A 57,155-nucleotide genomic window follows, 5' to 3' on the forward strand; every position below is an offset into this window, starting at 1 on the left:
CCAGGAAGCCGTCCTGGGCCGGCCGGCCACTTTCTCCGCCGTCTGGCGACGCGCCTGGTCACGGGTGCCCGCCGTGATCGGAACGGTGTTCCTGACCTGGGCTATCGCGATGATCCCGATCCTGCTCGCCTGGGCCGGCGCTGTCGCGCTGATCATCGGCGTGGTCAGCAGGGACAGCGGTGACGGCATCTCGGTGACACTGATCGTTATCGGCATCCTCGGCGCCCTGGCGACGGCACCGCTGGCGGTCTGGCTCTGGGTGAAGTTCAGCCTGGCCCCCTCGGCCGCGGTCTTCGAGAACCAGGGACCCATCGCCGCGATGCGCCGCTCGTCCCTGCTGGTGCGCGGTGACTGGTGGCGGATCTTCGGGATCAGCCTGCTGGCAGGCGCCGTCGCGGGGGCCGCGAGCTACGTGATCCAGCTGCCGTTCTCGTTCATCGGCATGTTCTCGGGCTCGCTCGGCTCGGCGAACCTGGGCGACCACCCGAACCCGGCCTCGATCATCGTCGCCATGAGTGGCTATCTGGTGGCCGTGGCGATCGGCCAGCTGATCAGCCAGCTGATCGTGGCCATCTTCCCGCCGCTGGTGACCGGGCTGCTGTACGTGGACCGGCGCATCCGCACCGAGAACCTGGGCCCGGTCCTCGCCGAGGCGGCCGCGGTGCCGCCGCAGTACACGGGCTGAGGGCGTCTCCCACCGGGCAGGCACCAGGGTTCAAGCTCCACAGGGGCGTCCTCGCGTCCGCGACCTCCGACCGACATGATCCGAACCTGGAACACGTCCCAGGGCTCGACGCAAAGCGCCCGCCCCTTCCGGTCGTGCCGGGGGGCGGGCGCCTGGCGCAGGGTGCTCAGCCCTGGAGCTTCATTCCCTTGGGGGAGCTGAGGCCCTTTTCGGGGTGGGCACGGAACGTCGCCGTCCATGCCGTGAGCGGGCAGGAGGTGCCGTTGGGGTGCTGCTCCGTCAGCTTGGCCCGGGTGCTGTCCTCGACGACCGTGTCACCGCTCTTCGCGGAGGTTACGGTGAGTCGTACCGGCACGGTGGTCGCGCCGACGTCGTCGGGGAGTCGGACCGTCAACAAGGTGAAGGGGTCATCGGGGTTGCCCGATGCCTTCTCCTCGCAGCTGTCGTCCACGCACAGCCGGATCTTCATCTCATCCTGGCCGCCGAAGTCGGCGGGCCGCCACACCGCGGACACCTGTGAGTCCGCGTCGGCCTGCCGGCACGGTGCGTCCCGGCCGAAGACCGAGCATCCGGTCAGGGCCACCACCAGCAGCGGGGCGAGGAGAGCACGGCGCATATCAATACCTCGCTACTGTGCCGGGGAAGGCCCTGTTGGCCGGCCCGATATCGGTGAAGGGGCGAAGTACAGCCGACACGGGTCGAAGAAACCGCCGCTGTTGTCGTCGCCATCACCCCCGCCGCCGCCGCCGGAAATGATGCCCTTGGCGAAGGTGCGTCCGATGCCATCGACGGTGTACACCGGGCCGCCGGAGTCACCTTCCTCGTTGCCACGATCAACGAATGGCTGTGACCAGCCAATGGTCGTTGAGCGGCACAGCCGGAGCTGGTGCTCACCTCTGTGACATCTCGTAGGCCTCGCGGATTTCCGCAGGGATACGCCCACGATCATTTACGAGATAGCCGTTGGTGCGTGCCCAAAGGCGTATCGGTCCGCCCTCCGGACGGGGATCGAATTCACGGGGTCCAGCAGACTTGCCGGGGCCTCTCCAGTCTCCCGAGGAGACCCCTTCCAGCCGGTCCGCCGCCTCTTGGAAGAAAGCGAACAACGAGGCGTATACGCCCTCCTCGGGACCGTGGGCTTCAGCCCACGTCCCGATGGTTCCGTTGAGCGTGTCCAGAAACGTCCCGTAGAGACCGTCGCGCTCCGCGGCGATCGGCACCCACTCGCGACGCCAGAACGGATGGTCGAGGTCTGCGGACGGCCGCATCTCCTCCAAGCCCATCTGACTGAGGTAGACCCGCTGTATGTCCGTCAGACCAAGAAGGAGATGGCCGCCGGGGATGTCCACCTCGCACCCCAGCTCCACCAGGCACGAATGGCCATCAGGTTGCCCGTCGGCATCGATGTCGTTCGCCAGCAGCCACTGCCGCATCTCCCCCGGCAGCTTCAGACCCATGCGCAGTTCGGCTTCGCCAATGGCCGCATCGCTCCCCGGGCCGCCGAGCGCAGCGAGAGCTTCAGGGTCGTTCCGTTCAAGCCACGCAGTTACCCGGCCCCACGCCTCTCGTACGTCTCCTGCCTCGTGCATCGGAGTTTCACTCACGTGTGATCTCCTCCCCCGACAAAATGCGCAGACCAAGGCAAATCACTTTGCTCCACCAGTGTTGCCGTCACCTCATCCAGTGGCGCGTGGCAAGGACCCGCAGGACGGCAGGACCGCACGAGGGCGCGTTCACGGCCCTCTCAGTCGATACAGAACTCGTTGCCCTCGATGTCCTGCATCGGGATGCACGACTCGTTGTCGTCATCGGCGTACAGCGTTTGCACGTGTACCGCGCCGAGCGGGACCAGTCGTGCGCACTCTGCCTCAAGTGCGGCGAGGCGCTCTTCACCGACGAGTCCGGTGCCGACCCGCACGTCAAGATGCACCCGGTTCTTGGCAGCCTTCCCTTCGGGGACGCGCTGGAAGTACAGCCGCGGGCCCACACCTGAGGGATCACTGCAGGCGAACCATGCGTCCTGCTCCTCAGCCGGCAGCGAGCGCTTGTAATCGTCCCAAGTGGCGAACCCCTCCGGTGGCGGCGGTACGACGTACCCCAACACCTCGCACCAGAAACGAGCGAGGCGCTCAGGTTCTGCGCAGTCGAAGGTGACTTGGAACTTCTTGATCGACATCACCGGGCCACCCTATTGGCGCGTGCTACTCAGCGAAACCCCCAGGGCGTCAGCGCCGCACAGATCGAGCGCCTTGAGTCAGAAGTACGAACTCATCGCGGAACTGCCTGTTTCGCAGTGGGAAAGCCACGGTCCGGAGCAGCTCACCCAAGAGGAGCACGACGAAGTCCGGGACGGCGCCCGGCGAGAGCATCACGGCCCGACTTCGCTGGCCCATCGGCCATCCGATCCGGTTCTGAAGAAATGCACGGAACTGAGACACGGGTACGTGGACAGGAGCTGAGACAGCTCAGAAACCCACTGGTCAGAGCTGTTCCCATGCCGCGAGCAGCGAGATCCTGCAACGCCGAATCTCGCCCGCATCACTCTCTGGCAAGGCGGCCGCACCCGGCCCCGCCCTGCTGAAACCAGTGCAAGACGGGGCATCTGTCGAGCGGTCAGACGGTGCCGAACTCTCCGAGCTTGACGCCCGCCACGAAGGAAGCAAACGAACCGGCGGCGACGTTCAGGACCGGGCCGACCGGGTTCTTGGAGTCACGGACGGGGACCACTCCACGCGGGGCGACGAGGTTGGTGGCAACCTCAACGCACTGGCCACCGTTCTCGCTGAATGAGGACTTGAACCAACGGGGGGATTCGTTCGTCACGGGTTGCCCTTTCGTAACTGGCTAATCATGGCCACGGACGCCGCCCGGGGCAGCGCTTCAGCCTGCAGTTGATGGTGGTCCGTCAATAGGGGCAGTACCGATACGCTGTCTCGCTCAAGGTGTCCCCGATTGGCGGACTCCGCGTACGACATGAGCGAGCGGTCAGGCATCGTGAGCACAGTCACCGGCAGCGTCATCGGGCGACGAACGCCCATGTCGAACGGAGCGACTTGAAGCACAGTGTTCGGCAGCTCCGAAAACTCCACAGCGTCCGCCCCGCCACCCGCGATGAGCGGCTCAGCGCCCGTACCGCGTACGAGAACGCCCGGAGCCGGGGGGAAGTGACATGACCCCCGACAGCAACGCCGAGTGTCGGGACTGCCAGGAACTCGATCTGGCCGAAGCCGTGGCCCGGAGCGAGAGAGACGAGAGCAGGGCGACCGACTGCCGCGTGTTGCGTAAGCGGCACCAGGCCGCCGCCGGAGCCGCTCACCGTCGTCGTGAAGACGGTGTTGCGGTCGGACTTGTACTTGCCGTCCTTGTTGTTGCCCAGCGAACCCGTCCAGTAGACCGTGTTCCCGACCCGGGCCGCGGCCTCGATGTCGATCTCCTTGGACACGCCGAGCTTCGAGGAGAGGTCCCAGGTCCGGACAGGTGCGCCGGACGACGAACGGTCGTACAGGCGCGGGACGTTGGACTCGTCGTCGGCGACCACCGCGTAGCCTCCGCCGACGTCGACGGCGGCCGAGCTGTCCGAGGAGCCGGTTTCTCGTGCCAACGACAGGCGGCTGTCGGGGATACGGCGGACGAACAACGCGGAACGGCCCCCGGCGCGAGCCGGGGGCCGTTCACACGCACGCGTCACTCTCACGCACACGTCACACTCACGTACACCTCACCAGGTGTCGCTCAGACGTTGAAGCCCAGCGCGCGCAGCTGCTCGCGGCCGTCGTCCGTGATCTTGTCCGGGCCCCACGGCGGCATCCAGACCCAGTTGATCCGGAGCTCGTTGACGATGCCGTCGGTCGCGGACTTCGCCTGGTCCTCGATGACATCGGTCAGCGGGCAGGCCGCGGACGTCAGGGTCATGTCGAGGGTGGCGATGTTGGCATCGTCCACGTGGATGCCGTAGATCAGGCCCAGGTTGACGACGTCGATACCCAGCTCGGGGTCGACGACGTCGTACAGCGCCTCGCGGACCTCCTCCTCGGAGGCCGGCTTCGTGGTGAGAGTCTCGTTGTCGCTCATGCGGTCTTCCCTTCGGACAGCGCCTTCGCCGTCGCGTCCTTCCACGCCATCCAGCTCAGCAGCGCGCATTTGACCCGGGCCGGGTACTTGGAGACACCGGCGAACGCGACCGCGTCCTCCAGTACGTCCTCCATCGCATCGTCCGGCTCCAGCTGTCCCTTGGACTGCATCAGCTCCAGGAACGCGGTCTGGATCTTCTGCGCCTCGCCCAGTTCCTTGCCGACCAGCAGCTCGTACAGCACGGAGGCGCTGGCCTGGCTGATGGAGCAGCCCTGGCCCTCGTAACTCACATCAGCGATGGTCTCGCCGTCGTACCGCACCCGCAACGTGATCTCGTCACCGCACGTCGGATTGACGTGATGCACCTCGGCGTCGCCGTCCCGCAGGCCGCGCCCTTGGGGGTGCTTGTAGTGGTCCAGGATCACTTCCTGGTACATGGAATCAAGCTTCACCAGTCAACCCTCGCCGCTGTCTAACCGAAAAAGTTCCGGACGTGTTCCAGACCGTCCACCAGGGCGTCGACCTCGGCGGGCGTGGAGTACAGATAGAACGACGCTCGCGTCGTCGCAGGAATTCCGAACCGCAGGCAGACCGGCCGTGCGCAGTGGTGTCCGACCCGGACCGCGATGCCCAGCTCGTCGAGCACCTGACCCACATCGTGCGGATGGATGTCGCCGAGCGTGAAGGAGATCGTGGCCCCGCGGTCCTCGGCGGTGGCCGGCCCGATGATCCTGAGGTCCGGGACCTCCAGGAGGCGCTTCACCGCGTACTCGGTGATCGCCTGCTCGTGCCGGTGGATGTTCTCCATGCCGATCGCCGAGAGGTAGTCCACGGCCGCGCCGAGGCCTACGGCCTGGGCGATCGGGGGCGTACCGGCCTCGAACTTGTGCGGCGCCGGGGCGTACGTCGACGAGTGCATCGACACGGTCTCGATCATCTCGCCGCCACCGAGGAACGGCGGCAGGTCCTCCAGGAGCTCCTGCCGTCCCCAGAGCACTCCGATGCCGGTCGGTCCGACCATCTTGTGGCCGGTGAAGGCCACGAAGTCGGCCTGCAGCGCCTGCACGTCGAGCACCATGTGCGGGGCTGCCTGCGAGGCGTCGATGCAGACCAGCGCGCCGACTTCCTGGGCGCGCCGGACGATCTGCTCGACCGGGTTTATCGTGCCCATGATGTTCGAGACCAGCGTGAAGGAGACGATCTTCGTCTTCTCGGTGATGATCTCGTTGATGTCGGACAGGTCGAGCCGGCCGTCGTCGGTGATGCCGAACCACTTCAGCTTCGCGCCGGTGCGCTGCGAGAGCAGCTGCCACGGCACGATGTTGGAGTGGTGCTCCATCTCCGTGGTGACGATCTCGGTCTCGTGGTCGACCCGGTAGGGCTCATCCGCCCAGCCGAGCATGTTGGCCACGAGGTTGAGCGACTCCGAGGCGTTCTTGGTGAAGATCACCTCGTTGCGACTGGGCGCGTTGATGAACGCGGCGACCTTGTCACGGGCGCCCTCGTAGAGCGCCGTGGCCTCCTCCGCGATCGTGTACACACCGCGGTGCACATTCGCGTTGTGCCGCTCGTAGTACTCGTTGAGGGCATCAAGCACCTGGCGCGGCTTCTGCGAGGTCGCAGCGCTGTCCAGGTACACGATCTTCTTGCCGTCGTGGACCGTGCGGTCCAGGATCGGGAAGTCCTTGCGGATCGCCTCGGTGTCGAGGAGGCCGGAGAGCCCCTGTCGGGCGTCAGTCACGCGGAAGCGCCACCCTTCGTGTAGGCCTCGTAGCCCTCGTTCTCCAGTGTGTCGGCGAGCTCGGCGCCACCGGAGGCGGCGATGCGGCCGTTGGCGAAGACATGCACGAAGTCGGGCTTGATGTACTTGAGGATGCGGGTGTAGTGCGTGATCAGCAGCGTGCCGACCTCGCCGGACTCACGTACCCGGTTGACGCCCTCGGAGACGGTCTTCAGCGCGTCGACGTCCAGACCGGAGTCCGTCTCGTCGAGGATCGCGATCTTCGGCTTGAGCAGCTCCAGCTGAAGGATCTCGTGACGCTTCTTCTCACCGCCGGAGAAGCCCTCGTTGACGTTGCGCTCGGCGAAGGCGGGGTCCATCTGGAGCTCGGCCATCGCCCCCTTGACCTCCTTCACCCAGGTACGCAGCTTGGGCGCCTCGCCGCGGACGGCGGTGGCGGAGGTACGCAGGAAGTTGGAGACCGAGACACCGGGGATCTCGACCGGGTACTGCATGGCGAGGAACAGACCGGCGCGGGCGCGCTCGTCGACGGTCATGTCCAGGACGTTCTCGCCGTCCAGGGTCACCGTGCCGCCGGTGATCGTGTACTTGGGGTGACCCGCGAGGGAGTACGCGAGGGTGGACTTGCCGGACCCGTTGGGGCCCATGATGGCGTGGGTCTCGCCCTGCTTCACGGTCAGGTTGACGCCCTTGAGGATCTCCTTCGTGGCGTTGTCGGCCTCGACGGTGACGTGCAGGTCGTGGATTTCAAGCGTTGCCATGGGTGACTCAGGTCTCCTGTGTGACGGAGACGAGCACATCGTCCCCTTGGATCTTGACGGGGTATACGGGGACGGGGCGCGTCGCGGGAAGGCCGGAAGGCTTGCCGGTGCGCAGGTCGAAGCTCGATCCGTGCAGCCAGCACTCGATCATGCAGTCCTCGACCTCGCCCTCGGACAGCGAGACGTTCGCGTGCGAGCAGACGTCGTTGATCGCGAACACCTCGCCCTCGGTGCGGACGATCGACACCGGCGTGCCGTCGAGCTCCACCCGCTTGGGGGTGTCGTCCTCCAGCTCGCTCAGCGCACAGACCTTGACGAAGGCCATCAGACCGACGCCTTCAGCTCGGTCTCGATCTTGTCGAGGAGACGGGCTTCGACATCCGGCAGGCCGATCTTCTGCACCAGTTCGGCGAAGAAGCCGCGCACGACGAGGCGGCGGGCCTCCTCGGCCGGGATACCGCGGGACTGCAGGTAGAACAGCTGCTCGTCGTCGAAGCGGCCGGTCGCGGAGGCGTGGCCGGCGCCGACGATCTCGCCGGTCTCGATCTCCAGGTTCGGCACCGAGTCGACCCGCGCACCGTCGGTGAGAACCAGGTTGCGGTTCATCTCGTAGGTGTCGGTGCCCTCGGCACGGGCCTGGATCAGGACGTCGCCGATCCACACGGCGTGTGCGCCGTCGCCCTGCAGCGCGCCCTTGTAGGCCACGTCGGACTTGCAGTGCGGGGCGTTGTGGTCGACCAGGAGGCGGTGCTCCTGGTGCTGGCCCTTGTCGGTGAAGTACAGACCGAAGAGTTCGGCCTCGCCGCCGGGGCCCGCGTAGGCGACCCGCGGGTGGATCCGGACGAGGTCGCCGCCGAAGGTGACGACGATGGACTTGAAGGAGGCGTCCCGGCCGACCAGCGCGTTGTGCTGGCCCACGTGGACGGCGCTCTCGTCCCAGTCCTGGACGGAGACGACGGTCAGCTTCGCGCCGTCGCCCAGGACGTAGTCGACGTTGGCGGCGAGCACCGCGTCACCGGTGTGGTCGATGACGACGACGGCCTCGGCGAAGGCACCCAGCTCGATGACCTGGTGGCCGTAGGCCACCCCGCCCTCGCCGTGCACCGCGATCCGGATCGGCTCGGAGAGCACGGCCTCCTTGGCGACGGTGACGACGGAGGCCTGCTCGAAGGACGAGTAGGCCTGCGCGGCCACCCGGTCCACCGGCGTACCGGCCCTGCCCAGCCGGGCGTCGTCGCGGCCGACGGTCTCGACCGTGACGCCCGAGGGGGCCTCGACCGCGACCTTCACGCCGCCGCCGTTGGCGACGGCCGTGCCGTCGTGCAGCCCGCGCAGCCGCTCCAGCGGTGTGAACCGCCACTCCTCCTCGCGGCCGTGCGGGACCGGGAAGTCCGCGACGTCGAAGGACGGGGGCGCGCTCATGCGCGTGGCGACGGTCGACTCGGCGGCCACCGCGATGGACCCGGCGGTGGTGGAGCCCGCCGGAATATTCTGAGCCTCAGCCATGGCTGTCGTAGTGCTCGCTTTCTCAGTCAGACAGGTGTCAGGGGGATTCGGTCGTCGGCGTCGTACTAGCCGACCGAACCCTCCATCTGCAGCTCGATCAGCCGGTTGAGCTCAAGGGCGTACTCCATCGGGAGTTCCTTCGCGATCGGCTCGACGAAGCCGCGCACGATCATCGCCATTGCCTCGAACTCCGTCATACCGCGGCTCATCAGGTAGAAGAGCTGGTCCTCGGAGACCTTGGAGACGGTCGCCTCGTGCCCCATCGACACATCGTCCTCACGGACGTCCACGTAGGGGTAGGTGTCGGAGCGGGAGATCGTGTCGACCAGCAGCGCGTCACAGAGCACGTTGGACTTCGCGCCCGGCGCGCCCTCGCCGATCTCGATCAGACCGCGGTAGGAGGTGCGGCCGCCGCCTCGTGCCACCGACTTGGAGACGATGTTGGACGAGGTGTTCGGGGCCATGTGGACCATCTTGGCGCCGGCGTCCTGGTGCTGGCCCTCGCCCGCGAAGGCGATGGACAGGGTCTCGCCCTTGGCGTGCTCGCCCATCAGGTAGATGGCCGGGTACTTCATGGTGACCTTGGAGCCGATGTTGCCGTCGACCCACTCCATGGTCGCGCCCTCGTAGGCGACGGCGCGCTTGGTGACCAGGTTGTAGACGTTGTTCGACCAGTTCTGGATCGTCGTGTAGCGGCAGCGGCCGCCCTTCTTCACGATGATCTCGACGACCGCGGAGTGCAGGGAGTCCGAGGAGTAGATCGGCGCGGTGCAGCCCTCGACGTAGTGGACGTAGGCGTCCTCGTCGACGATGATCAGCGTCCGCTCGAACTGGCCCATGTTCTCCGTGTTGATACGGAAGTAGGCCTGGAGCGGGATCTCCACGTGCACGCCCTTCGGCACGTAGATGAACGAGCCACCGGACCACACGGCCGTGTTCAGCGAAGCGAACTTGTTGTCGCCGACCGGGATGACGGTGCCGAAGTACTCCTTGAAGAGCTCCGGGTGCTCCTTCAGCGCGGTGTCGGTGTCCATGAAGATGACACCCTGCGCCTCCAGCTCCTCGTTGATCTGGTGGTAGACGACCTCGGACTCGTACTGCGCGGCGACACCGGCGACGAGGCGCTGCTTCTCCGCCTCCGGGATACCGAGCTTGTCGTACGTGTTCTTGATGTCCTCGGGCAGGTCCTCCCAGGACTCCGCCTGCTTCTCCGTCGACCGCACGAAGTACTTGATGTTGTCGAAATCGATGCCCGACAGGTCCGAGCCCCAGTTCGGCATGGGCTTCTTGCCGAAGAGCTTGAGGCCCTTGAGCCGCAGCTTCAGCATCCACTCGGGCTCGTTCTTCTTGTCCGAGATGTCGCGGACGACAGCCTCGGAGAGGCCGCGCTTGGCCGCCGCGCCTGCCGCGTCGGAGTCGGCCCAGCCGAATTCGTACGTGCCCAGGCCATCGAGCTCAGGGTGGGCAGTCTCCGTAGGGAGCGTCATGCGGGGTTCCTCCCGGGCTTGCTTGCAGATGCTGAATCAGTGGTCTGTGAGGTGGGGTGACCGCTGCGCGGGATGTAGGTCGTACACACCCCGTCGCCGTGGGCGATCGTGGCGAGACGCTGCACATGGGTCCCCAGGAGGCTGGAGAAGATCTCCGTCTCCGCCTCGCACAGCTGCGGGTACTGCTCGGCGACGTGTGCCACCGGGCAGTGGTGCTGGCACAGCTGCTCGCCCTGCTGCGGGCCCGGCGCGCTACGCGCCGTAGCAGCGTACCCGTCGGCGGACAAGGCCTTGGCCAACGCCTCCGTACGAGTCTCGGGGGCCGCGGCGTCGACCGCCACGCGGTAGGGCGCCGACTGGTCGGCGACCCTGGCACGGGCGAACGCCATGACCGCTTCGTCGCCCGAGGTCTCGGCGATCCAGCGCAGGGCGTCCGCTGCGAGCGCGTCATAGGACTGGTCGAAGGCGTCCCGGCCGCAGTCGGTCAGGGCGAACACCTTGGCCGGGCGGCCACGGGTCCGCGCCCCGTACACCCGCTGTTCACGGGCCTCGACGACATCGTCGGAGACGAGGGCGTCGAGCTGGCGGCGGACAGCGGCCTGGGTCAGTCCCAGGCGCTTCGCCAGATCGGCGGCGGTGGACGGGCCGTGGTCCAGGACGGAGCGCGCGATCCGGTTACGCGTCGAACGCTCACCGGTCGCGAGTTCCTCCTGCGGAGCCTCGCCAACGTATTTCACAACGCCATTGTTGCGTAATTCATCCGGCTCTGACAACCACGGTCAGAAACGATCTCCGTGGAATCAATCACTTAGGGTTACCTAATCAAGCCCCGGGACGGGGGCCCGGGAATGGCTGCCTAGACTTACCGCCCATGAAGAGCGAGCCCGCCCCACCCCCGTCCGGCCCGGCCGTCCAGGTCCGTGGCCTGGTGAAGCGGTACGGCGACAGGACGGCGGTGGACGGCCTCGACCTGTGCATGGGCGCCGGTACGGTCACCGCGGTCCTCGGCCCCAACGGTGCCGGGAAGACCACCACGATCGAGACCTGCGAGGGGTACCGCCGTCCGGATGAGGGGACGGTCCGGGTCCTCGGCCTCGACCCCGTCGCCGACGCGGCGCGGCTCCGCCCCCGGATCGGCGTGATGCTCCAGTCCGGCGGCGTCTACTCCGGCGCACGCGCCGACGAGATGCTCCGCCACATGGCGAAACTGCACGCCCACCCGCTGGACGTGGACGCCCTGATCGAGCGCCTGGGCCTGGGCGGCTGCGGCCGCACCGGCTACCGGCGGCTCTCCGGCGGCCAGCAGCAGCGGCTCGCCCTGGCGATGGCCGTCGTGGGCCGCCCCGAACTGGTCTTCCTCGACGAGCCGACCGCGGGCCTCGACCCGCAGGCGCGCCGCTCCACCTGGGACCTCGTACGGGAACTGCGCGCCGACGGCGTCTCCGTCGTGCTCACCACCCACTTCATGGACGAGGCCGAGGAGCTCGCCGACGACGTGGCGATCATCGACGCGGGCCGGCTCATCGCCCAGGGCAGCCCGGAGACGCTCTGCCGCGGCGGCGCCGAGAACACCCTGCGCTTCACCGGCCGCCCCGGTCTCGATCTCGACTCCCTGCTGAAGGCACTGCCCGACGGCAGCGAGGCGGCCGAGCTCAGCACGGGCACGTACCGCATCACGGGCCAGGTCGACCCGCAGCTGCTGGCCACCGTGACCTCCTGGTGTGCGCAGAACGGTGTGATGCCCTCCGGCATCTCCGTCGAGCGCCACACCCTGGAGGACGTCTTCCTCGAACTGACCGGCAAGGAGCTGCGCGCATGAGCGCCGGTACGTACACCCCCCGGCCGGGAGCGGCCCCGCTGCCGCGCATGATCGCCGCGCAGACGGCGCTGGAGACGCGGATGCTGCTGCGCAACGGCGAGCAGCTGCTGCTGACAGTGGTCATCCCGACCCTGCTGCTGGTGCTGTTCGGCTCGGTCGACATCGTGGACACCGGCTCGGGCGCGTCGGTCGACTTCCTGACCCCCGGCATCCTCGCGCTCGCCGTGATGTCCACGGCCTTCACCGGCCAGGCCATCGCGACCGGCTTCGAGCGGCGGTACGGGGTGCTCAAGCGGCTCGGCGCGTCCCCGCTGCCCCGCTGGGCGCTGATGACCGCCAAGACCCTGGCCGTGCTGGTCACCGAGGTGCTCCAGGTGGTGCTGCTGACGGTGATCGCGTTCGCGCTGGGCTGGTCGCCGCACGGAAACCCGTTCGCCGTCCTGCTGCTGCTCGTGCTCGGCACCGCGGCGTTCTCCGGGCTGGGGCTGCTGATGGCCGGGACGCTGAAGGCGGAGGCGACGCTCGCCGCGGCCAACCTGGTGTTCCTGCTGCTGCTGGTCGGCGGCGGGGTCATCGTGCCGCTCGACAAGTTCCCGGACGCCGTGCAGTCGGTGCTGGGGCTGCTGCCGATCGCGGCCTTGTCGGACGGCCTGCGGGACGTGCTCCAGCACGGTGCGGCGATGCCGTGGGGCGACCTCGGGATCCTGGCCGTCTGGGCGGTGCTGGGCCTCGGCGCGGCGGCGCGGTTCTTCCGCTGGGAGTAAGTCACCGATCGCGCTCCGTTGCGGTTCGGGGTATCTCGTCCCCCTCGTGAAAGCTTGCACAAGCGGCCGCCTACGATGGTGCCCGTGCCCAAGCTGACCCGAGCCGAAGTCGCTCAAGCCGTGCGAAACCCGCTTCAGTACATCGCCGAACGCTGGACGCCGTCCCCCCGGACGGTCCGCCGTGCGGCGATGTCGGCCGTCGTGATGGCCGTCGCCATCGTCGTCACCGGCGGTGCGGTGCGGCTGACCGGTTCCGGTCTCGGCTGCCCGACCTGGCCCAAGTGCACCGACGAGAGCCTGACGGCGACGAGCGAGATGGGCTTCCACGGCGTCATCGAGTTCGGCAACCGGATGCTGACGTACGTCCTGTGCGCCGCGGTCGGGTGGGCGATCATCGCCGCCCGGTCCGCGAAGCCGTGGCGGCGCAGCCTCACCCGGCTCGGCTGGGCGCAGTTCTGGGTGGTCATGAGCAACGCCGTGCTCGGCGGCATCGTGGTCCTGGTCGGCCTCAACCCGTACACCGTCGCGGCGCACTTCCTGCTCTCCACCGCGCTGCTCACGATCGCCCTGCTGACCTGGCACCGGGTCCGGGAGGGCGACACGGAACCGCGCCCGCTGGTCGGCAAGGCGGTCTCGCAGCTGACCTGGCTGCTGGTGGTCGCGGCCGGGCTGCTGATCGCGGTCGGCACGGTGGTCACGGGAGCCGGCCGGCACGCCGGTGACTCCAGCGACGTCCACCGCATCCCGATCGACTGGAAGATGATCGCGCAGCTGCACGCCGATCTGGCCTGGGTCGTGGTGGCGCTGACCGTCGCGCTCTGGTTCGTCCTGAAGGCCGTCGACGCGCCCGTCGGCCCGCTGCACCGCGCCCGTGACCTCTTCCTGATCCTGATGGCCCAGGGCGTGATCGGTTACGTCCAGTACTTCACGGACACGCCGGAGATCCTGGTCGGGCTGCACATGCTCGGCTCGTGCCTGGTGTGGATCGGCGTGCTGCGCGTGCTGCTGTCGCTGCGCGAGCGGCCGGTGGACGTCGCGTCGGTGCCCGGCCCGGTGGCCGAGCAGCCGGAGCCGGCGACGGCCTGAGTCCGCCGCCGGCAAGCGAACGGCCCGGTCCGCGCCCCCCGCTCGGGGGTGCGGACCGGGCCGTTCTCCGGTTCCTTGTGCGGCCTGACCCGCACCGGGACCGGCGGGCGGTCGCCACCCGTTGACCGAGCGCGACACGCTCCCTGTTCAGCCTGTTCGGCCCTCGGGCCTTGCTGACCTCAGGCCCTGTCGACTCTCAGGCCTTGTTGGCCGGGCCGCCGATCTGCATGCCGGCCATCCGCGTCCACTCGTACGGACCGGTGCGCACCTTGGCGGCGAACTCGCCGTCGAAGGTCTCGTGCATCGTGATTCCGGACTTCCGCGTGGCGCTCTCGGCGACCGCGTACGACGGGGCGACGAGATCACCCCAGCCGCCGTCCTCGCCGACGAGGACGATGCGGGTGCCCGTCTGTCCCATGTAGGCGAGCTGCCCCTCGGCGCCGCCGTGGGCCCTCGCGAAGGCACCGATCTGCTTGGCCAGCCGGGCCGCCCTGCGCTCCGCGCGCGCCGCCTGCTTGCCGTCCACCTGCTGGGTCTCCGCCGTCTCTGCCATGAACAGGATGCTACCGACGGGTAGATCAACTGGCGACGGGCGGGACACGTGGCGTGGGCCACGTGTCCCGCCCGTCGGCGGAAGTCGAAGGGGCGGACTACCTCAGGAAGGGGTCCACCGCGACGGCGACGAACAGCAGCGACACATAGGTGATCGACCAGTGGAACAGCCGCATCTCCTTGAGCTTGGCCCCGGCCGCTCCGGCCTTGGCCCGGCTCTGCAGACCGTGCGCCTCCCAGAGCCAGAAGCCACCGGTGAGCAACGCCACAGCCGTGTAGAACCAGCCGGTGTAGCCCAGCGGGGTCAGCAGCAGCGAGACGATGACCATGACCCAGCTGTAGAGCACGATCTGGCGGGCCACCACCCGGTTGGAGGCAACGACGGGAAGCATCGGGACACCGACCCGTGCGTAGTCGTCCTTCACCTTCATGGAGAGCGGCCAGTAGTGCGGCGGCGTCCAGAAGAAGATGACGGCGAAGAGGATCACCGCGGCCCAGGACATCGAGTTCGTCACGGCCGACCAGCCGATGAGGACCGGCATGCAGCCCGCGATACCGCCCCAGACGATGTTCTGCGACGTGCGGCGCTTCAGCAGCATCGTGTACACGACGACGTAGAAGAGCAGCGCGCCGAGCGACAGCGCGGCCGACAGCCAGTTCACCAGCAGCCCGAACCAGACCGTCGAGATCACCGCGAGGGCGATACCGAAGGCCAGGCACTCGCGCGGGCTCACCATGCCGGTGACCAGCGGTCGCTGCGACGTACGGTCCATCAACGCGTCGATGTCGCGGTCGATGTACATGTTCAGTGCATTGGCACCGCCGGCGGACAGGTAGCCGCCGATGGTGGTAGTGAGCACGAGCCACAGGTCGGGTACACCCTGAGCGGCCAGGAACATCACCGGAACAGTGGTGATCAGCAACAGCTCGATGATCCGAGGCTTGGTCAGTGCCACGAATGCCTTGACACGGGCCCCGAATGGGCGATGGCCCCCTGGGCTCGGAGTCAAGGCGACCCCTGCGGGTCGGGACTCGACGGCCGTCACGCACACCCCTGACAGAGAAATCCCAGCAAGCTCCGGGTGTGAGGGCCCGGTAAAGACTTGCGCGAACCAGACCACTGTAGACGTTGGGGACACGCCGTTCTTCGCGGGGGTGGGGTCGTGTTGATGTGGCGCGGAAGGCCTCCGCGACACCCGCGCGGAGGTCCGGTGCGACACCCGTACGGAGCGCCGGTGCGACGCCCGCGCGCCAGGCCTCCGCGGCACCCGCGCGGGGGCCTCGCTCGTCCGGGGGACACGCCGGGGTTCCCGGGCGTCCGCAGGCCCGGCTCAGGGGTGTTCCGGCGCGCTCGTCGGAGCCCTCAGGAGTGGGTCCCCGTGCTCATCGGAGTGGCGCATCGGTGAGCCCGTGCGCTCATACGGGAGGCGAATTCGACAGGCCGCCCGCACCCTGGGAATACCCGGAAATCCCGGGTAGCGACGAGGGTAGGCTCGACAACGCCCGGTGCGGTCACAGTCACCGGTTTACAACAGTGGAGAGGAGCCCTGACTCAGGGTGAGCACCAAGCCGACCACCACAGACCTCCAGTGGACCGAATTGGACCAGCGGGCCGTGGACACCGTCCGCGTTCTCGCCGCGGACGCCGTACAGAAGGTCGGAAACGGCCACCCGGGTACGGCCATGAGCCTGGCTCCCGCCGCGTACACCCTCTTCCAGAAGGTGATGCGGCACGACCCCGCCGACGCGGACTGGACCGGTCGCGACCGGTTCGTACTCTCTGCGGGCCACACCAGCCTGACCCTGTACATCCAGCTCTACCTGGCCGGCTACGGCCTGGGGCTCGATGACCTGAAGGCCTTCCGCACCTGGGGCTCGAAGACCCCGGGGCACCCGGAGTACGGCCACACCACAGGCGTCGAGACGACCACCGGCCCGCTGGGCCAGGGTGTCGCCAACGCCGTGGGCATGGCCATGGCCAGCCGCTACGAGCGCGGCCTGTTCGACCCGGAGGCGGCCCCCGGCACCTCCCCCTTCGATCACATGGTGTGGGCCATCGCCGGTGACGGCTGCCTCCAGGAGGGCATCTCCGCGGAGGCGTCCTCGCTGGCCGGGCACCAGAAGCTGGGCAACCTGGTCCTGCTCTGGGACGACAACCACATCTCCATCGAGGGCGACACGGAGACCGCGGTCTCCGAGGACACCCTGAAGCGCTACGAGGCGTACGGCTGGCACGTCCAGCGCGTCGTGCAGCAGCCCAACGGCGACCTGGACCCGGCGGGTCTGTACAAGGCACTGCTGGCCGCCAAGGCCGAGACCGGACGCCCGTCGTTCATCGCGGCCCGTTCGATCATCGCCTGGCCCGCCCCGCACGCCCAGAACACCGAGGCTTCGCACGGCTCCGCGCTCGGCGACGAAGAGGTCGCCGCGATCAAGAACGTGCTCGGCTTCGACCCCGAGAAGTCCTTCGAGGTCTCCGACGCGGTCATCACGCACACCCGTGAGGCGCTGGACCGCGGCCGTGAGGCCAAGGCCGAGTGGGAGAAGACCTTCGCCGCGTGGCGCACCGCCAACCCGGAGCGCGCCGCTGAGTTCGACCGCATCAGCGCGGGCGAGCTGCCCAAGGGCTGGGAGGACAAGCTCCCCGTCTTCGAGCCCGGCAAGGGCGTCGCCACCCGCGCCGCCTCCGGCAAGGTGCTCCAGGCGCTCGGCGACATCGTGCCCGAGCTGTGGGGCGGCTCCGCCGACCTCGCGGGCTCGAACAACACCACGATCGACAAGTCGTCGTCGTTCCTCCCGGCCGGCAACCCGCTGCCGGGCGCGGACCCGTACGGCCGCACGATCCACTTCGGCATCCGCGAGCACGCCATGGCCGCGACCATGAACGGCATCGCGCTGCACGGCAACACCCGCATCTACGGCGGCACCTTCCTGGTGTTCTCCGACTACATGCGCAACGCCGTGCGGCTGTCCGCGCTGATGCACCTGCCGGTGACGTACGTGTGGACGCACGACTCGATCGGTCTCGGCGAGGACGGCCCGACCCACCAGCCGGTGGAGCACCTGGCCTCGCTGCGCGCCATCCCAGGCCTGAACATCGTCCGCCCGGCCGACGCCAACGAGACCTCCATCGCCTGGCGCGAGATCCTGCGCCGCTACACCAAGGTGTTCGGCAAGGGCGCCCCGCACGGCCTGGCGCTGACTCGGCAGGGCGTGCCGACGTACGAGGCGAACGAGGACGCGGCCAAGGGCGGCTACGTGCTCTTCGACGCGGAGACGTCCGACGGGCACGGCGCGGCGCCCCAGGTCGTCCTCATCGGCACCGGTTCCGAGGTCCAGCTCGCCGTCGGGGCGCGCGAGGAGCTGCAGTCCGCCGGCATCCCGACCCGTGTGGTGTCGATGCCGTCGGTCGAGTGGTTCGAGGAGCAGGACCAGGCGTACAAGGACAGCGTCCTGCCGCCGGCCGTGAAGGCCCGGGTCGCCGTCGAGGCGGGCATCGGCCTGACCTGGCACCGTTATGTCGGGGACGCCGGCCGGATCGTCTCGCTGGAGCACTTCGGTGCCTCGGCCGACGCGAAGGTCCTCTTCCGCGAGTTCGGCTTCACCGCCGAGCACGTTGCCGCCGCCGCTCGGGAATCCCTCGCGGCCGCCGCGCGCTGACGCCGTTATACGACACTAGTAGGAGATGCAATTCTCATGACAGACGCACTCAAGCGCCTCTCCGACGAGGGCGTGGCGATCTGGCTCGATGACCTGTCGCGCAAGCGGATCACCTCGGGCAACCTCGCCGAGCTGATCGACCAGCAGCACGTGGTGGGTGTCACCACCAACCCGTCGATCTTCCAGAAGGCGATCTCCGCGGGCGACGGGTACGAGCAGCAGCTCACCGACCTCGCCACCCGCAAGGTCACGGTCGACGAGGCCATCCGCATGATCACGACGGCGGACGTACGTGACGCCGCCGACATCCTGCGTCCGGTCTTCGACGCCACGGAGGGCCAGGACGGCCGGGTCTCCATCGAGGTGGACCCGCGCCTGGCGCACCACACGGACGCCACCGTCGCCGAGGCCAAGCAGCTGGCCTGGCTGGTGGACCGGCCGAACACGCTCATCAAGATCCCGGCGACGAAGGCCGGTCTGCCGGCGATCACCGAGGTCATCGGCAAGGGCATCAGCGTCAACGTCACGCTGATCTTCTCGCTGGAGCGCTACCGCGCGGTGATGGACGCCTACCTGGCGGGCCTGGAGAAGGCGAAGGCCGCGGGCCTGGACCTCTCCAAGATCTACTCGGTGGCCTCGTTCTTCGTCTCCCGTGTCGACTCCGAGATCGACAAGCGGCTCGACGCGATCGGCACCGACGAGGCCAAGGCACTGAAGGGCAAGGCCGCCCTCGCCAACGCGCGCCTGGCCTACGAGGCCTACGAGGAGGTCTTCGCCGGCGAGCGCTGGGACGCCCTCGACAAGGCGCACGCCAACAAGCAGCGCCCGCTGTGGGCCTCCACCGGCGTGAAGGACCCCGCGTACAAGGACACCCTGTACGTGGACGACCTGGTCGCCCCCGGCACGGTGAACACCATGCCCGAGGCCACCCTGGACGCCACCGCGGACCACGGACAGATCACCGGCAACACCATCGCCGGCACCTACGAGCAGGCCCGCACCGAGCTCGACGCCATCGGCAAGCTCGGCATCTCGTACGACGACGTCGTCCAGATCCTCGAGGACGAGGGCGTCGAGAAGTTCGAGGCGTCCTGGATCGACCTGCTCAACTCGACCGAGGCGGAACTCAAGCGCCTCGCCCCTTCGGAGGGCTGACCACTTTGTCTGGTGTTCCCGGAGCCAACCCGCTCCGTGACGCCCAGGACCGACGGCTCCCGCGTATCGCGGGGCCGTCGGGCCTGGTCATCTTTGGCGTCACGGGCGATTTGTCCCGTAAAAAGCTGATGCCCGCCGTCTACGACCTGGCCAATCGCGGCCTGCTGCCGCCGGGCTTCTCACTCATCGGTTTCGCGCGCCGCGAATGGCAGAACGAGGACTTCACCCAAGAGGTCCACGACGCCGTCAAGCAGCACGCCCGCACCCCGTTCCGTGAAGAGGTCTGGCAGCAGCTCATCCAGGGGATGCGCTTCGTCCAGGGCAACTTCGACGACGACGACGCCTTCGAGACCCTGAAGGCGACCATCCAGGAGCTCGACAAGGCGCAGGGGACGGGCGGCAACTTCGCCTTCTACCTCTCCGTGCCGCCGAAGTTCTTCCCCAAGGTCGTCCAGCAGCTCAAGAAGCACGGGCTGGCCGACCAGAAGGAGGGTTCCTGGCGGCGTGCCGTCATCGAGAAGCCCTTCGGCCACGACCTGAAGAGCGCGCAGGAGCTCAACCAGCTCGTGCACGACGTGTTCCCGCCCAACGAGGTCTTCCGGATCGACCACTACCTGGGCAAGGAGACGGTCCAGAACATCCTGGCGCTGCGGTTCGCCAACACGATGTTCGAGCCGATCTGGAACCGTAGTTACGTGGACCATGTCCAGATCACGATGGCCGAGGACATCGGCATCGGCGGCCGGGCCGGCTACTACGACGGCATCGGCGCCGCCCGTGACGTCATCCAGAACCACCTGCTCCAGCTGCTGGCGCTGACCGCGATGGAGGAGCCCGGCTCCTTCCACCCGAAGGCCCTGGTCGCCGAGAAGCTCAAGGTCCTCGCGGCCGTCGAGCTGCCGGACGACCTGGGCAAGCACACCGTGCGCGGCCAGTACGCACACGCGTGGCAGGGCGGCGAGGAGGTCCTCGGCTATCTGGAGGAGGACGGTATCGACCCCAAGTCGAAGACCGACACCTTCGCCGCGATCAAGCTGACCATCAACAACCGCCGCTGGGCGGGTGTGCCGTTCTATCTCCGTACCGGGAAGCGGCTCGGCCGCCGGGTCACCGAGATCGCGATCGTCTTCAAGCGCGCCCCGTATCTGCCCTTCGAGTCCGGGGCGACCAAGGAGCTGGGCAGTAACGCCCTGGTCATCCGGGTCCAGCCGGACGAGGGCGTGACCGTGCGGTTCGGCTCCAAGGTGCCCGGCACCTCGATGGAGGTCCGGGACGTCACGATGGACTTCGCCTACGGCGAGTCCTTCACGGAGTCCAGCCCGGAGGCGTACGAGCGGCTCATCCTCGATGTGCTGCTCGGCGACGCCAACCTCTTCCCCCGCCACCAGGAGGTCGAACTCTCCTGGGACATCCTCGACCCGATCGAGGAGTACTGGGACAAGCACGGCAAGCCCGCGCAGTACTCGTCGGGCACCTGGGGCCCGGCCGAGGCCGACGAGATGCTCGCACGAGACGGACGGAGCTGGCGCCGGCCATGAAGATCGATCTCACGGAAACCACTTCCAGCAAGATCAACCAGGCGCTCGTGTCGGCCCGCCGTGCCATCGGCACCCCGGCGATCGGCATGGTGCTCACGCTGGTCATCGTCACCGACGAGGAGAACGCGTACGACGCCCTCAAGTCGGCGGGCGACGCCTCGCGCGAGCACCCGTCGCGGATCATCGCGGTGATCAAGCGGGTCAGCCGTTCGCCGCGCAGCAGGCGCGACGCCCGGCTGGACGCCGAGGTCCGGGTCGGCTCCGACGCGGGCACCGGCGAGACCGTGGTGCTGCGGCTGCACGGCGAACTGGCCAACCACGCGCAGTCGGTGGTCCTTCCGCTGCTGCTGCCGGACGCCCCGGTCGTGGTCTGGTGGCCCGAGGCGGCGCCCGCCGATCCGGCGAAGGACCCGCTGGGCGCGCTCGCCCAGCGCCGGATCACGGACGCGTACTCGGCGGAGCACCCGAGCGACGAACTGGCGGTGCGCGCGAAGTCGTACACCCCCGGGGACACCGATCTGTCCTGGACCCGGATCACACCGTGGCGCTCGATGCTGGCGGCCGCCCTCGACCAGCAGTCCGTGGACGTCGTCTCGGCATCGGTCGAGGGCGAGTCCGAGAACCCGAGCTGCGAGCTGCTGGCCATGTGGCTCGCGGACCGGCTCCAGGTTCCGGTGGAGCGCACGAACTCCGGCGGCCCCGGTCTGACGGCCGTCCGGATGGAGACGGGGAACGGCACGATCGTGCTGGACCGGGCCGACGGTTCACTGGCCACGCTCTCCATGGTGGGCCAGCCGGACCGCGCGGTGGCGCTCAAGCGCCGGGAGACCGCGGAACTGCTGGCCGAGGAGCTGCGCCGGCTCGACCCGGACCCCACCTACGAGTCCTCGGTGAAGTTCGGCGTGGAGCGGCTCGGGGAGGCGACGGCGCCCAAGGCCGCCTCGGCCACCGCCCGGTCCGCGCCCGCCTCGGCCGCCGCTCCCGCCGCTCCCGCCGCTCCTGCCGCCAAGAAGGCGGCTGCGGCGAAGAAGGCGGCTGCGGCGAAGAAGGCGGCGTCGAAGTGAGCGTCGTCCCCCAGCTCGTCGTGCACCGCGACAAGGAGCTGATGGCCCAGGCCGCGGCGGCCCGGCTGATCACGAAGGTCGTGGACGCCCAGGCCTCACGCGGTCACGCCTCGGTGGTCCTCACCGGCGGACGCAACGGCAACGGCCTGCTGGCCGCGCTCGCCGAGGCGCCCGCCCGGGACGCGATCGACTGGTCGCGACTCGACCTGTGGTGGGGCGACGAGCGGTTCCTGCCGGAGGGCGATCCGGAACGCAATGTCACGCAGGCCCGCAAGGCCCTGCTGGACTCGGTGCCGCTGGACCCGTCCCGGGTGCACGCGATGCCCGCGTCGGACGGGCCGCACGGCCGGGACGTCGATGCCGCGGCGGCCGCGTACGCCGCCGAACTGGCCGCCGCGGCCGGTCCGGAGGACCACGGTCCGGTGCCGGTGTTCGACGTGCTGATGCTGGGCGTCGGCCCGGACACGCATGTCGCCTCGCTCTTCCCCGAGCTGCCCGCGGTACGGGAGACCGAGCGCACCGTCGTCGGTGTGCACGGGGCGCCCAAGCCGCCGCCCGTCCGGGTCACGCTCACGCTGCCCGCCATCCGGGCGGCGCGCGAGGTGTGGCTGCTCGCGGCGGGCGAGGACAAGGCGGAGGCCGCGGCCATCGCCCTGTCGGGGGCCGGGGAGATCCAGGCCCCGGCGGCGGGCGCGTACGGACGCAGCCGCACGCTGTGGCTGCTGGACGCGGCGGCGGCCTCCCAGCTGCCGCGCGCCCTGTATCCGTCGGCGTCGGCCTGATCGTTCGTCAGCAGCACTGCCCGCAGGCCCGGTCCGCTCCACTGAGCGAACCGGGCCCGCGGCGTGAAAGGCTCACCCCATGCACATCGGAACCGTGGTGATGGGCGCGTCGGACGTACCGCGCGCGGCGGCCTTCTGGAAGGCGGCGCTCGGCTATGTGGAGCGCGAGCCGCTGACGGACGACTGGGTGGTGCTGGTCCCCGCCGAGGGGCCCGGCGTGGGGCTAGCGCTGGGCCGGAGCGAGTCGCCGGTGCAGGAGGTACCCCGGGTCCATCTCGACCTGTACACCGAGGAGCAGGACGCCGAGGTGGCGCGGCTGCTCACGCTGGGCGCGGCACGGGCCGGCTGGGAGCTGTACCCGGACGACCCCGACTTCGTGGTGCTCGCGGACACCGAGGGCAACCGCTTCTGCGTGATCGACACGGCGCACGGCTGACCGGGGTCACTCCCCCGCCGGCTCCTCCGCCGGGACCCGCTCCCCCGCCGGGCCCCGCCCGCTCGTCGCAACCCGCTCCAGAAAGGGCTCCAGCAGGCCCTGGACGGCCTCGGAGGCGAAGTCCAGTCCCTCGGCCGCGTCCACGTCGTACACCGTGTAGGCGCCCGCTCCGGCGGCCGTCGTGGCGGTGATGTCCAGCAGCCCGGCCCGCCGCTGGAAGTACGACTGGCGCACCGTCCAGCCGATCACCCCGGCCCGTTCCAGCGCCGCGGTGGAGCGGCGCAGCGCGCCCGAGCGGGTCACCAGGTACTCGCCGCTGAGTGCGTGTCCGAGACCGCGGTAGGCGTCCCTGGCCAGCAGCACCCCGGCGGGCGGTCCCACGGCCGCGCAGCCGAGCGCGACCCAGAGCAGGACGGGCGTCAGCAGCACGCCGAGCAGCGCGAGGACGAGCACCAGGACGAGGACCGCCCAGAGTGCCCGGCGCAGCCGCCGGCCGCGGGCGGCGGTGGGGTGCGCGGTCAGCAGGGCGCCGGTCGGGGACGTGGTCTCGCGGAGCACGGCGGCGGCGAGGGTGTCGGCGACGAGCCGGGGCGCGGCGGGCAGCAGGGTGTTGTGATCGCCGTGCTGCTCCTCGTCGTCCTTGGCCAGTCCGGTGGTGATGGCGTCGATCCGGGCGGCGCCCAGCAGCCGGATGCCGAGCGGTTCGACGAGGTCGACGCCGCGCAGTCGGCGCTCCTCGATGGAGACGGACCGGGAGGTGAGCAGTCCGCGCCGGATGCGCAGGGTGCCGCCGGGTTCGCGTTCGAGGCGGTAGTTCCACCACATCTCGACCCAGAGGCCCAGTGCGCCGACGACCCCGGCGAGCACGACGGCGACGGCGAGGAGCACGAGCACCGAGAGCAGCGAGGTGTCCCGGTAGCGGTCGCCGACCCAGTCGATCACCTGGCCCTGGGCCCCGAACCAGTCGCTGACCTGGAGCACCGCCCCGGCCGCCGCGCCGCCGAGCGCGGGTGCGACGAACGAGAGCGGTGCGTAGCGGATCCAGCGCGGGTCGAGCGCGACCAGCTCGCCCTCGCGGTGGCTGCCCGAGGTGGCTGTGTGGCCGCGCTCCAGGAGTGCGCGGCGCAGTCGTTCGCCCTCGGCCCGCAGGACCGGGTCGAGCTCCAGGGTGGATTCGCCGCCGGTGTGCTCACCGGTGCCGATCCGGACGGTGACGAGCCCGAGCACGCGCTGGAGCAGATGGGCGGTGAGGTCGACGCTCCGGATGCGTTCGCGGGCCAGGGAGCGCTTCTTGACCAGCAGCAGGCCGGTGTGGAGTTCGACGCGGTCGGCGCCGACGCGGTAGCGGGTGCGGCGCCACCGTACGTAGTCGGCGCCCGCGCCGAAGGCGATCAGGAGGGCGGCGCCCGTCAGCACCCAGGCGACGGCGGGGCCGAACCCGAGGCGGCCGGAGAGCCCGAGCGTGGTCGGCACGGCGGCACCGGCGGCCACGCCCCCGGTGACGAGAGCGGCGAGCAGGACCGTACGCCGGTCGAGCCGCCGCCAGTCGGCGGGAGCGGCGGGCCCGCCGCCGGTGGCCTCCTGCTCCGTGGAGGCGTCGCCCGGGGCGGTGTCCGCCGTGCTCATGTGGCGTCCCCGGGGGTGTCCTGGGTGATCCGGGTCAGCCGCTCGGCGAGCTCGGCCGCGAGTTCGTGGTCGAGGCCCTCGATCCGGACCGCGCCCTTGGAGGAGGCGGTGGTGACGGTGACCGTGGCGAGCCGGCAGAGCTGTTCGAGGGGGCCGCGCACGGTGTCCACGGTCTGGATCCGGGACATCGGCGCGATCCGCCACTCCTGGCGCAGCGCCCCCGTGCGGACGTACACCGCCTCGTCGGTGACCTCCCAGCGATGGGTGCGGAACCACCAGAGGGGGAGCAGACCGGCGCAGCCGGCGCCGACGACCGCCAGGACCGCAGCGCAGAGCAGCAGCCAGAACCGGGCGGACTCCAGGAACGCGCCCAGCACGGCCAGGACCGCCACCGGACCGGCCGTCAGCAGCAGCCACCGGGTCCGCCACCAGCCGACGACCCGCGGGTCCAGCGTGTTGACCGGCGGCCGCAGCCGCACCGTCCCCTCCCCCACGGGCATGGGTTCAGCGCCCCCTGCGCTCGCGGTACGCGGCGACGAGCGCGGCGGTCGAGCTGTCCAGGTGCCCGGCGCCCCCGGCCTCCTTGTCCTGCGTCAGCACCGGCTCGATCTTCTTGGCGAGGACCTTGCCGAGTTCGACACCCCACTGGTCGAAGGAGTCGATGTTCCAGATCGCGCCCTGGACGAAGACCTTGTGCTCGTACAGCGCGATCAGCTGGCCGAGCACCGAGGGCGTCAGCCGGTCGGCGAGGATCGTCGTCGTCGGGTGGTTGCCGCGGAAGGTCTTGTGGGGGACCAGTTCCTCGGGGACGCCCTCGGCGCGCACCTCGTCCGGTGTCTTGCCGAAGGCCAGCGCCTGGGTCTGGGCGAAGAAGTTGGCCATCAGCAGATCGTGCTGGGCGACCAGGCCGGGCAGCAGACCGTCGACCGGCTCGGCGAAGCCGATGAAGTCGGCCGGGATGACCTTCGTGCCCTGGTGGATCAGCTGGTAGTACGCGTGCTGCCCGTTGGTTCCGGGGGTGCCCCAGACGACCGGTCCGGTCTGCCAGTCCACCGGGTTGCCGTCACGGTCCACCGACTTGCCGTTGGACTCCATGTCCAACTGCTGGAGGTACGCGGTGAACTTGGACAGGTAGTGGCTGTAGGGCAGCACGGCGTGCGACTGGGCGTCGAAGAACGCGCCGTACCAGACACCGAGCAGGCCCAGCAGCAGCGGGGCGTTCTCCTCGGCCGGAGCGGTGCGGAAGTGCTCGTCGACGAGGTGGAAGCCGTCGAGCATCTCGCGGAACCGGTCCGGGCCGATGGCGATCATCAGCGAGAGGCCGATGGCGGAGTCGTACGAGTAGCGGCCGCCGACCCAGTCCCAGAACTCGAACATGTTCGCGGTGTCGATACCGAAGTCCGCGACCTTCTCGCTGTTCGTCGACAGCGCCACGAAGTGCTTGGCCACCGCGTCCTGACCGGCCCTCAGTCCGGTCAGCAGCCAGTCGCGGGCGGAGGTGGCGTTGGTGATCGTCTCGATCGTGGTGAAGGTCTTCGACGCGATGACGAAGAGCGTCTCGGCGGGGTCGAGACCGTGCACGGCCTCGTGCAGGTCGGCGCCGTCGACGTTGGAGACGAAGCGGACGGTGAGCGAGCGGTCCGTGAAGGAGCGCAGCGCCTCGTACGCCATCGCGGGGCCGAGGTCGGAGCCGCCGATGCCGATGTTGACGATGTTCTTGATCGGCTTGCCGGTGTGACCGGTCCACTCGCCCGACCTGACGCGCTCGGCGAAGGCCGACATCTTGTCGAGCACCGCGTGCACCGCGGGCACCACGTTCTCGCCGTCGACCTCGATCACGGCGTCGCGCGGGGCGCGCAGCGCGGTGTGGAGGACGGCGCGGTCCTCGGTGGTGTTGATCTTGTCGCCGCGGAACATCGCGTCCCGCAGCCCGGCGACCCCGGTCGCTCCGGCGAGCTCGCGGAGCAGCTGGAGCGTCTCGTCGGTGACCACGTGCTTGGAGTAGTCGACGTACAGGTCGCCGATCCGCAGGGTGTATCCGGTGCCGCGCTCCGGATCGGCCGCGAACAACTCTCGCAGACGGGTCGTCCCGAGCTTCTCACGGTGCTTTCCCAGCGCGGTCCATTCCGGCGTCTGGTTGAGCCTGGTTCGACTTTGTGCGTTCATCCCGGACATCAGCCCACTTCTTCTCGTAACCGCAGTTCCCCGCTGCCCCTCCAACCTAAAGGATCAGAGGGACGGGACGGGCCGACGGCGGGCCGCGGCACGACGGAAGCACTCCGGCCGGGCACCCTGGGGGTGTCCGGCCGGTGAACAACGTGCGCCGCGACCGGCGGTGTTCGCCGGGAGGGGCACTAGATCTCGCCGCGGAGTTTCGCGAGGGCCTCGGCGAGGATCGCCTCGCCGTCCTCGTCGCTGCGCCGCTCGCGCACATACGCGAGATGCGTCTTGTACGGCTCGGTGCGCGGCGGGTCCGGCGGGCTGTCACGGTCCTGACCGGCCGGGAAACCGCAGCGCGGGCAGTCCCAGGTCTCCGGTACCTGCGCGTCATGGGCGAAGCTCGGCTGCGTCTCGTGCCCGTTCGAGCACCAGAAGGAGATGCGGGCGCGTGGCGCGGACTCGCCGCGCTCGGCCTCCCCCATCGGCCCCGCTCCGACCCGGCTTCCCCGGATCGCGTTGCCACTTGCCACGGTCGTAACTCCCTGCGTGATGGTGCTCGAAGATGCCCCAGTCTACGTAAGGCCCAACGCGCGTCCAGTGATTGGAGTTACACCCTCACAGGAATCGCGTACGACGGGTCAGTTGTCCAGCTTGATGAGCAGACCAAGCACCACAATGCATGCGAACCAGGCCAGACCGACCACGACGGTGATGCGGTCCAGGTTGCGCTCGGCGACCGAGGAGCCACCGACGGACGACTGCATGCCGCCACCGAACATGTCGGAGAGACCGCCGCCCTTTCCCTTGTGCATCAGCACCAGCAGCATCAGCAGCAGGCTGAAGACGATCAGGGCGATCTCGAACGCCAAAATCACGGCTGGTCCCTACTTTCCGGAATTCCTGGACTGCGGTATGCGAACAACGGGGGCCGGGAGGCTGTGCCCTCCCCGGCCCCCGCAAGGGTACGACGGATCCGCGCTACCGCATACTCACTGGTCGCGGAAGCGGACGATCTTGACGAACTCGTCGGTGTCCAGCGCGGCGCCACCGATCAGCGCGCCGTCCACATCGGGCTGCGCCATGATCGCGGCGACGTTGCCGGACTTGACCGAGCCGCCGTACTGGATACGGACCGCGTCGGCCAGCTCCTGCGAGTACAGCTCGGCGAGGCGGCCGCGGATCGCACCGCAGACCTCCTGCGCGTCGTCGGGGGTGGCGACCTCGCCGGTACCGATGGCCCAGACCGGCTCGTAGGCGATCACGATGGACTCGGCCTGCTCGGCCGGGACGTCCTTCAGCGCGCCGTCCAGCTGGGCGAGCGTGTAGGAGACCTGCTCACCGGCCTTGCGGATGTCCAGGCCCTCGCCGACGCAGAGGATCGGGGTCAGGCCGTGCTTGTACGCGGCCTTCACCTTGGCGTTGCAGACCTCGTCGGTCTCGGCGTGGTACTGGCGGCGCTCGCTGTGTCCGACGGCGACATAGGTGCACTTCAGCTTGGCGAGCATGGGGCCGGAGATCTCACCGGTGTACGCGCCGGAGTCGTGCGCCGAGATGTCCTGGGCGCCGTACTTGATCTTCAGCTTGTCGCCGTCGACGAGCGTCTGCACGGAGCGCAGGTCGGTGAAGGGCGGCAGGACGGCGACCTCGACGGCGTCGTAGTCCTTGTCGGCCAGGGCGAAGGAGAGCTTCTGGACGTGTGCGATGGCCTCGAGGTGGTTGAGGTTCATCTTCCAGTTGCCCGCCATCAGCGGGGTGCGGGTGGTCATGAAAGGTCAGTCCTCCAGTGCGGCGAGGCCGGGAAGCGTCTTGCCCTCGAGGTATTCGAGGCTGGCGCCGCCACCGGTCGAGATGTGTCCGAACGCGTTCTCGTCGAAGCCCAGGATGCGGACGGCAGCGGCGGAGTCGCCACCGCCGACCACGCTGAAGCCCGAGGAGTCGACGAGGGCCTGGGCGACCGCCCTGGTGCCCTCGGCGAAATCGGGGTGCTCGAAGACGCCCATGGGACCGTTCCAGAAGACGGTGGCCGCGTCGGCGAGCTTCGATGCGTAGAGCTTGTTGGTCTCCGGACCGTTGTCCAGCCCCATCTGACCGGCCGGCATGGCGTCGGCGGCGACGGTGGCGGGGTGGGCCGGAGCCTTGGTCTTGAGGTCGGGGAACGCCGGGGCGACCACGACGTCGACGGGGAGCACGAACTCCACGCCCTTCTCCTCGGCGCGCTTGAGGTACTCCAGCACCACCGGGATCTGGTCCTCCTGAAGCAGCGAGCTGCCGACCTCGTGGCCCTGCGCCTTGAGGAAGGTGTACGCCATGCCGCCGCCGATGAGGATGCGGTCGGCCCGCTCCAGGAGGTGGTCGATGACGCCGAGCTTGTCGGAGACCTTGGCGCCGCCGAGCACGACCGCGTAGGGCCGCCGCACGTCGTCGGTGAGCTTCTTCAGGACACCGACCTCGGTGGCGATCAGGTCGCCCGCGGCGTGCGGCAGCCGGGCCGGGAGGTCGAAGACCGAGGCGTGCTTGCGGTGCACGGCGCCGAAGCCGTCGCCCACGTACACATCGGCGAGTTCGGCCAGTTGGTCGGCGAACGCGCCGCGCTCGGCGTCGTCCTTCGACGTCTCGCCGGCGTTGAAGCGGAGGTTCTCGATGACGGCGACCTTGCCGTCGGTGAGGGCGGCGACCGTGGCGCGGGCGGACTCGCCGACCGTGTCGGTCGCGAAGGCCACATCGGTGCCGAGCAGTTCACCGAGCCGGGTGGCCGCGGGGGCCAGCGAGAACGCCGGGTCCGGGGCGCCCTTGGGGCGGCCCAGGTGCGAGGCGACGACGACCCGGGCACCGGCCGCGGCCAGCTTCTCCACGGTCGGCTGGACGGCGCGGATGCGGCCGTCGTCGGTGATGGTGGTGCCACTGAGCGGCACGTTGAGGTCGGCGCGGACGAATACGCGCTTGCCGGTGACCCCTTCGGCGAGAAGTTCGTCGATGGTCTTCATCTTCTGGACTCCTTGGAAGGACGAGAGAGCATGCAACGGGGCTCGAACGGCGCTTCGTTGCGCTGTCCGAGCCCCGTGCTCACATCGAGGTGCCTGCCGATTCGAAGGTCAGAGCTGGCTGCCGACGAAGACGGTGAGGTCGACGAGGCGGTTGGAGTAGCCCCACTCGTTGTCGTACCAGCCGATGACCTTGACCTGCGTGCCCTCTGCCATGGTGAGCAGCGAGTCGAAGGTGCAGGACGCCGGGTCCGAGACGATGTCCGAGGACACGATCGGGTCCTGGGTGTAGACGAGGCGGCCCTTGAGGGGGCCCTCTTCGGCAGCCTTCTGGAAGGCGGCGTTGACCTCGTCGCGGGTGACCTCGCGCTCCAGCGTGATGACCAGGTCGGTGACCGAGCCGGTCGGGACCGGGACGCGCATCGCGATGCCGTCGAGCTTGCCCTTGAGCTGCGGCAGGACCAGGGCGGTCGCCTTGGCGGCACCCGTCGTGGTCGGGATGATGTTCTCCGCGGCGGCGCGGGCGCGACGCAGGTCGGAGTGCGGGAAGTCCAGGATGCGCTGGTCGTTCGTGTACGCGTGGACCGTCGTCATGAGGCCCTTGACGATGCCGAAGTTCTCGTCGAGAACCTTGGCCATCGGCGCGACACAGTTGGTGGTGCAGGAGGCGTTGGAGATGACGTGGTGGTTGGCCGCGTCGTACTTCTCCTCGTTGACGCCCATCACGATCGTGATGTCCTCGTCCTTGGCCGGAGCCGAGATGAGGACCTTCTTGGCGCCACCCGCGATGTGCTTGGCCGCGTCGGCCTTCTTGGTGAAGATGCCGGTCGACTCGATCACGATGTCGACGCCCAGCTCGCCCCACGGAATGTCCGCCGGGTTGCGCTCGGAGAGCACCTTGATGGTGTGACCGTCAACGGTGATGCTGTCGGCGGTGTGGCTGACCTCGGCCTTGAGACGACCCAGAATGGTGTCGTACTTCAGCAGGTGAGCCGTGGTCGCAGTGTCACCCAGGTCGTTGACAGCCACGATCTCGATGTCCGCACCCTGCTCCAGCAGCGCGCGGAAGTAGTTACGACCGATGCGGCCAAAGCCGTTGATGCCTACGCGGATCGTCACGAACCGATCTCCTCGTTAGGTACGCCGGTTTTCGACGCCGGCGAGTTGTATGGGATGTCCCCGACCGCCTACGACACTACCCCTCCGAGGCCCTCGGAGTGACATCGAGCGGGGCCGGAAGAACGCCGGAGGCCCGTACTCCCCGGTAGGAGCACGGGCCTCCGGTTGTCCGGTTCCGCCCGCTGCGACGGTTACGCAGTGTCAACGCCCCCGGGAACGCGGCGCGTTCCCGCTCCGGTGCGCCGGCCCGGAGTGCGAATCAGCCGACCAGGCCGTCGGCCAGCTCTTCGCTGAGGGTGGACTCCGTGCTCGGGATGCCCAGGTCCTGGGCCCGCTTGTCGGCCATCGCCAGCAGCCGGCGGATACGGCCCGCGACGGCGTCCTTGGTCAGCGGCGGGTCGGCGAGGGCGCCCAGCTCCTCAAGGGAGGCCTGCTTGTGCTCCATGCGCAGCCGGCCGGCCGCCGCGAGGTGCTCGGGCACCTCCTCGCCGAGGATCTCCAGCGCGCGCCCCACCCGCGCTCCGGCGGCCACCGCGGCCCGGGCTGAGCGGCGGAGGTTCGCGTCGTCGAAGTTGGCGAGCCGGTTGGCGGTGGCGCGGACCTCGCGGCGCATCCGCCGCTCCTCCCAGGCCAGCACCGAGTCATGGGCGCCCAGCCGGGTGAGCAGGGCGCCGATCGCGTCCCCGTCCCGCACGACGACGCGGTCCACGCCGCGCACCTCGCGGGCCTTCGCCGCGATGGAGAGCCGGCGGGCGGCGCCGACCAGGGCGAGCGCCGCCTCCGGGCCCGGGCAGGTCACCTCGAGGGAGGAGGAGCGGCCGGGCTCGGTGAGCGAGCCGTGGGCCAGGAAGGCCCCGCGCCACGCCGCCTCGGCATCGCAGGTGGCCCCCGAGACCACCTGCGGGGGGAGTCCGCGGATGGGGCGGCCGCGGCCGTCCACCAGACCGGTCTGGCGCGCCAGCTGGTCGCCGCCCGCCACCACCCGTACGACGAAGCGGGAGCCGCGCCGCAGCCCGCCGGGGGCCATCACGATCAGCTCCGAGCTGTGCCCGAAGATCTCCAGGATGTCCCGCTTCAGCCGGCGCGCCGCCATCGCGGTGTCCAGTTCCGCCTCGATCACAATCCGGCCGCTCACCAGGTGCAGCCCACCCGCGAACCGAAGAATCGCCGAAACCTCTGCCTTCCGGCAGCAGGTCCGGGTCACGGGAAGCCGAGAGATTTCGTCCTTCACCGCTGGCGTCATCGCCATGGGCCGATCCTTCCATGCATCCGAAAAATACGGTCGTACGCGGCGGCCAACAGCTCCGGATCATGAATCGGAACGCCGTCGGGTGAGGCCACGGGCGCCAGCTCGACCGCGGCGCCGAGCCGTTTTGCGGCATCGGCCAGGGACTCGCGGTCGGGCACGGCGGCCTCGTCGGCCAGCACCACGTCCAAGGCGAGTTTAGGGGCGTGTCGTCCCAAAACCTCCAAATGACGCTGCGGAGAGAAGCCATCTGTTTCACCGGGTTGCGGCGCGAGGTTCAGCGAGAGGACCTTGCGGGCCTTCGTTTCGATCAGCGCGTCCAGCAGATCGGGGACGAGCAGATGCGGAATGACCGAGGAGAACCAGGACCCCGGACCGAGCACCACCCAGTCCGCGTCCAGTACCGCGGCGACCGCTTCCGGGACGGCCGGCGGGTCGCGCGGGACGACGTGCACGGACTGGACCTCGCCCGGGGTGAGCGCCACGGTGGCCTGGCCGCGCACCGTGTCCACGTCGTCCGGGCGCTCCGGGTCGTGTCCCCGTACGAGTGCCTGGAGCTCCAGGGGCACGGCGGACATGGGGAGCACCCGGCCGTGCGCCCCGAGGAGCTTGCCGACCAGGTCCAGGGCCTGGACATGGTCTCCGAGCTGCTCCCACAGGGCGACGATCAGCAGATTGCCGACGGCGTGCTCGTGCAGATCGCCCTTGGACTGGAAGCGGTGCTGGATGACCTGGGCCCAGGTCTGGCCCCAGTCGTCGTCGCCGCACAGGGCGGCCAGCGCCTTGCGCAGATCACCGGGCGGCAGTACGCCCAGCTCCTCACGGAGCCGGCCGCTGGAGCCGCCGTCGTCGGCGACGGTGACCACGGCGGTCAGATCACCGGTGATCCGCCGCAGCGCGGCCAGCGAGGCGGACAGGCCCATGCCGCCGCCGAGCGCGACGACCTTGGGCTGTGCGCCACGTTTGCGGCCGGACAGCGCTGAGGTCGCTCTGCGCAGCCGGCGCAGGCGGAGGTTGGGACCGGTCACTCGCGCCCCATGTCCCGGTGTACGAGCACGGTCTCGATCCCTTCGGTGGCGAGCCGGGCCGCCAGCTTCTCGGACATGGCGACGGAGCGGTGCTTGCCGCCCGTGCAGCCCACCGCGATGGTCACGTAGCGCTTGCCCTCGCGGCGGTATCCCGCGGCGATGAGCTGGAGCAGCTCCGTGTACTGGTTGAGGAACTCCTTGGCGCCCGGCTGGTCGAAGACGTACGCGGAGACCTCCTCGTTGAGCCCGGTGAAGGGGCGCAGTTCGGGGACCCAGTGCGGGTTGGGCAGGAACCGGCAGTCCACCACCAGGTCGGCGTCGACCGGCAGTCCGTACTTGAAGCCGAAGGACATCACCGTGGCGCGGAGCTCCGGCTCCTCGTCGCCCGCGAACTGGGCGTCCATCTTGGCACGCAGTTCGTGCACGTTGAGGCTGGAGGTGTCGATCACCAGGTCGGCGTCGCCGCGCAGTTCGCGCAGCAGATCGCGCTCGGCGGCGATGCCGTCGACGATGCGGCCGTCGCCCTGGAGGGGGTGCGGGCGCCGGACCGACTCGAAGCGGCGGACCAGCGCGTCGTCGGAGGACTCCAGGAAAACGATCCGCCTGGTGACGCCCTTGACCTCCAGGTCCGCGAGGGACTCCCGGAGGTTGTCGAAGAAGCGGCGGCCCCGTACGTCGACGACGACGGCGATCCGGGCCACATTGCCCTGCGACCTGGCGCCGAGCTCCACCATGGTGGGGATCAGCGCGGGTGGCAGGTTGTCCACGACGAACCAGCCGAGGTCCTCCAGACACTTGGCCGCGGTGCTGCGCCCGGCGCCCGACATACCGGAGATGATCACCAGCTCGGGGATGGCCACCGCGCTGTCGCCCGTCTCGATCGGGGTGCCCGTACTCACGTGTCCTGCTCCGTCTGCTCGGTCTGCGCGGTCGCGCCCTTGTTCATGTTCGCGCTCAGTCATGTCTTACTGCCCCCGTCGTCCTCTTCAATGATCTCTCCTGTGGCCGTGTTCACGGCGGGCATGGCCGGGGTGGTCGAGGCGAGCGCGACGGCCACTGATTCCGCCGTCCTGCGGCCTATCCCCGGAACCTCGCAGATCTCGTCGATTGTCGCCTGCCTCAGCTTCTTCACGGAGCCGAAATGCTTGATCAGGGCCTGCTTCCGGGTCTCACCGAGACCGGACACGGCGTCCAGGGGGCTGGAGCGGATGCGCTTGGCCCGTTTGGCGCGCTGGTAGGTGATGGCGAAACGGTGCGCCTCGTCGCGGATGCGCTGCAGGAGGTAGAGGCCCTCGCTGGAGCGGGGCAGGACCACCGGGTCGTCGTCATCGGGCAGCCAGACCTCTTCGAGGCGCTTGGCGAGGCCGCAGATGGCGATGTCGTCGATCCCCAGCTCGTCCAGCGCCCGCTTGGCCGCGGCGACCTGGGGCTGCCCGCCGTCGACCACGAGGAGCTGCGGCGGGTAGGCGAACCGCTTGGGCCGGCCGTCGTCCTCACGGGGCTCGGCGGCGGAATCCGGGACGGGGCCCGTGGGCGCGGAGACCGCGGCGGGGTTTGCGGTCGCGGAGGGGTCGAGGGTCGGCGATGGGTCGGGGGTCGGGGAGAGGTCCGGGGCCGCGGAGGGGTTCGGGGCCGCGGAGGGGTCCGGGGCCGCGGAGGGGTCCGGGGCCGCGGAGAGGTCCGGGGCCGGGGATGGGTCGGGGGTCGCGGGGGTCTCCTCCCACTCCCCCGTGCGCTCCTTCTCGTGGAGGTAGCGCCGGAAGCGCCGGCCGATCACCTCGTGCATCGAGCGGACGTCGTCCTGTCCCTCGAAGCTCTTGATCTGGAAGCGCCGGTACTCCCCCTTGCGGGCCAGACCGTCCTCGAAGACCACCATCGACGCCACCACGTCGTCGCCCTGGAGGTGGGAGATGTCGAAGCACTCGATGCGCAGCGGAGCCGTGTCCAGGCCGAGTGCCTCGGCGATCTCCTCCAGGGCCCGGGAGCGGGTGGTCAGGTCGGACGCGCGCTTGGTCTTGTGCAGCCCCAGGGCCTGCTGGGCGTTGCGCTGGACCGTGACCATCAGGTCCTTCTTGTCGCCGCGCTGCGGGATGCGCAGGCTGACCTGGGAGCCCCGGCGGTCGGCGAGCCACTGGGAGACCGCGTCGGAGTGCTCGGGGAGGGCCGGGACGAGGACCTCCTTGGGGACGGAGTCCCCGGCCTCCTCGCCGTACAGCTGCTGGAGCGCGTGCTCGACCAGTCCGGAGGTGTCGACGTTCTCCACCTTGTCGGTGACCCAGCCGCGCTGGCCGCGCACCCGGCCGCCCCGGACGTGGAAGATCTGGACCGCGGCCTCCAGCTCGTCCTCGGCGACCGCGATGAGGTCGGCGTCGGTGGCGTCGGCGAGCACGACGGCGCTCTTCTCCATCGCGCGCCTGAGCGCCTCGACGTCGTCGCGGAGCCGGGCCGCCCGCTCGTACTCCATCTCCTCGGCCGCCGCCGTCATGTCCTTCTCCAGACGGCGGATGTACGTGCCCGTGCGGCCGGCCATGAAGTCGCAGAAGTCGTCGGCGAGTTCGCGGTGCTCCTCGGGAGTCACCCGGCCGACGCAGGGGGCCGAGCACTTGCCGATGTAGCCGAGGAGGCAGGGGCGGCCGGTCCTGGCTGCGTTCTTGAAGACACCGGTGGAGCACGTACGGACGGGGAAGACCCGCAGCATCAGGTCGACCGTCTCGCGGATCGCCCAGGCGTGGCCGTACGGACCGAAGTAGCGCACGCCCTTCTTCTTGGCGCCGCGCATGACCTGGACGCGCGGGAACTCCTCGTTGAGCGTGACCGCGAGGTACGGATAGCTCTTGTCGTCGCGGTACTTGACGTTGAACCGGGGGTCGTACTCCTTGATCCAGGAGTACTCCAGCTGGAGCGCCTCGACCTCCGTGGAGACGACGGTCCACTCCACGGAGGCGGCGGTGGTCACCATCGTGCGCGTACGCGGGTGAAGACCCGCCAGGTCCTGGAAGTAGTTGGCCAGGCGCTGGCGCAGGTTCTTCGCCTTCCCGACGTAGATCACCCGGCGGTGCTCGTCGCGGAACTTGTAGACCCCCGGTGAGTCGGGGATCTGTCCCGGCTTGGGGCGGTAGCTGGAGGGGTCTGCCATGCCTCCCACCCTACTTGCGGGCAGTGACAGCGTGGCGTGCCCGTGGGCGGTGCCGTGCTCCGGAACGCGCGTTGGGGGGGCGCGTCCCGGAGCACGGGGTCATCGGGCGCGGGTGGCTCCGCGGTCAGCCGCGCCCACGCGTCGCCGAGGCGGTCACCGCGACCGGCGGCGGCGCAGGGCCGTCGCGCCGCAGAGGGCGAGTACGGCGACGGCTCCCGGCGCCGCGGCACCGGAGGCCGCGGTCAGCGCGGTGTCCGCGGCCGGGTCCGCGGCGATGGCGGGCCCCGCGATTGCTGGCCCCGGCTGTCCGGCGGCGGGACCGGAGTGTCCGGCGGCCGGTTTCGCTGCGGTGGGTCCGTAGCCGCCCGCCCGGCCCGAGCGCGCGTATCGGGAGCCGGGGAGCTTGTCCGCGTACGCGGCCCGTACCCGGGTGCGGTAGACGGCCAGGGTGGTGCCGTCCGCGCCGACCGCGCCCGCCGCGTCCCGGTCCAGCGGGAGCACCCGGTTGCCCTTCTGGACGTACCAGGCGTCGATCTGCGGCTCCCGGAAGACGGTGCCGCCGGGCAGCTTGCGGGCGCCCGCGGCCGTGTAACGGGCCTCGTCGTCGCCGGTGGCGATGTTCACCACCTGCCAGCGCCCGGCCTTCCCCGGCTCGGGGAGCGTCCACAGGGATGCCTTCTGCCCGTCCGAGGAGACGGCGGTGCTGGCGAGGTAGTCCAGGCCGGCGACGGAGGCCCCCTGCTCGCCGGCGACGAAATCCGCGGCCAGTGTGCGTACGGGCACGGCCGCGCCCTCGATGCGTGGAGCGGCCGCCGCGCTGGTGACCGCGCCCTCCCGGGCGAAGAACCGGGACAGCGTGTCCAAGGTGGCCGCGTCGGTGGCCGCCTCATGGGCCGCTGCCAGGGCCGCCGGAGTGGCGGCGGGTCCGGTGGCGGCGGCCGCCTGCGGGGCGGCGACGGTGAGCAGCGCGGAGCCGGCCAGCACTCCGGCCGCGGCGAGGGCCGCGACGGCGGAGCGCGCGGTACGTGCGACGGGGTGGGCCGGGGAACCGGTACAGGTCATGCCGTCACGCCCCGATCCGGTAGAGCGAATGGGTCCAGGAGAACTCGTTGTTGTTCACGTACCAGGCGTGTGAGGCCCAGTTGTAGCGGTCGCTGGAGGGCCAGGGATCGTGTTCCTCCCGGGGCGGGGGGGTGGGTTCCAAGGAGCGCGTCCGGACGCTGTCGAGGAGCATCAACCGTTGTCGGGAACGGGTCAACACGCTTCAATGCGGGGGAACATCGCGGTGTGAACGCCGGTGGCGGACGCGTGAACGCTTCCCCCTGGCCACCTGCGGCCCGGCATCCGTCGGCGCGGCCCCGCAGCCGTACGACGTGAACGTTCACCTGGAGGACCCATGCAGCACACCGAGGCCGAACTGGCGCAGGTGCTGCACACCGGCCCGTTCCATCTGGCGCTGCGCACCGCACTGTCGGTGCGCGGGCTGCCGCTCCAGCGGGTGCAGCACCATCTGGCGCACCTCGGGGTCAAGGTCGGTGTGACCAGCCTGTGTTACTGGCAGCAGGGGGCCAGGCGTCCGCAGCGTCCCGAGTCCCTGCGGGCCGTGAAGGCGCTGGAGGAGGTACTGGAGCTGCCGGGGAACTCGCTGCTCGGGCTGCTGGGCGCCGGGGAGCCCCGCACGGAGGCCGACCGCCCGCCGGCCCGCTCGTACCGTTCCCTGGTGGACGCGTCCGGCGCGGTCGAGCGGCTGCTCACCGGGATGGAGTCACCCGCCGACGGCGGGCTGCACACGGTGGGGCACCAGGAGCGGGTACGGATCGGGCCCGGCCGCCAGATGCAGCGCCGCAACTCCCAGCACGTGGTGCGCGCCCACCGCGACGGGACCGACCGCTATCTCGCCGTGTACCGCGGCGATCCGGGCTGCGATCCGGCCCGGGTCTCGGTGAGCGCCCGGGAGAACTGCCGGACGGGCCGGGTCCGCTGGGACGCGGAGACCGGGGTGCTGGTCGCCGAGCTGCTCTTCGACACCCGGCTGCGGGCGGGCGAGACGTACCTCTTCGGCTACGGCTTCGAGGACGGTACGGGAGGACCGTGCGGCGAGTACGTGCGCGGCTTCAGCTTCGGCGGCGGGCAGTACGTGCTCCAGGTCAGGTTCGACGAGGAGGCGCTGCCGGTCCGGTGCCGGCGCTTCGCCCAGGTGTCCGCGGGGGCGCCGCGCGGCGCCCGGACGGACCTCACGCTCACCGGCCGGCACCGGACAGTCCACCTGGTGGAGCAGGGGGTACGGCCCGGCCTGGTCGGCATCGACTGGGACTGGAGGTGAGACCGGCCACCGCGGAAGGACGTCGGACACGGCCTGGCGTCGGACGCGGTCGGCCGCCGGACCACCCGGGCGTCGGACCACCCGGGCGTTGGACCGGCCTGGCGTCGGACGTGGTCGGTTGTTTGGACGCGGTCGGTTGTTTGGACGCGGTCGGTTGTTTGGACGCGGCCGGATGTCGGACCGGCCGGGCGTCGGACGCGGCCGGATGTCGGACTCGTCCGGTTCAGGCTTCGGGGCCCGCGACGAGCCGCCCGCCCTCGACCCGGACCGGGACGGAGGGCAACGGCACGGTCGCCGGACCCTTCACGGCCTTGCCGGTGGTGGTGTCGAAGAGGCTGCCGTGGCAGGGGCAGTGCCCCTCGTTCTTCTCGACCTTGTCCAGCAGGCAGCCCGCGTGGGTGCACTGGGCGCTGAACGCCTTGTACTGGCCCTTGGCCGGGCAGGTGACGATGACGCGCTGCTCCCGGTAGAGCTTGGACTCGCCGACCGGGACCTCGTCCGGGGCGCCGAGCTCGACGGGTGCGGTGGGGGTCGGCGTCTCGGCGTGCCCGAGCTTCGAGTCGGTCGAGCAGGCGGCCACTCCCAGCCCGGCGACGCCCGCGAGAGCGGCGCCCTTCAGCACGGTACGGCGGGCGGTGGGCTGGCCGGACATGCGGTCTCCAGTGGTCGGAGGGGATTCGGTGCGGTGCCAGAGGTGCCCGGGCCAGCAGAAGCGACGGAGGCATCGGTGACGTAACCGACGATACCGGCGAAGACGAACGCCCCTGCGCCCGGCCCGGTCGCATCCGATCGCGCCCGGTCGGAGCCGGGGCTGACTCGCCCGATCGTGCCTGGTCAGAGCCGAGGTGGTCGCGCGCGAGACTCGGTGACCCCGGTGCGGGTCGCACAGCGTGGCGGCGGGTCCGGGACGGTCACTCGCCGGGAACCCTGTCCGGGAAGGCGATCCCGGGGACAGGGTTCCCGGGGCGGCGTCCCCGAGCCGGGAACCGCCGCCCTGGGCCGGCCGTCAGGCCTTGCGCGCGCGGGTCGCCTTCTTCGCCGCGGGCTTCTTGGCCGCAGCCGTCCCGGTGGCCATCGCCGCAGTGCTCCGGGTCGTCTTCGCCGTGGCCGTCTTCCTGGCCGGGGCGGACTTCGCTGCGACCGCCTTCTTCGCGGCCGCCCTGCCGGCCGGCTTACGGGCCGCGGGAACCGCCGCCTCGCTGACCCGGTCCGCGTCCAGGACGCCCTGGAGGAACTTTCCGGTGTGGCTGGCGGGGACACCGGCCACGTACTCCGGGGTGCCCTCGGCGATGACCAGGCCACCGCCGTTGCCGCCCTCGGGACCCATGTCGATGACCCAGTCCGCGGTCTTGACGACATCGAGGTTGTGCTCGATGACGATCACCGTGTTGCCCTTGTCGACCAGCCCGGAGAGCACCTTGATGAGCTTGGAGATGTCCTCGAAGTGCAGACCGGTGGTCGGCTCGTCCAGCACGTACACCGTGCGGCCGGTCGAGCGCTTCTGGAGCTCGCTGGCCAGCTTCACCCGCTGTGCCTCACCGCCGGAGAGCGTCGGCGCGGACTGGCCGAGCCTGACGTATCCGAGGCCGACCTCGTTGAGCGTCCGCAGATGGCGCGCGATGGTCGGGACCGCCTCGAAGAACGCGAGTCCCTCCTCGATCGGCATGTCCAGCACCTCGGCGATGGACTTGCCCTTGTAGTGGACCTCCAGCGTCTCCCGGTTGTAGCGCGCTCCGTGGCAGACCTCGCACGGGACGTACACATCCGGCAGGAAGTTCATCTCGATCTTGATGGTGCCGTCACCGGAGCAGTTCTCGCAGCGGCCGCCCTTGACGTTGAAGGAGAACCGGCCCGGCAGATAGCCGCGGACCTTGGCCTCCATCGTCTCCGCGAACAGCCTGCGGACGTGGTCGAAGACTCCGGTGTACGTGGCCGGGTTGGACCGGGGCGTGCGGCCGATGGGCGACTGGTCGACGTGCACGACCTTGTCGACGAGGTCGTCCCCGTCGACGCGGGTGTGCCTGCCGGGGACCGACTTGGCGCCGTTCAGCTCGCGCGCCAGGTGGGTGTAGAGGATGTCGTTGACCAGCGTCGACTTGCCCGAGCCGGAGACACCGGTCACGGCGGTCAGCACCCCGAGCGGGAAGGAGACGTCGATGTCCTGGAGGTTGTTCTCCCGGGCGCCGTGCACCGTGAGCAGCCGGGAGGGGTCGACGGGACGCCTGACGTCGGGCATCGCGATCGACTTCTTGCCGGTCAGATACTGGCCGGTGATCGACTTGTCGTTGGCCAGCAGGTCCTTGAGCGATCCGGAGTGGACCACCTTGCCGCCGTGCTCACCGGCGCCGGGGCCGATGTCGACGATCCAGTCGGCGATCTTGATGGTGTCCTCGTCGTGCTCGACGACGATGAGGGTGTTGCCCATGTCGCGGAGGCGGACCAGCGTCTCGATCAGCCGGTGGTTGTCGCGCTGGTGCAGGCCGATGGACGGCTCGTCCAGCACGTAGAGCACGCCGACCAGGCCGGAGCCGATCTGGGTGGCGAGCCGGATGCGCTGGGCCTCGCCGCCGGACAGGGTGCCGGCCGCGCGGTTGAGCGAGAGGTAGTCCAGGCCCACGTCGACCAGGAACTTCAGCCGCTCGTTGACCTCCTTGAGCACCCGTTCGGCGATCTTCTTGTCGCGGGCGTTCAGCTTCATCCGGCCGAGGAACTCGGCGCACTCGCTGATCGACATCGCGGCGACCTGGGCGATGGACCTGTCCATCACCGTCACCGCGAGGACGATCGGCTTGAGCCTGGTGCCCTCACACGTCGGGCAGGGCACCTCGCGCATGTAGCCCTCGAAGCGCTCCCGGCTGGAGTCGCTCTCCGCCTCGGAGTGCCGCCTCTTGACGAACTGCACCGCGCCCTCGAAGGAAGGCGTGGTGTAGGCGCGCTCGCGCCCGTAGCGGTTGCGGTAGCGGACCTCGGTCTGGATCTTGTGACCGTGCAGCAGGGCCTTCTTGGCGCGCTGCGGCAGCCCGGCCCAGGGAATGTCCGTACGGAATCCGAGGGCTTCGGCGAGCGCGTTGATCTGCCGCCCGAAGTACTCCTTGGTGTGGCCGTGCGACCAGGGGTGGATCGCGCCCTCGTCGAGGGACTTCTCCTCGTCCGGGACGATCAGCTCCGGGTCGACCTCCATCCTCGTACCGATGCCCGTGCAGTCGGGGCAGGCGCCGAAGGGCGAGTTGAAGGAGAAGGAGCGCGGCTCCAGCTCCTCGAAGGAGAGGTCGTCGTACGGGCAGTAGAGGTGCTCGGAGTACATCCGCTCACGCTCGGGGTCGTCCTCGGGGAGATCGACGAAGTCGAGCACGACCATGCCGCCGGAGAGGCCCAGCGCGGTCTCGACCGAGTCGGTCAGCCGGCGCTTGGCGCTGTCCTTGACGGTGAGGCGGTCGATGACCACCTCGATGGTGTGCTTCTCCTGCTTCTTGAGCGTGGGCGGCTCGGAGAGCTGGATGGTCTCGCCGTCGACCCTGGCCCTGCTGTACCCCTTGGTCTGCAGATCGGCGAAGAGGTCGACGAACTCGCCCTTGCGCTCGCGCACCAACGGCGAGAGCACCTGGAACCGGCTGCCCTCGGGCAGGCCGAGCACCTTGTCCACGATGGCCTGCGGCGACTGGCGCGAGATCGGCCGGCGGCACTCGGGACAGTGCGGCTTGCCGATCCTGGCGAAGAGCAGCCGGAGGTAGTCGTAGACCTCGGTGATCGTGCCGACCGTCGAGCGCGGGTTGCGCGAGGTCGACTTCTGGTCGATGGAGACGGCGGGCGACAGACCCTCGATGAAGTCGACGTCCGGCTTGTCCATCTGGCCGAGGAACTGCCGGGCGTACGAGGAGAGCGACTCCACGTAGCGGCGCTGCCCCTCGGCGAAGATCGTGTCGAACGCGAGCGACGACTTGCCCGACCCGGAGAGCCCGGTGAAGACGATGAGGGAGTCGCGGGGAAGGTCGAGCGAGACGTTCTTGAGGTTGTGCTCGCGAGCGCCACGGACGATGAGACGGTCGGCCACGCCGGTCCGCACCTTTCTGGAGAGAAGCGGGGGAACTGCGCCCCTGCCCCAGGGTATGGGGGGTGCCGCAGCGATGTACGAAGCTTTCGACTCCGAGCGTATAGCACGCGCATTCGATTTACGGACGGCTGATAACTCCTTCACCCGAACGAGTGGCGAGGTCTACGCTCGCCCCATGATTGATCACGCGCACGACCTGGACGCCCTACGCGAAGCGACTGATCGACTGCTCAGTGCCACGGAGAAAATAGAGGGCTCCGAGCTCGCCCGGCCGTCGCGGCTGCCGGGCTGGAGCCGGGGTCATGTCGTCGCACACCTTTCACGTAACGCCGACGCGCTCGTAAACGTTCTCCAGGGCCGGCCGATGTACGCAGACAGCGAAACCCGCGACCGTGACATCGAACGCGACGCGCACCGGCCGAAGGCCGAACAGGTGGCCGACCTGGCGGCGAGCGCGGCCCGCTTCGTGGCAGCTGCCGCGGCCCCGGCCGACTGGTCGCGCACCGTCACGATGCGCAACGGCGTGACGGACTCGGCCTCCCGGATCCCCTTCCGCCGCCGCGTCGAGGTCGCGCTGCACCACGTCGATCTGGACGTGGGGTACGAGCTGGAGGATCTGCCCGACGAGTTCACCGGCCGGGAGATCGACTTCCTCGCCGAGCGGTTCGACCGGCACCCGGATGTCGTGCCCATGAGCGTGGCCGACGACCAGGGCCGGTTCTGGACGACGGGTGGCGGAAAGGAAGGCGACCCGGTCGCGGTCCACGGCACGGCCCCCGAGCTGCTCGGCTGGCTCAGCGGGCGCCGCGACGGGTCGGCGCTGACCGTCGAGGGCGGGCTGCCCCTGCCCGCCCTGCCCCCGCTATAGGCTGAGACGTATGACGTACAGCGGAGCGGTCAAGGTAGGCGGGCGGGCGGACGTACACGAGCTGACGGATCTGATGATCTCCAAGGTCGCCGTCGGCCCGATGAACAACAACGCCTATCTGCTGCGCTGCCGGGCCACCGGCGAGCAGCTCCTGATCGACGCGGCCAACGAGGCCGGGACACTGCTTCAACTGATCGGTGACGACTCGATCGCCTCGGTCGTCACCACCCATCGGCACGGCGACCACTGGCAGGCGCTGGCCGAGGTCGTGGCGGCCACCGGTGCGCGTACCTACGCCGGGCGGTACGACGCCGAGGGGATCGCGGTCCCGACCGATGTGCTCGTCGAGGACAACGACACCATCCGGGTCGGGCAGGTCGCCCTGACCGCCCGCCATCTGACCGGCCACACCCCTGGGTCGATCGCGCTCATCTACGACGACCCGCAGGGCGCCCCGCATCTGTTCACCGGGGACTGCCTCTTCCCGGGCGGGGTCGGCAACACGCAGAAGGACCCCGAGGCGTTCGGGAGCCTGCTGCACGACGTGGAGACCAAGCTCTTCGCCCCGCTGCCGGACGAGACCTGGGTGTACCCGGGCCACGGCCACGACACCACGCTGGGCGACGAGCGTCCGCACCTGCCCGAGTGGCGCGCCCGCGGCTGGTGAAACGGCCCCCGTGACGTCCGCGAAGCGGATGTCACGGGGGCCGCACCTTGGACCGTCCGCCACCTGGGGAGCGGTCTCATGTGCCACCGGGCCCGGGGCCCGTCGTTCGGATCAGGCCGGGCTCAGGCGTCGATGCCGGCGCCCTTGTCGGCACCGTCCTCGGCCTTCTCGGCCTCCGCGGCGGCCTGCTTCTTGTTGGCGATGAGGCTGGTGATCGTGGTGATCACCAGCACGCCGCAGATGACGCCGAGCGAGACCGGGATGGAGATCTCGGGGACGTTCACCCCGGACTCGTGCAGGGCGTGCAGCACCAGCTTGACGCCGATGAAGCCGAGGATCACCGAGAGCCCGTAGCTGAGGTGGACCAGCTTCTTGAGCAGGCCGCCGATCAGGAAGTACAGCTGCCGCAGCCCCATCAGGGCGAAGGCGTTGGCGGTGAAGACGATGTACGGGTCCTGGGTCAGGCCGAAGATCGCGGGGATCGAGTCCAGCGCGAACAGCACATCGGTGGTGCCGATGGCGAGCATGACGACCATCAGGGGCGTCAGGATGCGCTTGCCGTTGCTGCGGATGAAGAGCTTGGTGCCGTGGTACCTGTCGGCGACACCGAAGCGGCGCTCGATCGTCTTCAGGAGGCGGTTCTCCTCGAACTCCTCCTCCTCTTCGCCTGCCCGCGCCTCCTGGATGAGTTTCCAGGCGGTGAAGATCAGGAACGCGCCGAAGATGTAGAAGACCCACGAGAAGTTGGCGATGACCGCGGCGCCCGCGGCGATGAAGACCGCCCGCAGCACCAGTGCGATCAGTACACCGAAGAGCAGCACCCGCTGCTGGAGGTGGGAGGGCACCGAGAACTTCGCCATGATCAGCACGAAGACGAAGAGGTTGTCGACGCTCAGCGATTTCTCGGTGATGAAGCCGGCGAAGAACTCGCCCGAGGCCTGGCTCTCGCCGAAGACGAGCAGGCCGAGTCCGAAGAGGGCCGCCAGCGCGATCCAGACGATCGTCCAGATTCCGGCTTCCTTGGTCGACACGTCATGGGGCTTGCGCCCGATGAAGAAGTCGACGGCGATGAGGGCGCTGAGACCGAGAATGGTCAGCACCCAGAGGGTCCATGAAACGTACACTGCGCCTCCGGCAGTTCGCTACGGCTACTTGATCAGCGTCGTCGCTGCCGGAGGTCTCTTCCACCTGGGCGCACGGGGTGCGCGCCTGGGCCGGCGCCCCGGGACCGGTCACAGTCCGTACTGACGGGAACGCCGCGATCGGGAGTACTCCCCTCCGCTCCAAGAACAGTACAGGGAACACCAAGGGAAGGTAAAGGAAAGGCTAAATAAGCCTCAAATGCGCAGGTCAGAGCGGTAGAGGGTAAACGGGGGCGGAGTGGGTCAGCAGTCAGCGGAGTCCGGCGCGGCGGGCGGCCGCCACTTGGGCGAGCACCAGTTCAAGGACCTCGCTGCCGGGAGGTGTCCTCAGCGGCTCGTACGTCCAGGCGTGGCCGACCCACGGGTCGGCCAGATGGTTGTCGGCGATCGGGGTGATCCGGAGCAGGGACCGCCACAGCGGATCGAGCACCGGCCCGAACGCGGAGGCGTCCTCCCGGTCGGCGACCATCAGGAGGTGGACGCCGACCGACGGTCCCTCGTCCGCGAGGTAGCGCAGCTGGGTGACGGCCCGGTCGTCGAAGCCGTGCGGGAAGTCGTTGACGATCAGAAGCTGCTCGGCCGGGTCCAGGTCGGGCGGCAGCGAGTCCGCGGCGCCGGCCCGCATCGCCATCTGCACCAGATCGACCCGCCGGGTGAGCTGGGCGAGGACCGAGGACACTCCCCCGGGACCGGACGCGGGCGGGCCGGCGAGCACCCCGGAGCGGACCAGCGGGGCGAGCGCCGCGGCGGCGGAGCCCGCCGGGTCGATGACATGGACCGCGAACTCGCCCGCCGGGTGGACGGCCAGCAACCGGGCGGCGTGCAGGACCGCGCTGTCCATGGCCAGCCGGTGCAGCTGGTCGCTGTCCGTCAGGGCGGCGGCCTCGGAGGCCGTACGCCCGCTGTCGATCCAGATCCCGCGCTCCAGGGGCAGCCGTACGAGCAGCGGGATGCGCAGGGCGGTGTCCTCCGGCAGGTGCAGATCGCCGATCCGCAGCGCCATCGGGATCTCCATCGGAACCCGGTAGGCGTGCCAGACGGGGTTGTCCCAGCCCGCGTAGGAGGCGGGGAGCGCGGGTTCCACCACGGCGGACTCGGCGGCCAGCTGGGCGAGGTCACGGTCCAGCGCCTCGCGGGCGCGGCCGGTCAGCTCGTCGCGTTTGGCGCGGGCCTGCTCACGGGCCCGGTCGCCCGCGCCTCCGATCCGGCTGCGCGGATCGGACAGGGCCCGCTCCACCTCCTGGTCCATCCGGGACTCGGCGAAGTCGACGGCGCTGCGGTACGCGGCGGCGGCCCTGGCCAGGTCCTCGAACATCCCCCAGACCTGGTTGTAGAGGCGCTCGTCCATGGACCATCCGGTCGCGTCCCCGGCAACGGGCTGCGCAGGCTGTCCGGGCCCGGCGGGCGACGCGGCGGGCGGGGGCGGCGGGGGTGCGGCCGACCGGCGGCGCGGGTGCGCGTAGTCGATGGGGCCGGACGGAGAGGCCGGCGGCGCCGAGGGCGGGGGCTGCTGGGCGGCCGGGGGCGGGACGGGAGGCTGACCGCTGCCCGGGAGGGGGGGCTGCCCGGGCCCCGGGGCGGGGGCGGGGCCCGCGGCGTGTCTGACCCGGTCCGCCTGTGGGGTGCGGGGCGGGGGCGGGGCCACGGAGCGGGCCATGCCGCGGGCGACCGCCTCCTGGATCGAACCGGCCAGTTCGGCAGCCCGCTCCACGCCCTGATCGGCGAGCATCGCGGCGAGACCGCCCGCATAGCCCTGGCCGACCGCACGGACCTTCCAGCCGCCCTGCCTGCGGTAGAGCTCCAGGGCGGCGACCGCGGACTCGGTGTCCAGGCCGGTCAGGGTGAAGGTGGCGATCTCGGTGCCATCGAGTCCGGTGACGGCGACGAAAGGCGAGGCCACGGCACCGAACCGGGTCGGGCCACCCGCCTCCAGCGGGAGGGCCAGCAGCACCGTGACCCGGTGCACCCCGTCGGGCACGGCGTCGAGGTCGACGGCGAGCCGGTGGTCGGCCGCGGCCTGCCTGGACACTTCGAGCCCCGGCAGTTGCGGCGAGCCGGGGTGGGCGATCCACTCGACGCCGTGCACCGTGCCGTGCTCGTCGCCGAGGGTGGCCCCGGCCACGACGGGCGCGCCCGCCGATACCCGGATCTCCAGACGGGTCTGGGGCAAGGCGTGGTTCTGCCCCCGGACCAGCTCGGCCGTCATTGGCCTGTCCCCTCGACGAGTTGCTGCCACGCGACGCGGTGCCACGTGCGATGCGTGCGATGCGTGCGATGCGTGCGATGCGGCACCGTCCGGTGCCGTGTCATGCGTACTGCCGTGTCCTACGTGCTGCGGTGTCCTACGTGCTGCGGTGTCATGCGTACTGCCGGGTGGCACGATGCGGTGCAGCTCCCGGCGGCCGATGCCTCCGGGAGCTGCGCGTACCGATACGGGCCGGCCGGCCCGGCCCTGCCTACAGGTGCGGCAGGATCGCCGGCATGAGGTCCTGGAAGGTGCGGCCGTTGGCCGGGGTGCCGATGGCGGTCATCTGCCAGCCGTTCCCCGAACGGTGCACCTTCGCCATGATCTGGGCGGTGTACTGCCCGCCGCCGTCCAGCGTGTAGCGGGCGAGCTCCTGGCCGTTGGTCTCGTCGACGATGCGGCAGAAGGCGTTCTGCACCTCCTGGAACGTCTGGCCGGTGAAGGAGTTCACCGTGAAGACGATCTGGTCGATGTGGACCGGCACCCGCTGGAGGTCGACCAGGATCGCCTCGTCGTCGCCGCCCGAGCCGGCGCCGCCGACCAGGTTGTCCCCGGTGTGCTTGACCGAACCGTCGTCGCTGACGAGGTGCCGGAAGAAGACGACGTCGACCGGCTGCTTGTCGGCGAACAGGACCGCCGAGGCGTCCAGGTCGATCTCCCGGGTGCGTGAACCGAACAGACCGCGGCGCGGCGCCGCCTGCCAGCCGAGCCCCATCCGTACCGCGGTCAGGGTCCCCCCGTCGCTCTTCTGCAGGCTGATGGCCTGGCCCTTGGTCATATTGACCGTCACGCGCTGTCCCCTCTCCGCATTCCCCGCAAACCGTCCTTGCGCGGTTTCCAGCACCCTACGCAGTCGCGCCACCGGCGCATCGGGTCCGGGCCGTTTTGTGTCGGTCTTGCAACACACCCCGCACGGCGGGGTCAGGCCAGGCCCGCCTCCCGCATCTGGCGCAACTCCTTCTTCAACTCCCCCACCTCGTCGCGCAGTCGGGCGGCCACCTCGAACTGCAGATCCGCGGCGGCCGCGCGCATCCGGTCGGTCATCTCCTCGATGATCCCGGCGAGCTCGGTGGCCGGGCGGTCGGTGACCACCGCCCCGTCCCTCCCGGCCTTCGCGGAACCGGCCTTGATGCCCAGCGTGGGTACGGGCGCCTTGGTGCCCTTCGCCTGGCGGTAGCCGGTGCCGAGAAGCTGCTCGGTGTCGACCTCCTCGCGGGCGATGGTCGCGACGATGTCGTTGATCTTCTTACGCAGCGGCTGCGGGTCGAGTCCGCGCTCGGTGTTGTAGGCGATCTGCTTCTCGCGGCGCCGGTTGGTCTCGTCGATGGCCTGCGCCATCGCCGGGGTGATCTTGTCCGCGTACATATGGACCTGCCCCGACACGTTACGAGCCGCACGTCCGATGGTCTGGATCAGTGAGGTGCCCGAGCGCAGGAAGCCCTGCTTGTCGGCGTCGAGAATCGCCACGAGCGACACCTCGGGCAGGTCGAGACCCTCACGCAGGAGGTTGATGCCGACCAGGACGTCGTACTCGCCGGAGCGCAGCTCGCGCAGCAGTTCGATGCGGCGCAGGGTGTCGACGTCACTGTGCAGGTAGCGGACCTGGACGCCGAGCTCCAGGAAGTAGTCGGTGAGGTCCTCCGACATCTTCTTGGTGAGGGTGGTGACCAGGACCCGCTCGTCCTTCTCGGTGCGCTTGCGGATCTCGTGCACCAGGTCGTCGATCTGGCCCTCGGTGGGCTTGACGACGATCTCCGGGTCGACGAGGCCGGTGGGGCGGATGATCTGCTCCACGAAGCCGTCGCCCCGCGAGAGCTCGTACTTGCCGGGGGTGGCGGAGAGGTAGACCGTCTGGTTGATCCGTCCGAGGAACTCCTCCCACTTCAGCGGGCGGTTGTCCAGGGCGGACGGCAGCCGGAAGCCGTGGTCGACGAGCGTCCGCTTGCGGGAGGCGTCGCCCTCGTACATCGCGCCGATCTGCGGCACGGTGACATGCGACTCGTCGAGCACGAGGAGGAAGTCCTCGGGGAAGTAGTCGAGGAGGGTGTTGGGCGCGGTGCCTGGGGTGCGGCCGTCGAAGTGCATCGAGTAGTTCTCGACACCTGAACAGGTGCCGATCTGGCGCAGCATCTCGATGTCGTACGTGGTCCGCATCCGCAGCCGCTGGGCCTCCAGCATCTTGCCCTGCTTCTCCAGCTCGGCCAGCCGCTGCTCCAGCTCCCTCTCGATGCCTCCGACGGCCTTCTCCAGGCGCTCCGGTCCTGCCACGTAGTGGCTGGCGGGGAAGACATGGAGGGACTCGTCCTCGCTGATGACCTCGCCGGTGAGCGGGTGGAGGGTGGAGAGCGCCTCGATCTCGTCGCCGAACATCTCGATGCGGACGGCGAGCTCCTCGTAGACCGGGAAGATCTCGATGGTGTCGCCACGCACCCGGAAGGTGCCTCGGGCGAACGCCAGGTCGTTCCGGCTGTACTGGATCTCCACGAAGCGGCGCAGCAGCTGGTCGCGGTCGATCTCGTCGCCCACCTTGAGCTGGACCATCCGGTCCACGTACTCCTGCGGTGTGCCGAGGCCGTAGATGCAGGAGACGGAGGCGACCACGACGACGTCACGCCGGGTGAGCAGTGAGTTCGTCGCGGAGTGGCGCAGCCGCTCGACCTCCTCGTTGATCGAGGAGTCCTTCTCGATGTAGGTGTCCGACTGCGGGACGTACGCCTCGGGCTGGTAGTAGTCGTAGTACGAGACGAAGTACTCGACGGCGTTGTTGGGCAGGAGCTCGCGGAACTCGTTGGCCAGCTGGGCGGCGAGGGTCTTGTTCGGCGCCATCACCAGGGTGGGGCGCTGCAGTTTCTCGATCATCCAGGCGGTGGTCGCCGACTTTCCGGTGCCGGTCGCGCCGAGGAGCACGACATCCTTCTCACCCGCCCTGACGCGCCGCTCCAGCTCGGCGATGGCCGCCGGCTGGTCGCCGCTGGGCTGGAAGGGACTGACGACCTCGAAAGGCGCCACCGAACGTTCGATCTTCGAAACGGGCCGCATGAAACCACCGTACGACCCTCCACTGACAATGGGGCCGGGTCAGTGCTCGTGGTGCTGTACGGGGTCACGCCGCTGCGAGTGGAAGGACGCCGGGTCGGCGTGCGTGCCGAACCGGGGTGCCTGGCGCTGGGCGGCGATGCCGAGGGCCCGTCCGGCCGCGGCGTCGTTCCAGTCCGGGGTGCCCATGACCACCAGGGGGTCGAACATCACGACGACCCCGGCGAGCAGCAGGAAGCAGGCCGGGCCGATCAGCATGGGCACGAGCAGGACCGTCGGGGCGACACCGGTGGTGCCGGTGAGCGTGGCCGGGTGCAGGTGGACCCGGAGTGCGGCCATGCCCGTGTAGTGCATTCCGCTGACCGCGACACCCATCACGACGGCGGCACCGAGGCTGGGCAGGAAGCCGTGGATCGAGACGGCGGCCCAGAGCGCGGCGGTCGAGGCCACCACGGCGATGACCACGGAGAGCGTCACGGTGATCGTGTCGTACTCGAACTGCCCATCAAGTCTCATACCGGCCATGCCGAGGTAATGCATGGTGGCCACGCCGAGTCCGGTGAGCGTGCCACCTGTCACCAGCGCCATCGGGGTGGCACCCCGGTACCCGACAAGGAAGATCCCGACGCCGACCATGACGATCGCGACGGCGAGGCTGGCGAACGTGACCGGCTTGTCGTAGCCGATCGGTGCCTCCTCGACGGAGAAACCCATCATCGCGATGAAGTGCATCGTCCAGATCCCGGAGCCTATGGAGGTCGCGCCGAGAGCCAGCCAGCCGGCCTTGAAGGAACGTTTCGTGCGCAGTGACCGGGTGGTGCAGCGCAGACCCAGCGCCGCACCCAGGCAGGCCATGAGGAACGCCGCGACCGGGGTCACCGCCCCATAGCTGAAACCGTCGATTGTGCCCTGCATGCATACGCCCTTCGCAGAAGCCCGGGTGCGGACGACCCTAAGGCGCGAGGCCCCGCAAACAAACAGAAGAACTGCATTTTATCGACAGGGGCACCGGCTCATGACGCAGTCCCCGGGGTGCGTTCACCTAGTGGCCATCCCTTCGCCTGTGCCCTGTTCGGCGACGGCTGCGACTCTCGGGCCGTCCGCAACTCTGACGCAAGGAGTCAACGTGTACGCAGGCACCGCAACTGCCTCCGTCGCTGCCGCCGCCCTCCTGGGCGCCGGCACGTTCCTGATGTCGAACACCGGCGCACCGGTCACGGACGCAACCGCGGCCGGGCACACCGTGACAGTGGCCCGTTCCGTCACCGCCGGGCACACGGCACCGAGCACCGGCGGGGGCATCCGGACGGCGGGCGCCCCCGCCCCGGCCCGGACCCGCGACCCACTCGTCATCTCCCACCGGGGCGCGTCGGCCTACGCCCCCGAGAACACCCTCGCGGCCGTGGACAGAGCCGACGCACTCGGTTTCGACTGGGTGGAGAACGACGTCCAGCTCACCAAGGACGGTGTGCTCGTCGTCATCCACGACACCGACCTGAAGCGGACCACCGACGCCGAGGCGGTCTTCCCGGGCCGCGCACCGTGGGCGGTCAAGGACTTCACGGCCGCCGAGATCGCCCGGCTGGACGCGGGCAGCTGGTTCGGGGCGCAGTACACCGGCGCCCGGGTGCCCACGCTCCGGCAGTACCTGGAACGGATCGGGCACAACCGCCAGAACCTGCTCCTGGAGATCAAGAGCCCCGAGATCTACCCGGGGATCGAGCGGGCGACCCTGCGGGTACTGCGCCAGGAGGGGTGGCTCGACAGCAGTCACGTCCGCGACCGCCTCGTGATCCAGAGCTTCGGCGCGAACAGCCTGCGCACGGTGCACAAGGAGCGTCCGGACGTCGTCACGGGCCTCCTGGGCACCCCGGCCGTCGCCGATCTGCCCTCGTACGCCGAGTTCACCGACGAGATCAACCCGTCGTACACCTCGGCCTCGGGCACGTACGTGGCGGCGGTGCACGCGCTGAAGGGGCCGCACCACAAGAGGCTCCGGGTCAACGTGTGGACGGTCAACAACAGGGCGCACGCGCTCCGGGTGGCCGGCTACGGCGTGGACGGCATCATCAGCAACGCGCCCGACGTGGTGCGCAAGGCCACCGCGATCCGGGCGGCAGTCGGGGCGCGTGAGGCAGTCGGGGCGCGTAGGGCGGTCCGCTGACCGTCCCGGGACTCCGTCGTCGCGGCCGGCCACCGACCGTTGTCAGTGGCCGGCCGTACGGTGGTTGCCATGAACAGCAACGGGGTTGTCGAGTGGGCCGTCGTGGAGAGCGACATCGGCCCGCTGCTGCTGGCCGCGACCGGTTCCGGGCTGGTGAGCGTGGTCTTCCACGCGCGTCCGGCGGTACGGGACAGGGCGCTGGCCCAGTTGCGCACCCGGCTCGGCGCGGAGCTGGTCGAATCACCCGGCTCCGCCCGGCTGGCCGAGCCGATACGCCAGTTCGCGGCGTACTTCGCGGGCACGCTGCGGGATTTCTCGCTCGATCTGGACTGGTCGCTGACGAGCGGCTTCAACCGCCAGGTGCTCCGGGAGCTGTCGGCGGGCGTGCCGTACGGTGCGGTCGCCGGGTACGGGGACCTCGCCGAGCGGGTCGGGCAGCCCGGTGCGGCCCAAGCGGTCGGGGCGGCCATGGGGTCCAATCCGCTGCCGGTGGTGGTGCCCTGTCACCGGGTGGTGGAGCGCGACGGCGGGCTCGGCGGCTTCGGCGGCGGGCTGGAGACCAAACGGCAGCTGCTGGCTCTGGAGGGCGTACTGCCCCCGCCGCTGTTCTGATCCCCGGCCGTGGTGCCGCCCCGGCCACTTCCGAAACCGGCTTCCAGGACCGGCTTCCGGGATCGGCTTCCGGGACCGGCTTCCAGGAGCGACGGGCTGACCGGTCGCCCACGTTTCGTGCCCGCGCACGAGCCGAGGCGCGCTCCTCGTACGCACGTGCGGGCTGGCACACTGCATCGGTGACCAACACCCTCGACGCATCCGACGCCCCCGGCGCATCCGACACCCCTGGCGGGCCGGGTTCCGCCGGACGGGTCACCGCGGTCGACCTGCCGAGGCTCAGGCGCAGAACGACCGCCGTCCTCATCGCCGGTCAGATACTCGGCGGCCTCGGCGTGCCCATCGGCATCGCGCTGGCCCCCGTACTGGCGACACAGGTCAGCGGCTCCGAGGCGCTGTCGGGCCTCGCGCCCACCGCGTCAGTGACCGGCACGGCCCTGCTGTCGCTGCCGCTGGCCGCGCTGATGACCTCGCGCGGCCGCCGCCCCGGCCTCGTACTGGCGTATCTGATCGGCGCGCTCGGCGCCGGCCTCGTGGTGCTGTCCACCGTGGTGGAGAACTTCCCGCTGTTGCTCCTCGGCATGGCCGCGTTCGGCGCGGGCTCCTCCGCCAATCTGCAGGCCAGGTTCGCCGCGGCGGATCTGGCCGAGCCGGAGCGGCGCGGCCGGGCGATCTCGACCGTCATCTGGGCCACCACCATCGGCTCGGTTCTGGGGCCCAACATCGCGGCCCCGGCGGGCCGGGTCTTCCGCGGCACCGCCGTGTCCGAGACGGCCGGGCCGTTCGTCTGGGCGGCCGGCATCTTCCTTCTCGCCGCGCTCGTGGTCGCGGCGCTCCTGCGACCCGATCCGCTGCTGACGGCGCGCGCGCTGGCCCCGCGGGAGAGCAGCTCGGCCGGGGACCGTTCGCTGCGTGCGGGCATCGCGGCCGTGCGCGCGTCGCCGATGGCCCGGCTGGCGCTGGTGACCGTGACCGTCTCGCACACCGCGATGGTCTCGATCATGGTGATGACCCCGGTCGACCTCGGCCACCACGGGGCGGACCTCCAACTGGTCGGCCTGGTGATCAGTGGACACATCGCGGGGATGTACGCGTTCTCGCCGGTGATGGGCTGGCTGTCGGACCGCTTCGGCCGGCTCGCCGTCATCGGCCTGGCGGTCGGGCTGCTCTCCCTGGCCGCACTGCTGGCGGGGACCGCGGGCGCCGCCCACGGCAGGACCGCGGCCGGCCTGTTCGTGCTCGGGCTCGGCTGGTCCGCGGGACTGGTCGCCGGCTCGGCGCTGCTCACCGACTCCGTACCGCAGCCCGCCCGCGCCGCCGTGCAGGGCCTGTCGGACCTGACGATGAACGCGTCGGCGGGCATCGGCGGCGCCGTCGCCGGAGTCATCGTCTCCCGGGCGAGCTACGGCTGGCTGAACCTCGCCGGCGCATGCCTGCTGCTGCCGATGGCCGCGCTGGCGCTGCGCCGGGCCCTCACCCGCCCCGCCACGGCCTGAGCCGCGCGGGGCGCCCGCGCCGGGCGGCGGGAACGGTTCCGCGAGAGGTCCGAGAGACTCGAACGACCCAAGAGGCCAGAGAAGCCGGAGAGGTTCGAGAAGCCCGGACGGCTCAGAGACTTCAGAGGCTTCAGAGGCTGATGTGGTACGCCTTGCGCAGCGTCTCGTGCACGGTCCACGTCGTACGGTCGCCCTCGCGCAGTACGCAGGCATCGCCCGGTCCGATCTCCATCGTCGCGCCGCCCTCGACCGCCACCGTCGCACGCCCGCTGACGACCACGAACAGCTCGTTGGCCTCGGTGTCCGTGACCACGCCGGGCGTGATCTGCCAGATCCCGCGCAGTTGCTTGCCGTCGGCCGATTCCCACAGCACCTTGCCGGTGACCTCGGGCTCGCCCGACACGATCTGCGCGGGATCGAGCGGTTCCGGTTCGAGCACGGCGTCCGGGATGTGCACGGCGAAGGAGGCGGGAGCTTGATCAATTGTGGTCATGAGCGGTCACTCTAGCGACCGACCCGGAGCGCTCCGCAGGGCCTTCGGTGTCCAGCGGTGCGGAGGTGGCCACCGGCTCGCCGGGGCGTACCGCAGTGCGCCCATGACGTCGGCCCCGGCCGACAGCCGCAGATCCCGCCGGCCGCAGTCCGAGCGGCGGCGGGGACAGTGCCGCGCTCACCACCGTGCGGCCATGCGCACCCCGCGCCCGGCATGGCCGACGTGGCCGCGGCCGCTGGACGTTTGAGCCCGCCCCGTCCGCGACAGGGATGTGAACATGTCACATACTGCGCCGCTCGGCGCCGCTCACCACGCGCCCGTTCTCTCCGCGGAGGTGCGGGCCGCCGTCGCCGCGCACCGGCCCGTCGTCGCACTGGAGTCGACGATCATCGCCCACGGCCTGCCCCGTCCCCGCAATCTGCGGGTCGCCGAGGAACTGGAGGGGCTCGTACGGTCCGCCGGCGCCGTGCCCGCCACCGTCGCCGTGCTGGACGGCAGGGCCAGAGTCGGCCTGGACAAGGACCAGTTGGAGCGGGTCGCCCAGGACCCGGCGATGCGCAAGCTCGGCCACCGGGACCTCGCCCCCGCACTCGCGGCGGGCGCGAGCGGGGCGACGACGGTCTCAGCGACGGCGTTCCTGGCCGCACGGGCCGGACTGCGCGTCTTCGCGACCGGCGGGCTCGGTGGGGTGCACCGGGGGTGGACCGAGACACAGGACGAGTCGGCGGATCTGCGGCTGCTGGCCGGGACCGGCATCACCGTGGTCTGCGCGGGCGTGAAGTCGATCCTGGACGTGCCTGCCACGCTCCAGCGGCTGGAGACGCTCGGGGTCGGGGTGCTCGGGTACGGCACCGACCGGTTCCCCGGCTTCTATCTGAGCAGTTCGGGCGAACCGGTCGACTGGACCGTGCGCTCTCCCGAGGAGGTCGCCGAGGTGATGGGCGCGCAGGACGCGCTCGGCGGTCCCGGGGCGGCGCTGATCGTCGCCAACCCCGTACCGGAGGATGAGCAGTTGGATCCCGCCCTGCACGACCGGGTGCTGGCCGAGGCGCTGGAATCGTGCCGGGAGCTCGGCATCGCGGGGCAGGCCGTCACGCCCTATCTCCTCGACCAGCTGATGCGGCGGACCGGCGGCGCGTCGCTGGAGGCCAACCTGGCGGCCGTCCGCGGCAATGTGGCGCTCGCCGCCCGGATCGCCACCGCCTGGGCCGCCCGGTGACCGGTGGTCTGCTCGTCGTCGGTGACGTCGTCACGGATGTGGTGGCCCGGTACGGGTCGGCGCTGCTCCACGGTACGGACACGGCGGCCAGCATCCGGACCCGGCCGGGCGGCGCGGGCGCCAACGTGGCCTGCTGGGCGGCGCGTTCGGGCTGCCGGGAGGTGCGGCTGCTGGCCCGGGTCGGTGCCGACTCCGCGGCCTGGCACGGGACCTGCTGCGGCGCTCGGGTGTGCGCGGACTGCTGGCCGTGGACGACAGGGCCCCGACCGGCACGGTCGTCGCCCTGGTCGACTCCGCCGCCGAACGCACCTTCCTCACCGACAGCGGCGCGGTCCTGCGGCTCTCGCCCGACGACTGGTCGCCGTCGATGCTCGACGGAATCGACCGGCTCCACCTCTCCGGCTACCTCCTCTTCGCCGCGACGAGCCGTGCGACG

52 protein-coding genes and 4 pseudogenes (2 of these 56 cut by a window edge) are annotated in these 57,155 nt (G+C 70.0%); 18 read left to right on the forward strand and 38 right to left on the reverse strand.

What is annotated here, in order from left to right; genetic code table 11:
* Positions 1-685, forward strand: the 3' portion of a protein-coding gene (locus tag FHX80_RS03730; protein ID WP_145762805.1) for a DUF7847 domain-containing protein. Its footprint begins 338 nt before the window's first position; only the last 685 of its 1,023 coding nucleotides appear in the window; its start codon lies beyond the left edge, outside the window; its stop codon occupies positions 683-685.
* A gap of 166 nt (positions 686-851) precedes the next feature.
* Here FHX80_RS03730 and FHX80_RS03735 read toward each other — a convergent pair whose 3' ends face one another.
* The 14 genes and pseudogenes from FHX80_RS03735 to FHX80_RS03800 form a co-directional block, all read right to left on the reverse strand.
* On the reverse strand, positions 852-1,301 hold the full coding sequence (locus FHX80_RS03735; protein WP_145762806.1) for a hypothetical protein: 450 nt from the start codon (positions 1,299-1,301) through the stop codon (positions 852-854).
* A gap of 274 nt (positions 1,302-1,575) precedes the next feature.
* Positions 1,576-2,289, reverse strand: coding sequence for an Lsr2 family DNA-binding protein (locus tag FHX80_RS36325; RefSeq protein WP_208764575.1), 714 nt, complete (start codon positions 2,287-2,289; stop codon positions 1,576-1,578).
* 140 nt (positions 2,290-2,429) lie between these two features.
* Positions 2,430-2,864: a VOC family protein gene (locus tag FHX80_RS03745; RefSeq protein WP_145762807.1), complete on the reverse strand. Its 435-nt coding sequence runs from the start codon at positions 2,862-2,864 to the stop codon at positions 2,430-2,432.
* Between the two features lie 434 nt (positions 2,865-3,298).
* Positions 3,299-3,508, reverse strand: coding sequence for a DUF397 domain-containing protein (locus tag FHX80_RS03750; RefSeq protein ID WP_145762808.1), 210 nt, complete (start codon positions 3,506-3,508; stop codon positions 3,299-3,301).
* Positions 3,505-3,774 (reverse strand): annotated as a pseudogene (locus FHX80_RS35435) (Scr1 family TA system antitoxin-like transcriptional regulator); the annotation flags it as partial. The pseudogene FHX80_RS35435 and the gene FHX80_RS03750, both read right to left, overlap by 4 nt.
* Before the next feature lie 212 nt (positions 3,775-3,986).
* Positions 3,987-4,274: pseudogene (locus tag FHX80_RS03760) on the reverse strand (hypothetical protein); the annotation flags it as partial.
* Between the two features lie 143 nt (positions 4,275-4,417).
* Positions 4,418-4,756: a metal-sulfur cluster assembly factor gene (locus FHX80_RS03765; RefSeq protein ID WP_056783575.1), complete on the reverse strand. Its 339-nt coding sequence runs from the start codon at positions 4,754-4,756 to the stop codon at positions 4,418-4,420.
* Positions 4,753-5,208: a Fe-S cluster assembly sulfur transfer protein SufU gene (gene sufU / locus FHX80_RS03770; protein WP_167523355.1), complete on the reverse strand. Its 456-nt coding sequence runs from the start codon at positions 5,206-5,208 to the stop codon at positions 4,753-4,755. The genes FHX80_RS03765 and sufU overlap by 4 nt, the downstream gene beginning before the upstream one ends.
* A 20-nt stretch (positions 5,209-5,228) precedes the next feature.
* Complete coding sequence (locus tag FHX80_RS03775) at positions 5,229-6,497, reverse strand: cysteine desulfurase (protein ID WP_145762809.1); 1,269 nt, start codon at positions 6,495-6,497, stop codon at positions 5,229-5,231.
* The gene (gene sufC / locus FHX80_RS03780) at positions 6,494-7,258 is read right to left on the reverse strand and encodes a Fe-S cluster assembly ATPase SufC (protein WP_145762810.1); all 765 of its coding nucleotides are present in this window, start codon (positions 7,256-7,258) and stop codon (positions 6,494-6,496) included. Before sufC ends, FHX80_RS03775 begins: the two co-directional genes overlap by 4 nt.
* A gap of 7 nt (positions 7,259-7,265) precedes the next feature.
* Entirely contained in the window at positions 7,266-7,583 is a 318-nt protein-coding gene (locus tag FHX80_RS03785; protein ID WP_145762811.1) for a bifunctional 3-phenylpropionate/cinnamic acid dioxygenase ferredoxin subunit, read from the reverse strand.
* The gene (gene sufD / locus FHX80_RS03790; RefSeq protein ID WP_145762812.1) at positions 7,583-8,764 is read right to left on the reverse strand and encodes a Fe-S cluster assembly protein SufD; all 1,182 of its coding nucleotides are present in this window, start codon (positions 8,762-8,764) and stop codon (positions 7,583-7,585) included. Before sufD ends, FHX80_RS03785 begins: the two co-directional genes overlap by 1 nt.
* 65 nt (positions 8,765-8,829) lie before the next feature.
* Positions 8,830-10,251: a Fe-S cluster assembly protein SufB gene (sufB, locus tag FHX80_RS03795; protein WP_145762813.1), complete on the reverse strand. Its 1,422-nt coding sequence runs from the start codon at positions 10,249-10,251 to the stop codon at positions 8,830-8,832.
* On the reverse strand, positions 10,248-10,988 hold the full coding sequence (locus tag FHX80_RS03800; protein ID WP_145762814.1) for a helix-turn-helix transcriptional regulator: 741 nt from the start codon (positions 10,986-10,988) through the stop codon (positions 10,248-10,250). Before FHX80_RS03800 ends, sufB begins: the two co-directional genes overlap by 4 nt.
* A gap of 134 nt (positions 10,989-11,122) precedes the next feature.
* Between FHX80_RS03800 and FHX80_RS03805 the strand changes: the two genes are divergently transcribed.
* The 3 genes from FHX80_RS03805 to FHX80_RS03815 all read left to right on the forward strand — a co-directional run bounded on the left by FHX80_RS03805 (position 11,123) and on the right by FHX80_RS03815 (position 13,920).
* On the forward strand, positions 11,123-12,070 hold the full coding sequence (locus FHX80_RS03805; protein WP_145762815.1) for an ABC transporter ATP-binding protein: 948 nt from the start codon (positions 11,123-11,125) through the stop codon (positions 12,068-12,070).
* Entirely contained in the window at positions 12,067-12,834 is a 768-nt protein-coding gene (locus FHX80_RS03810; protein ID WP_145762816.1) for an ABC transporter permease, read from the forward strand. Before FHX80_RS03805 ends, FHX80_RS03810 begins: the two co-directional genes overlap by 4 nt.
* A gap of 75 nt (positions 12,835-12,909) precedes the next feature.
* The gene (locus FHX80_RS03815) at positions 12,910-13,920 is read left to right on the forward strand and encodes a COX15/CtaA family protein (protein WP_145762817.1); all 1,011 of its coding nucleotides are present in this window, start codon (positions 12,910-12,912) and stop codon (positions 13,918-13,920) included.
* 196 nt (positions 13,921-14,116) lie between these two features.
* Here the strand turns inward: FHX80_RS03815 and FHX80_RS03820 are convergent, their stop codons facing one another.
* Complete coding sequence (locus FHX80_RS03820; protein ID WP_145762818.1) at positions 14,117-14,473, reverse strand: hypothetical protein; 357 nt, start codon at positions 14,471-14,473, stop codon at positions 14,117-14,119.
* 97 nt (positions 14,474-14,570) lie between these two features.
* Positions 14,571-15,524, reverse strand: a complete 954-nt coding sequence (locus FHX80_RS03825) for a heme o synthase (RefSeq protein ID WP_167523356.1) — start codon at positions 15,522-15,524, stop codon at positions 14,571-14,573.
* A 505-nt stretch (positions 15,525-16,029) separates the two neighbouring features.
* Here FHX80_RS03825 and tkt point away from each other — a divergent pair.
* From tkt to FHX80_RS03855, 6 genes are all read left to right on the forward strand, one after another.
* On the forward strand, positions 16,030-18,132 hold the full coding sequence (tkt, locus tag FHX80_RS03830; protein WP_145762819.1) for a transketolase: 2,103 nt from the start codon (positions 16,030-16,032) through the stop codon (positions 18,130-18,132).
* Positions 18,133-18,168: 36 nt separating this feature from the next.
* Positions 18,169-19,287: a transaldolase gene (gene tal, locus FHX80_RS03835; RefSeq protein ID WP_145762820.1), complete on the forward strand. Its 1,119-nt coding sequence runs from the start codon at positions 18,169-18,171 to the stop codon at positions 19,285-19,287.
* Positions 19,288-19,292: 5 nt separating this feature from the next.
* Entirely contained in the window at positions 19,293-20,825 is a 1,533-nt protein-coding gene (gene zwf / locus FHX80_RS03840) for a glucose-6-phosphate dehydrogenase (protein ID WP_145762821.1), read from the forward strand.
* Positions 20,822-21,889: a glucose-6-phosphate dehydrogenase assembly protein OpcA gene (gene opcA, locus FHX80_RS03845; RefSeq protein WP_145762822.1), complete on the forward strand. Its 1,068-nt coding sequence runs from the start codon at positions 20,822-20,824 to the stop codon at positions 21,887-21,889. Before zwf ends, opcA begins: the two co-directional genes overlap by 4 nt.
* Positions 21,886-22,671 carry a 6-phosphogluconolactonase gene (gene pgl / locus FHX80_RS03850; protein ID WP_145762823.1) on the forward strand — a complete coding sequence of 262 codons (786 nt, stop codon included), beginning with the start codon at positions 21,886-21,888 and terminating at the stop codon, positions 22,669-22,671. Before opcA ends, pgl begins: the two co-directional genes overlap by 4 nt.
* A 79-nt stretch (positions 22,672-22,750) precedes the next feature.
* A complete protein-coding gene (locus FHX80_RS03855; RefSeq protein WP_145762824.1) occupies positions 22,751-23,107 on the forward strand; it encodes a VOC family protein in 357 nt (118 codons plus the stop codon).
* A gap of 6 nt (positions 23,108-23,113) precedes the next feature.
* On the opposite strand, the gene FHX80_RS03860 is transcribed toward FHX80_RS03855, so the two are convergent.
* The 14 genes and pseudogenes from FHX80_RS03860 to FHX80_RS34585 all read right to left on the reverse strand — a co-directional run.
* Complete coding sequence (locus FHX80_RS03860) at positions 23,114-24,733, reverse strand: PH domain-containing protein (RefSeq protein ID WP_145762825.1); 1,620 nt, start codon at positions 24,731-24,733, stop codon at positions 23,114-23,116.
* Positions 24,730-25,233, reverse strand: coding sequence for a PH domain-containing protein (locus FHX80_RS03865; RefSeq protein ID WP_145762826.1), 504 nt, complete (start codon positions 25,231-25,233; stop codon positions 24,730-24,732). The genes FHX80_RS03860 and FHX80_RS03865 overlap by 4 nt, the downstream gene beginning before the upstream one ends.
* 4 nt (positions 25,234-25,237) lie before the next feature.
* Complete coding sequence (pgi, locus tag FHX80_RS03870) at positions 25,238-26,899, reverse strand: glucose-6-phosphate isomerase (RefSeq protein WP_145767056.1); 1,662 nt, start codon at positions 26,897-26,899, stop codon at positions 25,238-25,240.
* 188 nt (positions 26,900-27,087) lie between these two features.
* On the reverse strand, positions 27,088-27,423 hold the full coding sequence (locus tag FHX80_RS03875; protein ID WP_078617917.1) for an RNA polymerase-binding protein RbpA: 336 nt from the start codon (positions 27,421-27,423) through the stop codon (positions 27,088-27,090).
* 108 nt (positions 27,424-27,531) lie between these two features.
* Positions 27,532-27,768 carry a preprotein translocase subunit SecG gene (gene secG, locus FHX80_RS03880; protein ID WP_093539669.1) on the reverse strand — a complete coding sequence of 79 codons (237 nt, stop codon included), beginning with the start codon at positions 27,766-27,768 and terminating at the stop codon, positions 27,532-27,534.
* A gap of 114 nt (positions 27,769-27,882) precedes the next feature.
* Complete coding sequence (gene tpiA, locus FHX80_RS03885; RefSeq protein ID WP_145762827.1) at positions 27,883-28,659, reverse strand: triose-phosphate isomerase; 777 nt, start codon at positions 28,657-28,659, stop codon at positions 27,883-27,885.
* A gap of 6 nt (positions 28,660-28,665) precedes the next feature.
* Positions 28,666-29,877 carry a phosphoglycerate kinase gene (locus FHX80_RS03890; protein WP_145762828.1) on the reverse strand — a complete coding sequence of 404 codons (1,212 nt, stop codon included), beginning with the start codon at positions 29,875-29,877 and terminating at the stop codon, positions 28,666-28,668.
* A 108-nt stretch (positions 29,878-29,985) separates the two neighbouring features.
* Positions 29,986-30,993 (reverse strand): type I glyceraldehyde-3-phosphate dehydrogenase, encoded by a 1,008-nt coding sequence (gene gap, locus FHX80_RS03895; protein WP_145762829.1) that lies wholly within the window; start codon positions 30,991-30,993, stop codon positions 29,986-29,988.
* Positions 30,994-31,252: 259 nt separating this feature from the next.
* Entirely contained in the window at positions 31,253-32,242 is a 990-nt protein-coding gene (gene whiA, locus FHX80_RS03900) for a DNA-binding protein WhiA (protein WP_145762830.1), read from the reverse strand.
* Positions 32,233-33,267: a gluconeogenesis factor YvcK family protein gene (locus FHX80_RS03905; protein ID WP_145762831.1), complete on the reverse strand. Its 1,035-nt coding sequence runs from the start codon at positions 33,265-33,267 to the stop codon at positions 32,233-32,235. Before FHX80_RS03905 ends, whiA begins: the two co-directional genes overlap by 10 nt.
* Entirely contained in the window at positions 33,264-34,229 is a 966-nt protein-coding gene (gene rapZ / locus FHX80_RS03910; RefSeq protein WP_145762832.1) for an RNase adapter RapZ, read from the reverse strand. The genes FHX80_RS03905 and rapZ overlap by 4 nt, the downstream gene beginning before the upstream one ends.
* Positions 34,226-36,403: an excinuclease ABC subunit UvrC gene (uvrC, locus tag FHX80_RS03915; RefSeq protein WP_145762833.1), complete on the reverse strand. Its 2,178-nt coding sequence runs from the start codon at positions 36,401-36,403 to the stop codon at positions 34,226-34,228. Before uvrC ends, rapZ begins: the two co-directional genes overlap by 4 nt.
* 153 nt (positions 36,404-36,556) lie before the next feature.
* Positions 36,557-37,465, reverse strand: coding sequence for a hypothetical protein (locus tag FHX80_RS03920; protein ID WP_145762834.1), 909 nt, complete (start codon positions 37,463-37,465; stop codon positions 36,557-36,559).
* Positions 37,466-37,469: 4 nt separating this feature from the next.
* Positions 37,470-37,574, reverse strand: a pseudogene (locus FHX80_RS34585) (papain-like cysteine protease family protein); the annotation flags it as partial.
* A 225-nt stretch (positions 37,575-37,799) separates the two neighbouring features.
* On the opposite strand from FHX80_RS34585, the gene FHX80_RS03925 reads away from it, so the two are divergent.
* Positions 37,800-38,726: a hypothetical protein gene (locus tag FHX80_RS03925; RefSeq protein WP_145762835.1), complete on the forward strand. Its 927-nt coding sequence runs from the start codon at positions 37,800-37,802 to the stop codon at positions 38,724-38,726.
* Positions 38,727-38,949: 223 nt separating this feature from the next.
* On the opposite strand, the gene FHX80_RS03930 is transcribed toward FHX80_RS03925, so the two are convergent.
* Both FHX80_RS03930 and uvrA read right to left on the reverse strand, forming a co-directional pair.
* On the reverse strand, positions 38,950-39,378 hold the full coding sequence (locus FHX80_RS03930) for a Rieske (2Fe-2S) protein (RefSeq protein WP_145762836.1): 429 nt from the start codon (positions 39,376-39,378) through the stop codon (positions 38,950-38,952).
* 354 nt (positions 39,379-39,732) lie between these two features.
* The gene (uvrA, locus tag FHX80_RS03935) at positions 39,733-42,777 is read right to left on the reverse strand and encodes an excinuclease ABC subunit UvrA (protein WP_145762837.1); all 3,045 of its coding nucleotides are present in this window, start codon (positions 42,775-42,777) and stop codon (positions 39,733-39,735) included.
* A 175-nt stretch (positions 42,778-42,952) separates the two neighbouring features.
* Between uvrA and FHX80_RS03940 the strand changes: the two genes are divergently transcribed.
* Positions 42,953-43,645, forward strand: coding sequence for a maleylpyruvate isomerase family mycothiol-dependent enzyme (locus FHX80_RS03940; protein ID WP_145762838.1), 693 nt, complete (start codon positions 42,953-42,955; stop codon positions 43,643-43,645).
* A 10-nt stretch (positions 43,646-43,655) separates the two neighbouring features.
* Positions 43,656-44,312: an MBL fold metallo-hydrolase gene (locus FHX80_RS03945; protein ID WP_145762839.1), complete on the forward strand. Its 657-nt coding sequence runs from the start codon at positions 43,656-43,658 to the stop codon at positions 44,310-44,312.
* Between the two features lie 122 nt (positions 44,313-44,434).
* Here the strand turns inward: FHX80_RS03945 and FHX80_RS03950 are convergent, their stop codons facing one another.
* From FHX80_RS03950 to FHX80_RS03970, 5 genes are all read right to left on the reverse strand, one after another.
* The gene (locus tag FHX80_RS03950; protein ID WP_145762840.1) at positions 44,435-45,436 is read right to left on the reverse strand and encodes a TerC family protein; all 1,002 of its coding nucleotides are present in this window, start codon (positions 45,434-45,436) and stop codon (positions 44,435-44,437) included.
* A 268-nt stretch (positions 45,437-45,704) separates the two neighbouring features.
* Positions 45,705-47,660 carry a TerD family protein gene (locus FHX80_RS03955; RefSeq protein ID WP_145762841.1) on the reverse strand — a complete coding sequence of 652 codons (1,956 nt, stop codon included), beginning with the start codon at positions 47,658-47,660 and terminating at the stop codon, positions 45,705-45,707.
* Between the two features lie 250 nt (positions 47,661-47,910).
* Positions 47,911-48,489 (reverse strand): TerD family protein, encoded by a 579-nt coding sequence (locus tag FHX80_RS03960; protein WP_136328667.1) that lies wholly within the window; start codon positions 48,487-48,489, stop codon positions 47,911-47,913.
* 131 nt (positions 48,490-48,620) lie between these two features.
* The gene (gene uvrB / locus FHX80_RS03965; protein WP_145762842.1) at positions 48,621-50,738 is read right to left on the reverse strand and encodes an excinuclease ABC subunit UvrB; all 2,118 of its coding nucleotides are present in this window, start codon (positions 50,736-50,738) and stop codon (positions 48,621-48,623) included.
* A 39-nt stretch (positions 50,739-50,777) separates the two neighbouring features.
* Positions 50,778-51,650 (reverse strand): MHYT domain-containing protein, encoded by an 873-nt coding sequence (locus FHX80_RS03970; protein WP_145762843.1) that lies wholly within the window; start codon positions 51,648-51,650, stop codon positions 50,778-50,780.
* A gap of 211 nt (positions 51,651-51,861) precedes the next feature.
* Here FHX80_RS03970 and FHX80_RS03975 point away from each other — a divergent pair, with 211 nt between their 5' ends.
* The 3 genes from FHX80_RS03975 to FHX80_RS03985 all read left to right on the forward strand — a co-directional run bounded on the left by FHX80_RS03975 (position 51,862) and on the right by FHX80_RS03985 (position 55,007).
* Positions 51,862-52,899, forward strand: coding sequence for a glycerophosphodiester phosphodiesterase (locus FHX80_RS03975; protein ID WP_244318125.1), 1,038 nt, complete (start codon positions 51,862-51,864; stop codon positions 52,897-52,899).
* 69 nt (positions 52,900-52,968) lie between these two features.
* Positions 52,969-53,511: a methylated-DNA--[protein]-cysteine S-methyltransferase gene (locus FHX80_RS03980; protein WP_145762844.1), complete on the forward strand. Its 543-nt coding sequence runs from the start codon at positions 52,969-52,971 to the stop codon at positions 53,509-53,511.
* A 179-nt stretch (positions 53,512-53,690) separates the two neighbouring features.
* Positions 53,691-55,007: an MFS transporter gene (locus FHX80_RS03985; RefSeq protein ID WP_145762845.1), complete on the forward strand. Its 1,317-nt coding sequence runs from the start codon at positions 53,691-53,693 to the stop codon at positions 55,005-55,007.
* A 130-nt stretch (positions 55,008-55,137) separates the two neighbouring features.
* Here FHX80_RS03985 and FHX80_RS03990 read toward each other — a convergent pair whose 3' ends face one another.
* On the reverse strand, positions 55,138-55,500 hold the full coding sequence (locus tag FHX80_RS03990; RefSeq protein ID WP_145762846.1) for a cupin domain-containing protein: 363 nt from the start codon (positions 55,498-55,500) through the stop codon (positions 55,138-55,140).
* Between the two features lie 277 nt (positions 55,501-55,777).
* Here FHX80_RS03990 and FHX80_RS03995 point away from each other — a divergent pair, with 277 nt between their 5' ends.
* Both FHX80_RS03995 and FHX80_RS04000 read left to right on the forward strand, forming a co-directional pair.
* Complete coding sequence (locus FHX80_RS03995) at positions 55,778-56,719, forward strand: pseudouridine-5'-phosphate glycosidase (RefSeq protein WP_145762847.1); 942 nt, start codon at positions 55,778-55,780, stop codon at positions 56,717-56,719.
* Positions 56,716-57,155 (forward strand): annotated as a pseudogene (locus FHX80_RS04000) (carbohydrate kinase family protein); it runs 468 nt beyond the window's last position. Before FHX80_RS03995 ends, FHX80_RS04000 begins: the two are co-directional and overlap by 4 nt.

The sequence above is a fragment of the Streptomyces brevispora genome (assembly GCF_007829885.1).
GTDB classification, from domain to species: domain Bacteria; phylum Actinomycetota; class Actinomycetes; order Streptomycetales; family Streptomycetaceae; genus Streptomyces; species Streptomyces brevispora.

Bases quoted from the DNA above. Each gene is read 5' to 3' on its own strand.
- FHX80_RS03735 (WP_145762806.1), bottom strand. From the start codon at position 1,301: ATGCGCCGTGCTCTCCTCGCCCCGCTGCTGGTGGTGGCCCTGACCGGA.
- FHX80_RS03765 (WP_056783575.1), bottom strand. From the start codon at position 4,756: ATGAGCGACAACGAGACTCTCACCACGAAGCCGGCCTCCGAGGAGGAG.
- sufC (WP_145762810.1), bottom strand. From the start codon at position 7,258: ATGGCAACGCTTGAAATCCACGACCTGCACGTCACCGTCGAGGCCGAC.
- FHX80_RS03785 (WP_145762811.1), bottom strand. From the start codon at position 7,583: ATGGCCTTCGTCAAGGTCTGTGCGCTGAGCGAGCTGGAGGACGACACC.
- sufD (WP_145762812.1), bottom strand. From the start codon at position 8,764: ATGGCTGAGGCTCAGAATATTCCGGCGGGCTCCACCACCGCCGGGTCC.
- sufB (WP_145762813.1), bottom strand. From the start codon at position 10,251: ATGACGCTCCCTACGGAGACTGCCCACCCTGAGCTCGATGGCCTGGGC.
- FHX80_RS03805 (WP_145762815.1), top strand. From the start codon at position 11,123: ATGAAGAGCGAGCCCGCCCCACCCCCGTCCGGCCCGGCCGTCCAGGTC.
- FHX80_RS03810 (WP_145762816.1), top strand. From the start codon at position 12,067: ATGAGCGCCGGTACGTACACCCCCCGGCCGGGAGCGGCCCCGCTGCCG.
- FHX80_RS03815 (WP_145762817.1), top strand. From the start codon at position 12,910: ATGGTGCCCGTGCCCAAGCTGACCCGAGCCGAAGTCGCTCAAGCCGTG.
- FHX80_RS03820 (WP_145762818.1), bottom strand. From the start codon at position 14,473: ATGGCAGAGACGGCGGAGACCCAGCAGGTGGACGGCAAGCAGGCGGCG.
- tal (WP_145762820.1), top strand. From the start codon at position 18,169: ATGACAGACGCACTCAAGCGCCTCTCCGACGAGGGCGTGGCGATCTGG.
- opcA (WP_145762822.1), top strand. From the start codon at position 20,822: ATGAAGATCGATCTCACGGAAACCACTTCCAGCAAGATCAACCAGGCG.
- FHX80_RS03855 (WP_145762824.1), top strand. From the start codon at position 22,751: ATGCACATCGGAACCGTGGTGATGGGCGCGTCGGACGTACCGCGCGCG.
- FHX80_RS03860 (WP_145762825.1), bottom strand. From the start codon at position 24,733: ATGAGCACGGCGGACACCGCCCCGGGCGACGCCTCCACGGAGCAGGAG.
- FHX80_RS03865 (WP_145762826.1), bottom strand. From the start codon at position 25,233: ATGCCCGTGGGGGAGGGGACGGTGCGGCTGCGGCCGCCGGTCAACACG.
- pgi (WP_145767056.1), bottom strand. From the start codon at position 26,899: ATGAACGCACAAAGTCGAACCAGGCTCAACCAGACGCCGGAATGGACC.
- tpiA (WP_145762827.1), bottom strand. From the start codon at position 28,659: ATGACCACCCGCACCCCGCTGATGGCGGGCAACTGGAAGATGAACCTC.
- FHX80_RS03890 (WP_145762828.1), bottom strand. From the start codon at position 29,877: ATGAAGACCATCGACGAACTTCTCGCCGAAGGGGTCACCGGCAAGCGC.
- whiA (WP_145762830.1), bottom strand. From the start codon at position 32,242: ATGGCGATGACGCCAGCGGTGAAGGACGAAATCTCTCGGCTTCCCGTG.
- rapZ (WP_145762832.1), bottom strand. From the start codon at position 34,229: ATGACTGAGCGCGAACATGAACAAGGGCGCGACCGCGCAGACCGAGCA.
- uvrC (WP_145762833.1), bottom strand. From the start codon at position 36,403: ATGGCAGACCCCTCCAGCTACCGCCCCAAGCCGGGACAGATCCCCGAC.
- FHX80_RS03920 (WP_145762834.1), bottom strand. From the start codon at position 37,465: ATGACCTGTACCGGTTCCCCGGCCCACCCCGTCGCACGTACCGCGCGC.
- FHX80_RS03925 (WP_145762835.1), top strand. From the start codon at position 37,800: ATGCAGCACACCGAGGCCGAACTGGCGCAGGTGCTGCACACCGGCCCG.
- FHX80_RS03930 (WP_145762836.1), bottom strand. From the start codon at position 39,378: ATGTCCGGCCAGCCCACCGCCCGCCGTACCGTGCTGAAGGGCGCCGCT.
- FHX80_RS03940 (WP_145762838.1), top strand. From the start codon at position 42,953: ATGATTGATCACGCGCACGACCTGGACGCCCTACGCGAAGCGACTGAT.
- FHX80_RS03945 (WP_145762839.1), top strand. From the start codon at position 43,656: ATGACGTACAGCGGAGCGGTCAAGGTAGGCGGGCGGGCGGACGTACAC.
- FHX80_RS03955 (WP_145762841.1), bottom strand. From the start codon at position 47,660: ATGACGGCCGAGCTGGTCCGGGGGCAGAACCACGCCTTGCCCCAGACC.
- uvrB (WP_145762842.1), bottom strand. From the start codon at position 50,738: ATGCGGCCCGTTTCGAAGATCGAACGTTCGGTGGCGCCTTTCGAGGTC.
- FHX80_RS03970 (WP_145762843.1), bottom strand. From the start codon at position 51,650: ATGCAGGGCACAATCGACGGTTTCAGCTATGGGGCGGTGACCCCGGTC.
- FHX80_RS03980 (WP_145762844.1), top strand. From the start codon at position 52,969: ATGAACAGCAACGGGGTTGTCGAGTGGGCCGTCGTGGAGAGCGACATC.
- FHX80_RS03990 (WP_145762846.1), bottom strand. From the start codon at position 55,500: ATGACCACAATTGATCAAGCTCCCGCCTCCTTCGCCGTGCACATCCCG.
- FHX80_RS03995 (WP_145762847.1), top strand. From the start codon at position 55,778: ATGTCACATACTGCGCCGCTCGGCGCCGCTCACCACGCGCCCGTTCTC.